This is a genomic window from Lactococcus sp. NH2-7C (assembly GCF_029953655.1).
GTDB classification, from domain to species: Bacteria; Bacillota; Bacilli; order Lactobacillales; family Streptococcaceae; genus Lactococcus; species Lactococcus lactis.
Map to the genome: position 1 here is coordinate 980,415 of NZ_CP124538.1, position 56,776 is coordinate 1,037,190.

A 56,776-nucleotide genomic window follows, 5' to 3' on the forward strand; every position below is an offset into this window, starting at 1 on the left:
TTTAAAAATGTCTCCTTTGGGGAATTTGTTTTATTATAGGTAGTCTGCATAAAGCAAACTACCGTTCTTTATCATTATACTTAAAATAGTTTTGAAATGCAAGTCTTATCAGCTTTTAATCGCATTTTTTCAAGAAGTTTTTTTATATATCTAGCTTTTTTATCTATGAAGTAGTAAAATGGTTCTAGTATTGCTCTTCTCTTTTTGAGCACTGTTAAATATTTTATTTTAAGGAGACCACAATGGGTTTAACTTTTAGAAAACGTGATGATTTTGATAAAATGATGGATGATTTAGGTGTATCAACTGTTGATTTAGTGACTGATGATGATAAAAAAACCGTTCCCTCTCCTGAAAAGAAGGAAGATCCATTTGCTAAATTTTTGAGTCAAAAAGAAAATAATAAGGATAAAGACCCAAACTAATTGAAAAGTCTTCTTTTTCTTGTTACAATTAATTAAAAATATTTTTATTGAGGAACTCATGGCATATAAAAAACCACAAAAAAGTACTTTCCAAAAAGTAACCATGGTCGTTGTAATTATCATGGTTGTTCTTACGCTTTTCAGCGTACTTGCATCAATGCTTGCGGTATTGTAATTATTAATTTTAAAATAAAAAGTTACTGACAGTTTTGTCAGTAACTTTTTTTATTTATTAATCTTCAAAACCTTCTTCAAGGATTTCAGGGAATTCTGTTTCAACGATGTGTGCACAATTTTCACAAAGCATTTTGAGATGTTCATTAACACTGTGTCCAACTGTTTCATCAGTTCTACGGCAACGATCACAAACTTCTCCAGCCGCATGTTCAACAAGAACAGCAAGGTCATCAAATTTCATTGCAGACTCTGGGGCATTGTTTACTGATTCGTTGGCAACTACAAAGTTTGATACAATCAAAAGTTGAGCAACATTTTCATCAATTGCAGTCAATAAAGTACGTACAACTTCATTTGGATAAATAGTTACTGTTGCTTCCAATGATTTACCAATCAGTTTTGCTTCACGAGCACTTTCCAAGGCTTTCAAAATCTTATCACGGAAATCAAGAAATTCTTGCCAGTTTCCTAACAATTCTTCACTTCCAGGAATTTCTGCTGCTTCTGGCATTTCTGCAAGATAAGCAAAATTTTCTGATTCATGTTCCAAGTAGGTCCATGCTTCTTCTGCTGTATGTGGCAAAATTGGTACAAGAATTTTCACTAAATCTTTCAAAATAACATACATAACTGTTTGCATTGAGCGGCGTTCTGGTGAATTTGCTGCTTCAATATAAACAACATCTTTAGCAAAATCAAGATAGAAAGATGACAAATCATTTGTGATGAAATTAATGATTGATTTGTAAACAGTCATAAAGCTATAGTTATCATAAGCTGTACGAATTTGTTTTACAAGTTCATTAAATTTCACAAGCATATATTTATCTACTGGACGAAGTTCTGCGAAATCAATCGCATCTTCTTTTGGATTAAAATCAGATGTATTAGCGATTAAGAAACGCAATGTATTCCGGATTTTACGGTAAACTTCAGAAACTTGACTTAGAATATCCATTGATACACGAACATCTGATTCAGTATCAATTGATGCCACCCAAAGACGGAGGATGTCAGCACCAAATTTCTTAGTGACATCTTTTGGCACGATTGTATTTCCAATTGATTTAGACATCTTACGCCCTTTACCGTCTAAAACAAATCCTTGCGAAAGAACTGCTTTATATGATGCAACGCCATTTACCGCAACTGAGGTTGTAATTGATGAATTAAACCAACCACGGTACTGGTCTGAACCTTCAAGGTAAAGATCCGCTGGGAAGCTAAGGTAGTCACGTTCGTTAAGGACACCATTCCAAGAAGAACCTGAATCAAACCAAACGTCCATGATATCTTTTTCTTTTGTAAATTCACCAGTTGGTGAAGCTGGATGAGTGAATCCTTCTGGTAAAAGGTCTTTTGCTTCACGTTCAAACCAAACTTTTGAACCAAATTCAGCAAAAAGTTTGGCTACATGTTCAGTTGTTTCTGGTGTGATAATTGGTTCTCCATTTTCACCATAGAAAATTGGCAATGGAACTCCCCAAGCACGTTGACGTGAGATAACCCAATCGCCACGATCACGAACCATATTGAATAAACGAGTTTTACCCCATGGAATTACCCAATCTACTCTTTCAACTTCATCTAAAATATTTTGACGGAAGTCATCGATTGAAGCAAACCATTGTGGTGTTGCACGGAAAATTACTGGTTTTTTAGTACGCCAGTCATGTGGATATGAGTGAGTGAAGAACTCGAGTTTCAATAAAGCATCTTTTTCTTCAAGCCATTTACTGACAACTTTATTTCCTTCATCGTAGAAAAGTCCTTCAAGTCCAGGAGCTTCATCTGTATAGTAACCACGATTATCAATTGGTGATAGAACAGGCAATTTATACTTACGACTTGCGAAGTAGTCATCTTCACCATGTCCTGGGGCAACGTGTACAAGACCAGTACCAGAATCAAGAGTAACATAATCCGCATTCATGATTAAAGTTTCACGGTCATAGAACGGGTGTTGTGCTACCATATATTCTAATTCAGAACCTTTAATTGTTTGAAGAACTTCTGGATTTTCCCATTCTAATTTTTCTACAACAGCTTCAAGCATTTCTGATGCAATAACAAATTTACGACCATTTACTGCTACAACTGAATAATCATAGTCAGGATGAGCAAAGATTCCCAAATTTGATGGAATTGTCCATGGTGTTGTTGTCCAGATCACAAATTCTACATCTTCTGGTAGTTTACCTTTAGTATCTTTAGCTTTGAATGCAACAAAAATTGATGCTGAACGAACATCTTGATATTCGATTTCAGCTTCAGCAAGTGAACTTTCTGATGAAGGTGACCAATAAATTGGTTTTTGGCCTTTGTAGATATATCCTTTTTCAGCCATTTTACCAAAAACGCGAATTTGAGCTGCCTCATATTCTGGCAATAATGTCAAATATGGACGGTCCCAATCAGCAAGAACACCAAGAGATTTAAAATCGGAACGTTGCATATCTACTTGTTTCATCGCATATTTACGACATTCCTCAAGATAATCAAGCAAGTCCATTTCTTTACGCTTCATACCCGCTTTAGCAAGTTGCTGTTCAATTGGTAAACCATGAGTATCCCACCCCGGAACGTAAGGGGCACGAAAGCCTGCCATTGATTTATAACGAACAATAATATCTTTTGAAATTTTGTTCAAAGAGTGGCCGAGGTGAATATTTCCGTTCGCATAAGGAGGGCCATCATGGAGCATAAAGGAAGGTTTTCCCTCATTTAATTCTTGACGTTTTTCATAAAGGGACGCATCTGCCCAATCTTTTTGCCAGTTTGGTTCTTTATTTGGCAAGCCTGCACGCATTGGGAAAGCTGTTTTTCCCAAATTCAAAGTATCTTTGATTTTCATATTTTCTTCTTTCTTTCGATTTTGTTTTTATTGAATAAAAAAAACGATTTTTCGTAAAGGACGAAAAACCGTGGTACCACCTTCATTTTTTCTGTCAGTAAAATTTACTGACAGAAACTCTTTTGCGTAACGTGCAAGACGCTTGAACTTACTTTTAGTTCAGTCCAAGATTTTTCTAAAGATTGTTTGAGAAAATAAATTCTGTCAGTAACTTTAGAAATCCAATCAGCTGATAATAAGAAAAATAGGGAATACGAGTCTTCCATCATCACTCGCTTGCTTGAATTATATTTTTTCTTATCTTGATCTGATTTTTAATTTTTTAATTCGCTTAAATCAATTGTTTCTTGATTATCTTTTTCAATAACTTCAGCTGTTTCAACTGGTGCTTTTGAATCTAATTCTGGGAAAATTTCTGAATCATCTGCTTTTGGAGCTTCAACTTCTGACTCTTCGTTAGAATCGTCAGTAATTTCTACTTCTTCTTTTACTTCGTCAGGTACTTCAGTTTCAACAACAATCTCCTCTGAAACATTTGTTTCTGTTTCTGTTTCAGGTTCATCAGATGTTTCACTTGCTTGTGCAATATCTTCATCTGTTAAAGGTTTAATTGCTTGGGTTTTTGCCAAAGTAGTTTCAGCATTTTCCAAATGTTCTTCAATAATTGATTGCAATTTTTCTTCAGGATTAATTGCATAATCTTGCGTAGGTCTAAAGATTTCAGCCCAGTCATCCGATTGAATAGACGCAAGTTGATTTTCAATAATTGAAGTCATTCGTTGGTGATAGAGACGCATTTTACGTTTCAAATCATCAGTATCACGTACCAATTTACGAGCATCATCAGAAGCGGCATTCAAAATAAATCCAGCTTCTTTTTTAGCCGCTTCAATAATTAAAGAACTCTTTTGTCCTGCATTTGCAATAATATCAGCAGATTCTTTTTCAGAATTAATTCTAAGCGTATCAGCTTCACTTTTGGCTTGTTCCCGAAGATTATCAGCAGCATCTTGAGCAACAACAATTGACTTGTTCAGTGAATCTTTCATGTCATCAAAATATTTCACGCGTTCGCGTAATGCTTTTAACTCACGTTCTTGATCTTTAATTGTTTGAGCGAATTCATCATAATCTCGAACAACGATATCCAAAAATTCGTCAACTTCATGTTTACTGAAGCCGCGAAATTGTGGATTAAAAGTTTTGTTTTGAACATCTAAACTATTTAATGTCATCAATCACTCCTCTTTATCCTTAGAAAATCCTATAAATCTGATTTTCATATTAGAATCTATTTTTTCCGATTTCTTATAAGTTCTATTTCAACTCTCTGTTTTCCTTTTTTAGTAAAATCTAAAATCCTTAAAATTTTGATACGTCCAAATCCGCGGACACTAATCAAATCATCAAGACCAACAGAGAAATCTTTTTTATCAATTTCTAGGTAATTAACCTTAACCTTCTTTGATTCTAACATATTTGTAGCAATATTGCGAGAAATTTTGAAAGCGACTGCAATCATTTTATCAACTCTTAAGTTATCCACAAGGACAACTTCTCTGACAGCTTTATCTGTTTCTTCAACCAAATCTGACAAAGAAATTTCTTTGATTTCGACTGCCGCTCGTCCAATTTTTTCAATAGCTTTAAAACTTTCAACAAGATGTTTACTGACAAAAACTTGTATCTTGCTGTCAGTAACAATTATATCTCCCAATTCCTGCCGCTTAACACCAGCCTGTCCTAGAAAAGTTCCTAAAACTTGAGCATGTGAAATTTGTATAAACTTTGAAGCATAAGCTATTTCAAGTAATGAAATATCAAAATCATCACTATCTATAACATAAAAATCTGGAGCCAAAATAATTTTGACTAATTCGGTTTTTGCAAGTTCTTTACTCGAAAAAATTTGTACTTCTCGTTTGTTTGCTAATGTTTTTAAAATTTCTACTTCTCGGGGATTTAGAAAAAATGTACTAATCACCGAGTAAGTTTCTTCAACACGATCAATCCATTCTAAGCAACGATCAATAAAATGACGTTCCTTCTCATGAAAGTGTTGATAAACATTTTCAGTAATCAATAGAATACACCGTTAAATACAATAACAATAAATTGTTGAATAAATTTTAAGACAATAAAAGCAATAACAATTGAAAAATCTAATCCCCAAAACTGTAAAGGTAGGTTTTCAAATAAACTCAAATAAGGGCGGGAAACTTTAACAATTATACGTCCAAACCAAGTTCCATAAAGAGTTGGCACCCAACTCATTAAGGCATAAATTATCAGAATAACTGAATAAACATCCAGCAAGCGTAAAATCCAATTTATTATTGTAAATGTAATAAGCATTAGTAAATATCGTAACTTTCAAAGTTTTGACCAGCTAAGATAGACATTTCTTTCGCTGCGTCGACTGTGATATTTGCCGGAGTCATTAAGAAAATTTGACCCCCTACATTTTGAATATCACCATCAAGTGTAAAGACCACCCCGGTCATGAAGTCAATAGAACGACGCGCTTGGGCGTCACCCATAAATTTAAAATTGACAAGAACACACTCACCGTTTTTCACGATGCGTGCTGATTCCATGATGTCTGCATAGGCACGTGGTTCTTTAATTGCGATTGTAGAAACCGTTGCAGCCACGGATTGTGATTGTGAAACGGTTTGTTGTTGTACGATTTTTTCAGGCATAGGTTTAGTAAAAGTTGAAGCAGCACGTTTTGGCGCTGTTGTTTGTGTTTGTGCTTTTGAAGTTGATTGTGTGGGACGACGCGTTTGATAATCTGGCTGCGCTTTACGTTCCTCAACCTTAGGTTTTGGCGTAGAAGTCACCGTTGGCCTAGATTCTTGCACAGGACGTGTAGGTTCATTGAACTCTTCATCATCCTCTACAAAATAATCACGTAGATTATTCATCCAATCTTTAAATGCCATATTTTCCTCCGTTGTTTACGTTAATCTTAAGACTTATAGATTTTTAAAAAATTCTGTACCGATTCGAACAAAAGTTGCACCATTTTTAATGGCAATCTCATAATCTCTACTCATTCCCATACTTAATTCAGTACAAGGAATTCTAGAAAGATTCATTTCAGATATTTCAACTTGTAATTTTTTCATTCGTCCAAAAATGTCATTACATTCACTTTCAGTCGCATCAAACGGAGCCATTGTCATCAAACCAACAATCTCAATGTTTTCCAATTCAGAAAACTCAGGTAATATTTCCATAAGTTCATTGACAGAAAATCCATGTTTACTTTCCTCACCAGAAATGTTAAGTTCAATAAAACATTTAATGGTGTGTTCAGCACGTTTATTTATTTCCTGAGCTAATTTCAGAGAATCTAGAGCGTGGAAATAATCAACATAATTAATAACTTGTTTAACCTTACGTCTTTGTAAATTACCAATCAAATGCCAAGTAATTTCTAAATCCTTAAGAGCTTCGTATTTTTCCAAAAAAAGTTCTGTTCGATTTTCCGCTAAATGTGAAACTCCATTTTCAAAAATTTCACGTGCAAGATTAGCATCAACAGATTTGGTCACAGCAACGACTGAAACTGACTGATTAGAATAAGAAGACGCAGCCTTTGCCGCATCTACATTACTCAGTATTCTTTTAACATTCTCTTTAATCGTCATTGGTTAGTTTTTACGGAAGAATGGTGGTGTGTCAAGATCTTCATCTGTTGTTGGAACTCCGCCGAAACTTGTTACTGAAGAAGTATCACGTGTGTTACTTACATTTTGACGTGTTGAAGTTTCACGACGAATATCCCAATCTCCAAATGCAGAAGATTGATTTTGCCCTTGTGGAGCCGCTTGCGTTTGTTGTTGACTTTGCATTGGACGGCTTGTCTGAGCATGTTGCATATTAGAATTGTGAGTCAAGTTAGGTTGACGACGTGGTTCTGGTTGCAAGCCCAACGCTTCGTCAGCATCTTCCTTAGCAACACCAGTTGCAACAACTGTTACACGGATTTCGTCTTTAAGATTAGGGTCAATCGCTGTACCCAACATAATATTAACATCATTACCAGCTGCTTGGATAACAATTTCTGAAGCATCTTGTGCTTCAATCAAACTCATATCCATGCCACCAGTGACATTCAAAAGAACATTTTCTGCGCCTTCGATTGTAGTTTCAAGAAGTGGTGAGTAAATTGCTTTACGAGTTGCTTCAATAACGCGTTCTTCACCAGTCGCAACACCAATACCCATAAGGGCATCACCTTTGTTTTCCATTACTGTTTTAACATCGGCAAAGTCAAGGTTAATCATTCCTGGGTTAGTAATCAAGTCAGTTACCCCTTGAACACCTTGACGTAAAACATTATCAGCTTCACGCAAAGCTTCAGTTAAAGGAGTTTTCTTATCAACAATTTCAAGCAAGTTATTGTTTGAAATAATGAGAAGTGTATCAACATTTGCACGAAGGGCTTCAATTCCTTCAGTTGCAAAGTATGAACGTTTTGATCCTTCAAAACCAAATGGACGAGTAACAACACCCACAGTCAAAGCGCCAAGTTCTTTAGCAATTTGTGCGATGACTGGTGCAGCACCTGTACCAGTTCCACCACCCATACCAGCAGTGATGAAAATCATATCTGAGCCTTCAAGAGCTTGTGAAACTGTTTCAGCTGATTCTTCAGCTGCGCGTTTACCAACTTCAGGTTGTGCTCCAGCACCCAAACCACGAGTCAATTTTGGTCCGAGTTGAATAACTGTGTCTGCTTTTGAGCTACGTAATGCTTGTACATCTGTGTTTGCAGCGATAAATTCAACGCCTGAAACACCTTCTTCAATCATACGATTGATGGCATTACCACCACCGCCACCAACACCGATAACTTTAATTACAGCACCAGAAGTTAAGTCTGTATCAAATGAAAATTCCATGTTTTTATTTCTCCGTTTTTACTTTCAGATTAATCAAAGAGGTTGCCAAAGAAATTTTTGGCACGGTCAACGAGACCTTCTTTTTCTTCTTCAGGCTCAGAAGCTTTTTGAGTTACAACTGGGCGAGCCTGAGGTTCAGCGTAGAAATCATTTTCTACGTCTGCTACTGATGTTGTCGCTTGCGGCGTAATTGTTTGAACAGGAGCAACATATGTTTCTTCTGCTGTCGTATAAGCATAATCACCAGAAAATGCTTGTGACACTAAAATATCAATGTCGCTACGGCTTCCAATGTAATTAACAACACTAATCACTTGCGCAAATGCAGGATTACGTAAGCCCATTTCTCCTGGGACAAAAAGGCGTGCGTTCATTCCCAAGACTTTCGTGGCTAAATCAACGACACCAGGCATTGCAGCGGTACCACCGACTAAAATTAATCCGCCAGGTGTTTCTGAAGTATGTCCATGTTCCAAATCTTGACGCACACGACTGAAAACTTGAGTCATTCTCGCTTCAATAATTTGTGAAAGATAATATTCTGTGATCTGTTCTGGTTCATCTTTGCCGACAACATCAACAAGAAAGTATTCATCTTGGCTAGCACGATCTGTACTTGCTTCACCATAATTAACTTTCAAGTCTTCTGCTGCAGAAACAGAGGTGTTAAGAACTGTTGAAATATCTTTCGTTACATAATCGCCACCTTCGGGGCTAGTATGTGTAAATCTTAATGATTGTTCTTTAACGATGCTAACTGTTGTTTGCCCAGCACCCAAATCAACCATGATTGTTCCAAACTCTCGTTCACCTTCTGTAAGCACGTATTGTGCCATTGCCAAAGGAGCAATTACAATGTTGTCAACGAGTAACCCTGCGCGTTCAACAACTTTACGAACATTATGAACAAGAGTCTTAGGTCCAGTATAAACAACTCCACGAATTTCAAGGCGTACACCAAACATTCCGCGTGGGTCTGAAATTCCTGTAAATCCATCAACTGTAAACTCTTTTGTTTCAACAGCAATAATTTCTCTCTCAGGAACAATTCCACGCATCAAAGCATTTTGAACAACTTGGATAACGTCATTGTCGGTAATTTCTTTTGTATCACTGACAATAGGAACCATTCCTTGGCAAGGTTCCATTTCGAGGGAATTCGCTGGAATGCTTACGTTAATTCTATCAATCGTGATTCCTGCGCGTTCTTCGGCAGCATTTACAGCTTTACGCAATGCTTGTGCCACCTTCTCAATATCTACAATAATTCCATTTTTAAGGCCATCGGATTTTGCATTTCCGACACCGATTATATTCATTTCACCTGAGACGTATTCAGCAACAAGCACTTTGATTGTGTTTGTCCCGATATCTACGCCTGTATAAAGTCCACTTTTGGCCATAAAAGCGACTCCTTTCCCTCACACATCACGATTCATATTTTTTTAATAAATTAGGTAAGTGTACAGATAATTTTGTATACAATTACACTCATTAATTATTTTAACATAAAATCACAGTAAAACAAGAGTTTAGCTGTGATTTTTTTCGTTTTTTATTGAATTATTCTCTACTTTTTCTACTTATTGAAAAAATTGCGATTGTCCCGTCCCCTGTATGGGTTACAATTGTTGAACTGAGCGGGCGAACATCAACATCACTAATTTCTTTTTTTTGCATGGCCTGCTTTTTGATTTCTTGTGCTATTTCATCTGTTCCAGAGTAAGAAATAACTAAGCGAGGATAGGCTGTATCCATTTCATCAAGGCTTTTTTCAAGGAGTTGATTAATCGCTTTTTTCTTACCGCGAACTTTTGTAACTTGACGAAGTCTACCTTCAGGGTCAACATCAAGAAGAGGTTTTATATTTGCCATCGTTCCAACGAGAGCAACAGCTTTAGGAATTCTTCCTCCTCTTGCTAAATGGTTCAAGTCGTCAACCATGAAACGGCTTTGTAAACGTGGAATGATATCTGATAATACTTCTAGGGTTTCTGCCAGTGATTTTCCAGAGTCACGTAATTTTACCGCTTCTTCAACAATAAAACCTTCTCCAGAAGCCGCCGCAAGGGTATCAATAACTGTAATTTTTGCTGAAGGAAATTCTTCTAAAACCATGTTTTGAGCAATAAGAGCTGATTGATAAGTGCCAGAAAGTCCTGACGAAAAAGCAAGATAGAGAAGTTCTTCACCTGCTACTGCAAACTCTTTAAACACTTCTAAAAATTGTCCTGAATTAATTTGGGAAGTGTGGACTGTAGCTCCTTTTTTTATTGCTGCAAGAAGTGTGGAATTATCTAAGGCTGCTTCACCTATGGTTTCATAAGTTTCTTCTCCAACAGTTACAGTCATTCCCAAAACTGTAAGATGATGTTTTTTAATATAATACGGACTCAGATCTGCCGTTGAGTCTGTCATGATTTGAAAAGTCATAATAATCCTTTCTGCTTTTATACTGGCTGATAATCTGTTGAATTTACTGACAGTTGAGTCATACCTTTGGACTTAGATGATTCCAAGTGCTTTAAAGTTTTCATCCGAAATTTTTAAAGTCGATTTCTAAAAATTTCGTACATCAAAATACTCGCTGCTACTGATGCATTTAAACTTTGAACGTGCCCTGTCATTGGAATTGCAATCATTTCGTCAACTTGTTTTTTGAGATTTTGACCAATTCCATGCCCCTCGTTTCCGATAATCAAGGCAACTTTACCTTTGGTATTCCACTTACTGTAAACTGTGCCGTCCATATCCGTTCCAAAAACCCAGAAGTTAGCAGCTTTAAGTTTATCCAAGGTCTGTGAAAGATTAGTAACACGGACAACAGGAACATGTTGTAAAGCACCCGTTGAAGCTTTGACAGCCGTTGGGGTAATTCCAACTGCTCGGTGTTTAGGAATAATAATTGCATCTACTCCTGTAGCATCAGCTGTACGAGCAATTGAACCTAAATTATGAGGATCTGTTAACTCATCTAAGATTAAAATGGTGGTATCAGATTTTTCTGCTAATGCTGAAAGTATTTTTTCTAAATCAGCATAAGCAAATTCAGATACTCTTGCCATAAAGCCTTGGTGAACACCGTTTTCTGTTAATTTATTTAATTCCGTTTTTGGCGTCCATGAAATATTAACTTTTTTAAGGCGGGCTAATTCTTTTATTTTTTCAACATTTTTACCACGCAAATCTTCTTGAACGTAAAGTTTGTTGACAAGGTCTCCATTTAAAGCTTCCGTGACTGCATGTAGTCCGTAAATCAAATCTGTATTTTCCATGAAATCATTATATCATTTTTAGACAAAAAAACCCGACTCAATTCGTCACTTTGGCTCATTATGTATCTGACAAAAAAATTATGTAAAACACCAAAAGTTCTTCTTCCGATGATTTACATAATTTTTTGTGCGATAATAAGCTTTTTAATCGCCCGTTTTTTCCATATTAATGTAATTTTTTATGTCTTTTTGATAATTTGAACTATCCCAAGAAATTTCTGGATGATTAAAATATTGAGCAAGTAAATATGCGATATAAGGACCGGTAGTTAATCCAGATGACCCCAAAGCACTAGCAAAGGCTAACGATGGAAAGTCAGGGTGCGGACCAAAAAAAGGAGAAAAATCAGAAGAATAAGCACGTGTTCCCACACGATAATGATATGGAAAGTCAATTAGTTTTTTATCCGATAAGTAAACTTTGACCCCTTCTGTCAAACTTTCAAAAGCTTCCCGACTCTCTGACAAATCCCAGCCTTCTTCATTTTCATGAGTTGCTCCCAAAAGAACTTGACCATTTTGGAAGGGAATGATATCTGCAGCACCTTCTAAAAATAAAACTGGCCAATTTTTTGTTTCAAAATCCGTTTGAAACGAAAGTAATTGTCCTTTTTGAGGTTTGACATCCACTTGTGTGCTAATTGATTTTAAAAGTTCTTTTAAAGCTGGCCCCGGGCATAAAGCTAAATTATCTACAACTTCGGTCACACCTTCATGAATAACTTGCCATTTATCTAACACTTGAGCAATCGTTGCCCGCTCTGAATAAAATTTGACCCCTCTTTTTTGAGCTCGCTTTTTTAATGACGATAAGTAAGCTTTTCCATCTAATCTTGCACCTCCTGAAAGATACAAACTTTCTCTTGGTTTTAATAATGGAAATAAAGCAACAGTTTCTTCCTCCGAGAGCCTCTTAATTTCCCCCATCTCAGGAGCTTCTTTTTTTCTTTCAATTGCCAACTTTTCTAGTTCAATTAAGTCTGACTTTTGTCGCAAAAAAAGAGTGCCACATTTTTCATAAACTTCTTCAGTTAACTCAAAGTCATTTTTTAATGTTTCAAAAAAGGCTGCGCCATCTTTTGCCAATTGATACCACTTTTTGTTTCTTCTTTTAGAAAGCCAAGGAGAAATAATCCCAGCACTTGCTTTAGTTGCCTGATTCTTCTCATCATCAAAAAGGCTAATATCAAATTTATCAGTATCCAAATAATTGGCTAAGGTCATACCGATTATCCCACCACCAATAATTGCAATTTTTTTCATCACATCTCCTTTTTTCAATGTATATAGAAAAATCAAGACAATCTAGGCTTGATTTTATTTTTATTTAAAAAGTTCTAACTCTCTAAAGTATATCACTTTTGCATAAAAGCATGAAAATCTGTGCTTTAATCCTCTAGTTTCCATAACAAAAAGTTTTTTTCCTGTTCAGCATAACTCATCGTAAAATATGGTTGCTTTTTATTTAATTTGCGAATTTCTTTTATTTCGGTACAGGATAATTTAAAATCAAAAATATTTATATTTTCTGCTAAGTATTCTTTTTGCTCTGAGCTTGGAAATACAATGATTCCCTCTTGAATATACCAACGTAAAATGATTTGTGCGACCGTTTTATTATATTTTTTGGCCATTTTTTTAAATATTTTTTCTTCAAATAAGTTTTTATCGCCATGTCCTAGAGGATACCGGCTTTCAATTTTTGTGCCATAAGGCTTCAAAAATTCTCGTAATTCTACTTGTTGATGATAAGGATGAGTTTCTACTTGAATGACACTCGGTTTGATATCAGCAAAATTAAATAAATCAACTAATCTTTCTCCATCAAAATTTGAAATTCCAATTGATTTTACCTTTCCCACTTTTACAGCATTTTCTAAAGCAATCCATGCTTTTCGATAATTTCCAACCTGTTGATGCAATAAGAGTAAATCAATTTGTTCAACTTTTAGACGTTTTAGCATTCGCTCGATTGCTTCTGGAGCTTGCTCATAATCAGAAGGCCAAAGCTTGCTTGTAATCCAGATTTCAGAATTTGAAATTTCTGAGTCCTGGATTGCTTGACCGACAGAAGTTTCATTTTGATAAGCGTGTGCCGTATCCAGATGACGATAGCCTAATTCCAAGGCTTTTTTTACAATATTTTCAGTTTCTGTTCCTTCTGGGAGCTTATAAAGTCCCAAACCGAATTGAGGAATGACATTACCATCATTTAATGTTAATTTTGTTTGCATTTTTTCCCCTTTTATTTTTTATTATTGTCTGGTCTAGTAAAAATTAAGACAAGAAGGCCTACTGATAGAAAAGCGGTAATGAATCCCATGACCAAATGATAATAAGCACTTAAGTCAACAATATTTGAGCTAAATAACACAACAATAGATAAACCAACAGGCCCTCCAAGTTGATGCATCATATTTGTCAAACCTGATGCAGCTCCTGATAATTCTGGACTGACCTCTTCTACTCCCGCTGCCGTCAGCGGAGCAAGAAGCCAACCTTGCCCTAATCCAATAATCATCATTTGAAAAATCATCGCATAGAAGTATCCCCATTCTGGTTGCGAAACTAATGACAAAATCATTCCTGTCAGTAAAATCACTTGTCCTAGGATCATTACTTTACTATTTCCTAATCCTCTAGTTAATCTAGGAAGAAAAAGAGCTGCGATAAAATTTATGATTGTTAAAGGAAGAAAAGCAAGTCCAGATTGCAGTGGTGAAAAATGATACATTTTTTGCATAATCTGCGGCAGAATAAACCAGTAGGTCAGCATTGCCATCATAAAAGCAAAGCGTGCAACATAAGAACCCGTCCTTACTTTATTTTTAAATAGTTCTAAAGGAATTAATGCATAAGTTAACTTTTTTTCCCAAAGTATAAATAAGATAATTAAAAAGAATGAGAGGATAATGATGAACAAATTACTTACCGTAATTCCGAAAACAAATAGGACTGAGATAAGGACTGACAGAAAGCTTCCCAAAAAATCTATTTTGCTAGCTTTAACTTCACTTTGATGAACATTAACAAGAGTTAGGATAATTAATAATAAACTAAAAGGAACATTTAACAAAAAGCCAACACGCCATGAAAGAGCCGAAGTGAGCCAGCCGCCTAGAATAAGTCCAAAACTTGAGCCAATTCCCGCGGTTGCTCCATAATATGAGATAGCTCTAACCCTTAAATCCCCTTTATATGTATCCATTAATAAAGCTAAACTTGTTGGAGCAAGGATAGCCGAACCAATTCCTTGAACCGCTCTGGCTATAATCATCATTTCAGAAGAAGTTGACAAACCGACAACTAAACTAGAAAGTCCAAAAATGAAAAGTCCTAGAAGGAAAATTATTTTTCGCCCTAATAAATCACCCAGACGTCCTGCTAATAAAAGAAACCCACCGAATGTAATCGTATAAGCATTAGAAACCCAAGATAAGGTTGATTCATTCATTTTTAAATCTTGAGAAATTTTTAAGCTACTTGTAAATATTATCGAGTTATCCATTAAAATAAGGAAATAGGAAAACAAGTTAATAAAAAGGATAAGACCAAATGTTTTTTTATTTTTCATAGATTTATTTTAAAATAAAAATTTACTGATTAGAAATGCTTATTTTAGTTCTTATTATGCTTTGTAAGCATAATACTGACAAAAAAGTTACTGACAGAGCTGTCAGAGAATAGCTGTTGACGCTTTAGTCTTTACAGATATACTCGAAATTTCTGTCAGTAACTTTTTATTCATTTTCTTGAAGATATTGCTTAATAAATGCTCTTGTAAGAGGAGTCAGTGGAATATTTTTCTTCCAAGCAAGTACGCTTAAAGTTTTCACTTCTGGACTCAATGGTATAGCTTTTAAATCAGGGTAGTCTCGAATAAGCGCCCCTTCTGTAACAACTGCTTCGCCAATTCCTGCACGAGCAATTTCAAAAAGATGAAAACCGAGATTAAAGCCGCCAATAATTTCTAAATCACTCACTTGGCAGCCTGCCCAATCGGCTATAAATTGACGAACTTCTGGTCGTTCTGAAATTAATATTCTTTGCTTTCTAAATATTTCTGGACTTACTTCATCTAATTCTGCAAGTTCTGAATCGGATTGAGTGAGCATCATCCAACGTTCAGGAAAACCAATTTTTTCAACATTATATTTTTCAGTTGATGTTGGTTCTAACAAAAAACCAACATCAACTAGTCCGTTGTCAATCTTCCATTTGATGTCATCTGCATTTCCTGACAAGATTGTAAAGGTAATTGACGGATACTTATTTGTCAGCCTTTGGAGTGTTTTAGCGATACTGGAAGTTGTCCAGCCTTCTAAAGCACCAATCGTCAGATGCCCTGATAATTCTGCATTTTTTCGGTCTTCAAAAACTTGTACTGTTTTACTAGTCAACTGTAAAATTTCCTCAGCTTTAATTTTAAGAAATTGTCCATCTTCAGTTAAGATAAGTTTTTTTCCATCACGCATAAAAAGCTGTGTATCTAGTTCGCGTTCAAGTTCTTTAATTTGTCTAGATAATGTTGGCTGCGTAATATATAACAGTTCAGCAGCTTTGGATACCGTTCCAGCAGTTGCAACTGTCCAAAAATATTTTAATAATCGAAGTTCCATTTATTCTTTTCCTATTTAAATCTTGATTGTTTCTTTTGAACTTTGGTTCAAATTAATTTCATTTGGCAACATCACTTCATCATAATTTTCAATTTTGAATGTCAAATAATCCAAGGCAGATTGCTTTTCACTAATTTCTGTTCTCAATTGTTCAACTTGGTTCTTCAAAATTTCAATTCTTTCTTCTTTCGTTTCAGGATTTCCCTCATTCACTAATGCCATATAACGGGTCAAAGGTTCAACTTGCACACCTGCATCTCGCATGTGTTTGACAAATTTCAAAGTTCTAATATTAGCTTCTGTAAAATTTCTTATTCCAGATTCTGTCCGTGTAATTTTAGGAATCAGCCCAATTCTTTCATAATACCTTATATTATCTGTTTTCATCCCTGATAATTCAGCAGCTTTTTTTATATTCATTCTTTTATTTTAACACTTGAAGTGAACTTTAAGTCAATAAAAAAACATTTAACCTAAAGTTAAATGTTCTTTGTTTGCAAATTAAGCTAAAGCACCCATTGGGTCCCATGGTAGAAGTACTTGAGGTTTCTCTTCGTAAGCAGCCAATTCCTCTTCAGTTAAAAGATCTTTACGGACAACAATTTGATAAGTATATTCATCCATCCACTCATCAGAGGCAACAAAATATCCTTTTTGACCCGCATCTTTACCCCATGAATTTTCAACTTTCCATTTAGTTGAATTCCCATCAGCATCTAAATCAACACCCGCTAAAACCATGGCATGCGTCATCAACGACTCACCATAATCAAGACGTCCTGCTTTGCTTTGAGTAAATTCAATATCCAATGAAGATTTAAAATCATAAGAATCCATTGTCAAAAGTCCTGCTGAACGATTTGATTCTTGACCCACGTCACATCCGAACCAAACTGTTTCACCAGCTTGCATTTGGGCAATGGCCAATTTTTTAAAGCGATCCATTTCAACATTCAAATGTTTCACTTCTTTACCACCGACAACATTTCCCAGAAATTCAACTGTGTAGCTCTTATTATAAGGTTTGTCAGCAGTTGGAGCATTGATTACTGACACATAATTATTCAAATCAATTCCAACATATTCATTGTAAAATTCTTTTGGACTACCAACAAATTTTTTATATTCATTATCTTTATTACGGAAAGCAAATTCAAAATTTTGTGGTGGCAAACCTAAAGTTACCGCTAGGAAATTAAAGACTTCTTGTAAAAGTTCTTCTTTAACTGCTTCTACATCTCCACCTTGCTCAATTGTATAACGTAAGATTTCTGCATCTTGACGGAGTAGTTTATTCAAGTATTGATTCAATTCACGTGAGCTACTTGAAGCTTGTGATTCAGGATAAACAGCTTTGGGAACAATTCCATATTTTTCAAAAATTGCAACCATCATATCCCATTGGCCGCCATCTTGTTGTGGTGTTTGTAAAAGGAATTTCAAACGACGATCATCCATTTCAATATCACCAATAATTTGTTCCATGAACCAGTTTGATTTTTCATATTTATCCCAGAAGAAAGTGTAAGCTTGTGAAAACTCAAAATCCTCTGTTTTAAATTCATTGATAAATTTATGACGGAAAGTGTTCAAAGCGGCAAACATCCAGCAACGACCAGATTGTTTTTGATTCGTTACAGGGTCTTTTGTCAAGTCAATTGAAAACTCAGGCAAATTTGCTGCATGCGAACCACGGACTTCGAGTGATGAAAGCAAACCATTTTTAGTCACGGCATTTTCCACCGCACGCAATTTTGTATTTTCTGCAAAATTTTCGTAGAGTTTTTGTGCGAAATCTGATGTTACTGTCATAATACCTCCCAATAAATCGAAACTTCTGACAAAAGTTTCGATAAAAATAATCATTATCAATTTTGAATAATGATATTCTATTATTTTTTACATTCTTCTATTATAATCTAAATTATCAAAAAAATCAGCTAGGAAAGCTGATTTTCTAAATCTTTCTTTGCTTCTAAAAGCCATGGATGTGCAACTTTCAATCCATCATCAATAATGAAATTAATATAATAAAGTGCCGCACTTTGCAAATTTACTGACAGAGCTGTCAGTAATCCCTGCCTAAATGGCGCATTATCTCCACCATCCCAGCTAATTTTGTCAGCAAGAAAAACAATCAAGTCCAATTCTGTAAAATTTTTTCTTAACGTAGTATGACATTCAATTGCTGACAGAACTTGTTCGTCAGTAATTTTAAAATGTTGGCTCGCCAAATACTTAGAAAGTTTCTGATGAATAATTAATGGAAATTCACGCTCTTCTGTCAGTAATTCGATATTAAAAATTTCTGCTTTTTCTACTCTTTGATCATTTGGATAAATTCCACCAATATCATGTAAAAGTCCTGCTATAAAAGCTTGCGAACTTCTTTCATTAGAATCAGTTAATTCTTCTGTCAGTGCCTCAGCCGTCTTTGCCACTGCCAAACAGTGCTCAAACAATTGGTCATTATTCAAAAAAATATTAACTTCCTCAATTAAGAGTTCTAATCTTTTATCCTTGATTTCTCCCATTTCACTTCCTCTTAGTTCTCATAAAAAGAAAAATCTATCAAAAGATAGATTCCAATTTTATACCATTTCTTCGAGTAAACGAATCAAGCCCTCAGCTGATTTTTTTCCTGCTTCAATAATAAATTTATCAAAATTAACATTAGCATCATGGTCAGCAGTATCAGACATCGCACGAATAATTACAAATGGTTTTCCAAGTGCTGTTGCTGCCTGAGCAATAGAAGCCCCTTCCATTTCAACGGCTAAAACATCCGGAAAATGCTCTTTAATCTCAGCAATTTTACTAGAGCTACTGATAAAACTATCCGAACTAGTAATCAATCCAACATGCACATTTTCTAAAACTTTTTTCAACTCAGAAACAAAATATTTACTTGATTCAAAATACAAAGGTTGTTGAGCCATTTGGCCATAAGCATAACCAAAAGCAGTAACATCAACATCATGATAAGCAAGTTTATCAGCAACTACAACATCACCAATTGCTAAACCTTGAGCAACTGCTCCCGCTGAGCCAGTATTGATAATGGCGTCGACATCAAAAATGTCAACCAAAAATCCAACTGCCAAAGCAGACATCACTTTACCAATTCCAGATTGGACAAGGACCACTTCATGCCGGCCAATTGAACCTGTATGAAAAACTAAACCATGACGAGTATGTTTTTCTGCATTTTCTAAGTTTTCAACAAGTATGCGAATTTCTTCATCCATCGCACAAATAATTCCTATTTTCATTTTTTACCTTTTTTCTAATCTTTTTACTCTCTAAAAGTAGTATAAAAAGAAAGCTACTGCCAATAGAACAACAATTAATGTAACGATGAAAAGCCATTTATTAATTGCTTTCCCACGTTTTTGAGCCTTGGCATTTTCAATTCTTCGACTTTTATAAACAGCATTTTTGCTTAAATTTTTCTCAATACTATCGTATTTTTCAGCGATTTCAGTATCTTCTTCAAGCTCTCTTTGCAATCTGCGTTCAAGATTTTTCTTATCCTGTTTTGCTTGTTCAATTACTTCGTCTGTTAAAAGAGGTTTAGGCATTATTTTCAAGCTCCTTTTTCAAATATTGCATTTCCCAATACCAAATAGCCATAATTGTTTTTGCATCCGCAATTTGTTCAAGCTCAATCATTTTTTTTGCTTCGCTTAAAGTGACTTCAATTTGTTCCAAAAATTCACCGTCATCAGCGGGTTTTGGATGTTCCACTTTTGTTAAATTTGATGAGAAATAGACATATGTTTTCTCTGATGAAAAACCGGGTGTCCCATAAAAAGCTGTAATTTCTGTCAAATCTTTCGCCAGATATCCCGTCTCTTCTTCGAGCTCTCTTAAGGCTGCAGCTTTGGGATCTTTTTCTTCACCTTTTTCAAGTTTTCCTGCCGGAATTTCAAAAATAAATTTTTCCAATGCTTTACGATATTGACCAACTAAAATCATCTTATTGTTGTGAACAGGTGCAATCGCTGTTCCTCCATTATGAAAAACAAGTTCTCTAAAACTCTCTTGTCCATCATGCAAAGAAACTACGTCTTTTACAACATGAAAAATCTTCCCACTAAAAATTTCTTCTCTAGCTAAAGTTTTTTCTTCAAATTTTTTATCATCAAAATTTAACATTGTGTCCTTTCTTCCGAAAACTTTTTAAAATAATTTAAAGAATAGTTTTCTCATCAAAATCGAAGGAAAGAGCTTCAGGAGAAACTCTTTCTTTTATTTGTTAATTATTGACCACGATAATGTGGCATTTTTTTAGCACGTCCAAGTTTATTCACTTGTTTTCCACGTCCAATTTCTACTGCTTCATCTGGTACATCCTCAGTTACAACAGAACCTGCTGCTGTTAAGGCATTTTTACCGATATGCAATGGAGCAATAATTGTTGAATTCGAACCAATAAAGGCAAAGTCATCAATTTCAGTATTGAATTTATTTTTACCATCAAAGTTTGCTGTAATTGTTCCAGCACCAAAGTTCACTTTCTCACCAACCGTTGCATTTCCAATATAAGTCAAGTGACCAGCTTTTGTACCTTTACCAAGCGTTGAACCTTTAATTTCGACAAAGTTTCCAACATGAACTTCTTCGCTCAAAACAGTTCCGGGACGCAAGTGAGCATAAGGCCCTACATTACTTCCAACACTCATTCTGCTTTCTTCAACCGTTGAATTACGAATCTCACAGTTTGAATGAATTTCTGAATTTTCAATTCGGCTACCATTTGTAATCAAAACATTTTTACCAATAAAGGTATTTCCTTTTATTGTTACACTTGCTTCAATCACAGTTTCTTCACCAATCGTAACCTCACTGTCAATATAAGTTGTCGCAGGATCGATAAGGGTTACACCATTCACCATATGTTGATGATTGATTCGTTTGCGCATCGTCAACTCAGCTTGTGAAAGGGCAACACGGTCATTAACACCCAAACTTTCGTCAAAATCATCAAGAATATGAGCCGCTACCGTTTGACCAGCTTTTTTGAAAATTTCAATGACATCTGTCAAATAATATTCTCCTTGGGCATTATCAGTTGTGATTTCATTTAATGCTTTGAAAAGTGACTTATTATCAAAAATGTAAGTCCCAGTATTAATTTCGGTAATTGATTTTTCAAAATCATTCGCATCTTTTTGCTCAACAATCTTTTCTACTGAGCCATTTTCATCACGAATAATTCGTCCATATCCTGTTGGATTTGGTGCAATGGCTGTCAAGATAGTTGCTGTTGCATTTTGTGCAAAGTGATAATCAAAAAGTGCTTCTAAAGTTTGTCCAGTAATTAGTGGTGTATCACCAGCAATTACGAGAGTTGCCCCATCTTCATTTGCCAATAAATCCGCAGCAATTCGAACGGCATGACCCGTTCCCAATTGCTCAACTTGTTTCACAAATTGAGTCCCTTTAGGCAAGGTTGCAATCACGCGATCTGCTTCATGCCCAACAATCACTACATTCTTAGTAGTTTCTACTCCAGAAACACTACTGAGGACATGAGCAAGCATTGATTTCCCAGCCACTTGATGTAACACTTTAGGAAGCGCAGACTTCATACGTGTTCCTTTACCAGCCGCCAGGACAATTGCGAATTTATTCATAGATTTCTCCTTTATTATTACAAATAAAATAAAATGTTTACCTAATTATACCATAATCAAAGTGCATTTTCGTTATCTTTTTAATGCAAATTTTCTTAGTACTTGTGGATTCCAAATGCTTATTCTATCCTTTTCCAAAATAGTTGATTTATTTTACGATGCTACTAAAGTGATTTATTTTTACTTTTTATGATAAAATGGACGAAAAGAAAAGAAGGGATTTTATTTATGAAAACAATAGGTTTTATTGGAGTCGGAAAAATGGCAACAGCAATCATTTCTGGACTTGACAAAAATAAATTCAAAATTATTATTTCTGGTCATAATTTATCAAAGACTCAGAATCAGGCGGAAACTCTTAATGTTACGGCCGCAATTAATCACGAAGAACTTGTTCAAGAATCCGATTTTATCATTCTATCAGTTAAACCTCAAGTACTTCCTTCTGTTTTAAGTAAATTAATCAATCATTTAACTAAAGACAAAACATTAATCTCAATTGCTGCGGGACTCACTTTATCAGATTTGAAACATCTGGCTGATTCAGAAAATCAACCGATCATCCGAGTGATGCCAAATATAAATGCACAAATTGGTCAATCAACATCAGCCATTGTCAAAAATGAATTTGTTGATGATTCTGCTTATGCTACAGTTCAAGAAATTTTTAAATCAACTGGTTCTGTCCATGAAATTTCTGAAAAAGATTTTTCAACATTTGCAGCAATTGCCGGTTCAAGCCCTGCCTTTATTTATATGTTCATTGATGCCATGGCACGTGCTGGTGTATTACATGGTATTCCTAAAGATCAAGCCACAGCAATTGTTGCCGAAACGGTTCGCGCTTCAGCTGAAATGATTCTCCAAAGTGGTGAAAATCCTTGGTCATTAGTTGATAAAGTATCAAGTCCTGGTGGAACTACTGTTGCTGGCGTAGTCAGCTTGGAACAAAATCATTTTATTGGAACAGTCATTGATGCTATTAGTGCTACTATCGAAAAAGAAAAAAATCTTTGAAAAGAAAAAAACTAGAAGGATAATGCTCCTTTTAGTTTTTAATTTATAAAATAAAAAATGCCATATGGCATTTTTTATTAACGACGAAGTCCCAATGAAGCGATAAGTTCACGGTAACGTTGAACGTCTTTTTCACGAAGATATCCAAGAAGGTTACGACGGTGACCGATTTTTTTCATCAAACCACGTTGAGTTGCGTGGTCTTTTTTATGAGATTTAATATGGTCGTTAAGGTGGTTGATTTCCCAAGTCAATACAGCGATTTGTACTTCTGGTGAACCAGTATCGCCTTCTTTACGAGCGTATTGAGCGATGATTTCTTGTTTTTTTTCTTTTGAAATTGCCATGAGTTTTTCTCCTTTATTTGTATTGCCCAGTCCGAGTGACAGCTTGGCAAGCATGAAACCAAGAATGGGTTGTAAAAAACTACTCTACCATGATACACTTTTTTGCCTAATTTTGCAAGTCTCTTGCAGTTAACTCGTTTATCAAAAAAACTAGGAATACATGATTCCTAGTTTAATTTTCTTAACTATTTGAAGTTGTTGTTGAAGATTCTTTGGCACTACTACTGCTACTAGGATTAGTATTCTCTGATGACTGAGTTGTCGTAGTAGAGCTTGAAGTACTTGAAGAAGTTTCGGACGTTGTTGTCGATTCAGAGGTCGTTGAACTTGAACTTGGAGCAGTATAAACGCTATAAGTTACTACAATTTCTTGATTTGGATCGACAGATGTTCCTACATTTGGATATACTGAGTAAACATAACCATCAGCTTGTTGACTTGTTGTTGCTTGAGGATCTAATGTAATATTAGTAAATCCTGCGGATTTCAAGGCAGCTTGATATTGTGAATAAGTCATATATTGCCCATCGGGTTTATAATCAGGAACTTTAACTTGTTTTCCACTTGAAACTTCAAAAGTAATCTTTTCACTTCCGGAGATATCAAAACTAGAACCTTTTTTAGGTGTTTGTTTAATAATCGTACCTGCTGGATAAGAATCACTAGGAACAGAAGTTTGAGTGACTTTACTTTCATCTATTCCATAATCTTTAAGTAGAGTGGCCATGGCTTCATCAATTTTTTCACCAACAAAATCCTTCATTTTAATGATATTTTCATTTCCTGTAGAAACATAAATATCAACAGAACTATTGGATCTTACAGTTGTTCCTTTGTCTGGGTCAGTCTTTATGACTTTCCCTTCATCAATTGTTGAACTTTGCTGCTTATGAACCGTCCCTACTTTAAGTTTTGCGGCTTTAATTTTACTTTCAGCTTGACTAAGTGTAGAATTTGTCACATTTGGTACTTTAACATTACTTGGTGTTGAAGCAACCCAAGCTAAAGCACCTCCACCAATAACTAAAAGGAGAATAATAAGGCCAATAATCAAACCTTTTTTAGATTTTTTAGTTTTATTTCCTTTTTCTAAGCTCGCAGATTTTTCACCTGTTGGCGAATCCTCTTCTTCTTTTTTATCAATCAGAGGCTTAGTATCATAAGGATTGATTAAATTAGCAGGCATGATTTTAGTTTCATCATGGTCCTTATTAAAAACTAATTTTTCTTCCCCACGGCGGTCAAGACTTGTTGAAGTTGCGACATCAGTCATCATTTCTTCCACATCAGTATAGCGATTTTTAATATCTTTTGCTGTGGCTTTAATGACAACATTTTCCAAAGCTTGTGGGACTTCTGGGTTGAGGTTAATGATGCTTGGAATACTCTCTTGGAAATGTTTTAGGGCAATAGCAACTGCAGAATCCCCATCAAATGGAATTTGACCAGTTAAAAGTTCAAATAAAATGATTCCAATCGCATAAATATCTGACTGTACAGTCGCATTTGAACCACGCGCTTGTTCAGGTGATAAATAATGAACTGAACCAAACATTGTGTTTGTTTGAGTTAATGAAGTTTCAGAAAGTGCTTTAGCAATCCCAAAATCTGTTACTTTTACAGTTCCACTACTGGAAACCAAAACATTTTGAGGTTTTAAGTCACGATGAATAATACCGTGTGAATGAGCCATATCCATTGCTGACAAAATTTCAGTAATGATTTCAATCGCTTCATCGTTTGCTAAAGGAGCATTTTGATTAATATATTGTTTAAGAGTCATTCCGTCAACAAATTCCATGACAATGTATTGTTGACTTTCAAACTCACCGACGTCAGAAATACCTACGATATTTGGATGTGAAAGCTCTGCCATTGCAAAAGCTTCTCGCTGAAAGCGAGCAATTGCGATGTCATCATTTTCAAAATTTGAACGTAGGACTTTTATTGCAACTAAGCGATCGCCAAGAAAAGTATCCTCTCCTTGATAAACGTTCGCCATCCCGCCCCGTCCGATTTCTTTGATAATCCGATAACGATCGGCAAAGATTTTACCGATTTGAATCATCAACTAACCTCCTGCGTTGGTGTCTCGTTTTCTGACGTTTCATCATACTTAATCAAAACGACGGTAATATTATCCAAACCTCCATGTTCATTGGCTAAACGAACTAATGCCTCAGATTTATTGTCTAAAGTTAAGTCTTCTCGTTCCAAAATTTCCATAATTTCAGCCGTTGAAACCATATTAGTCAAGCCATCTGAGTTCATTAAAATGACGTCTCCAACTTGAAGTTCTAAAACTTGAATATCAGCCTGAACTTCATTAGTTTGTCCAAGTGAACGAGTGATAATGTTTTTGTTTGGATGAACCTCAGCTTCTTCTTCAGTAATTTGGCCTGCATCTACAAGTTCTTGAACTAAAGAATGGTCTGTGGTTATTTTATTTAATTCACCATCTCGCATTAAATACGTCCGGCTATCCCCAACATGGGCAGAAACAAGCATTCCTGCTTTAATGACCAAAGCTTCAAGGGTTGTTCCCATTCCTTGGTACTCGTCAAGTTTTCCAAGACTGGCAATATTTTCGTTTTCATTACGTATTTGATTTTTAAGCCAAATCTCAAGAGTTGCTTCTGGTGTTCCCGCATCAAAAAATGTCTCTGACCACAGTTTGCCGAGATCTTCTACGGTAAGTTTACTTGCGACATTACCTGCTTTGTGTCCGCCCATGCCATCAGCCAATAAGAAAAGCTGATAACCTGCACGATTAACATAAGTACCGGCATAGTCTTGATTAGTACTACGTTTTGAACCGATATCTGATAAAATACTGTATTCCACTTTTTCTCCTTAACAAGAATAAAGTTTTATTCTAGGTCTAAAAATTACTAACAGAATTAAAAAAAATATTTGTCAGCAATTATTCGCCTATTTTCTTAAATTTCGCGATGAAAAAGCCGTCTGTATGATACATTTCTGGAGTGATGAAAATACACCCCTCTTTAATCATCTCTGACTTATCACTAGAAATTTCAACTTGTTCAAAATTAGGATGATTTTTCAGAAATTGACGAACAACATCAAAGTTCTCTTCATCAAAAATTGTACAAGTACTGTATACCATTATACCACTTTTTTTCAGGCTTTTCGAGGCGCTGTTTAGAATTTCTAGCTGAATTTTTTGTAAATCAACAAAATCCGAACTTTCTTTTCTATAGCGAATATCTGGTTTGCGTCGAATTAATCCAATGCCTGAACAGGGAGCGTCCACAAGAATTCGGTCAAATTTCTCTGGACCAAATTCTTCAAAAATCATTGTTGCATCTGCTTTTCGAGTAGTTATTTTATCTGCAACATGTTGACGTTGCGCATTTTGATTAATTAAATCAAGTTTATGCTCATATAGGTCTAGTGCTGTGATATGGCCACTTGTTAAATAATGAGCCATATGAGTACTTTTACCACCAGGAGCTGCACAAGCGTCAAGAATTTCTTCTGTTCCTTCTAAATCAAGTTGAGGAGCAACTAATTGACTTGTTTCGTCTTGAATTGTAATTTTTCCAGATTGAAATTCATCTGTCATTGAAAAATTTCCGCTGTCAGCAATTAAAGCTGTTTCTGTCAGTAGAGATGGACGTGTTCCCGCCAATTCAACAGTGGGGTCAATTTTACGTAGGCTAACATGGCTTGGCTTTTCAAGACTTTCTAGAATTTCTCCTGTTCTTTTTCCACCAAATTGACGGACCATTTTGTCCAATAAAAGTTTGGGCATTGAATATTTTGTTTCCCAGTCCTTCGGTTCTTCATTTTGACGTTCAGAACGCATGAAATTACGTAACACAGCGTTAATAAAATTAGCTGTCGCTTGTCCGTCATGTCGTTTAGCGATTTTTACTGCTTCATCTACTGCTGCCGAAGTTGGAACCTTATCCATAAATAAGATTTGGTAAACTGTAATTAATAGAAGGATTTTTGCCCAAGGTTTTGGTTCTTTTTTCAAGAAAGGGGCAATGTACCACTCTAATAAAACTTTTTTAGAAACCACCCCATATACAAGGGCAGTCACAAAAGCTTTATCAACTGTGGATAGTTCAGAATCTCGCAAATTTCGATCTAATGAGATATTGGCGTACGCATCATTACCAAAAATATCATTCAAAATATCGAGTGCGGTTTGTCTTGCATTTTTTGTCATAGAGCTATTATGGCATACTGTGTCAATAAATGTCAATAGATACCGCCAAACCCTGTTTTGTGGGATTTATAAAAATTATTGTACTAATGAATACCTATGAGTTACTTCTAAAACGTAACTAAAAACGTAACTAATTTTTGTCGGGCAAGAGGCTGTATATCTTAGATATACAGTTTTTTATTTTAATTAACGTAACTAAAAAAACTCCTTTTAGAAGTTTCTACTATTTTAATATACATTTATTTATGGTTCTTGCTGGACTCGAACCAGCGACCGAACGGTTAACTACCAACTGAGCTAAAGAACCAAATAATAATCTGCAGCACTTATAAATTTATAAGTGTGGACGGAACTGCCGATTACTAGATTATACACTATAAGAGTACTTTTCTCGTCCACTGGTTATATATTATAGCATATCTCACCTTAATGTGTATATTATTAATAAATAATTGACAATTGTCTGAAAAATTGTTAATATTTAAATTGTTAGTACCTCCTATGTTTTGTATATAGTAAACTTTTTCTGAATTTGTACTAACACACATCATCCTCTAGTTGGACTCCTTGAAGTCATCCAGCTAGAGCTTTTTTATTTGAAAAAAGCCACTCCGAAGAGCAGCTTAACTCTAGAAATAGGATGAAATCCCACAATCATCCCGAATATATTATAGCACAAAAAAAGCGCCCCAGTTAGGAGAGGGACGCTTAGGAGTCTTTATGAAAAAGTTTTTTTGGAATAAGAACATTATATAACTTTCCGTTTTCTTTGTAAAGAAAAACGCCATCGCTTTGGAAAAGGCGCTTTATCTCTTCATAAACACTTAGCTATTTGTATTTGTAATTGGAATAGCATTCATGATTCCATCATTATAACAACATCAATAAAATGACGAAGTAACATTTATTAACAAAAAAAACCCTGACCGAAGTCAGGGTTAATTTTATTTCCAAGCAATTTCCACTGCTTTTTGATTGATCGCTTGCATGAAACGGACATACCAAGGGGCATCTGTCCGCCAACTATACTGTTTCAAGTCTTTTCCTGTTGTCTCTTTATAGATTTGACGAATAATTTTAAGTTGATCTTCATGAGACAAAGCAACTACTTTATTTCCATCATAGTAATAAATAGTTCCTTGCGTTTTTCCTGTTTTTGCATCAATAATTTGATATGTAAATTTCATAAGGTCATCATCCTCCAATTGTGAATTAGTATTTGAGTTGTTGTTATTTTGTGATGTAGAACTTCCACCAGCCAGTTGCTTCCATTGATTAGCGTTGATATAAGCTAAGTTTAAATCAAGCTGTCCGTTCCAGTTCATTAAAGTTCCTGATGAACTGTACTGATGAATCGCTGCTGAACTCCAAGCGCCATATCCTTTGCCATCTGACCAAGGTTCTGATTGATAGCCTGTAGGACTTGTAGAAGCATATTGAGCAACCCACAAAGGAGTATTTCCTGAGGTAATACTCCAGTTAAACTGACGAGTAACCTCTGATGACATGTAAATCATTGGATTGATGCCAGTTTTTTCTTTTACACGATTCAAAAATTGACGAGCGCCAACAGTTCCCCATGCATTGATTGCCCCAGCTTCAAAGTCTAAGACTAGAACTGCTTTACCAATATAGTCTTTAACAACGCTGATAAAGAAATCAGCTTCTGCGATTGGGTTTTCTACACTAGAAAAATGGTAGAAACCTAGAAGTTTATTTGTTTGAATCACTTGTCCAGCTTGCTCTTCCCAAGTTGGATTAATATATTTTGTTCCCTCAGTAGCTTTAATAAATACAAAGTCAGAAGGAACAATTCCAGCATTCAATTCTGCTTGATAACTGGAAATGTCAATTCCATTCATAATAGCCTCCTATTCTTCAGTGAGTCCTTCTGTTCCATTAATAATTGGTTCCACAAGATTAGCCAGTTCTTCAGCATTGATAGAAATAGTATCTGCTGTTTTAGATACTGATTGAGCAACTTCAGATGTAGCTTGCGCAACATCTTTAATTGTTTTAGCTGGGTCAGCAGTAAAGTTCTTTTTCAACTGAGCCAAAGAAGCTTCAATTTGAGCTTCAATCTGAGCTGGATTAGTCTTGATTTTAAGATTCTTAGCTTCTTCCGTCACATAGTTAATCGCTTCAGATAACTTTTCGGGATTCTCATTGAAGTTTTTCTGTGCCCAACTTACCGCCTGATTAGCCACTTTAGCCAGAGCATCCATATCTTTTGTATTGCTATGTTTTTTAGCAGCCTGTGAAATGAAGTAAGATACTACAGAGCCGACTACTGTTAAAATACCACTAAAGATTGTCATTAAATTTTGATCCATTTTATTTTTCCTCTTTTATCTAATTAATTTTATAATTTCCATGATAATCGTATATATGGCAGCCGACGCTCCGCCAATTCCGAAAATCAATTTCCAAAAGTTTGTTTTATCAAGCAACTTCAACTGAAATTGTCGTTCATCTGAACTTTCATTGCCTTTAATGACGGCTTGCAAAATTTGCGCATTCTGTTCTGATTGACGAGTATTCTGTTCCCTTAAAAAACGGTTTGATTCATCTACACGAGCAAGTCCTTCGCTCATTTGTTTTTGCATTTCAACCGACATGTCGTTAAGTCGAGACAGTTCCTTGTCATGTTGTTTGAGTTTAGTCTCATGCTGCTCTACGAGCTGTTTTAATTCCATAACCCCTGCTTTCTAATTCAAGTATTTAGCGGACATTGCCAGCACATCATCAATAAAAGTTTTTAAATCTTCTGCAATTGTTTCTGAATCTTTTATTTTTTGAGCATCTAATAACGTAAAGGTCATTGTTCCGATAGTATTTACTCCAACATTGGCTGATGATGAAACAATTACTTCTCCATTTTCATTTGTAAATTCGCGATTCATAGATTCGCCCGTTGCTTTTACTCCCATTTTTTAATTCCTTTCTTTTTTATGATGGATAAACATCATTAGTGATATAAAGTCTTGTTCCCCTAATATAATAACCGCTAGTAATAGTGGTCATAATCGCAATTGAGCCATCTGGATTAAAATAGATATAACTGTTATCTGCTATGTGACCAGGTATCATGTAATCTATTGAGTATGGATTAATTGGTCTGAACCCAACAGGAAGCATATTATTAATTGTCTGGTTACTAATCGTTGAAGAGGCTTGTCCAAAAAAAGTAACTGCAACAAATGACATCAATCGGTCTAAACGGATTCCCATCCCACTCACGGTAAACTGAGTTGACTTAACAATTGTGTTTGGAGCTTGAATAGGCATAGAACTTGATAAATTGGTACCGTCAAAACTCAATCCTGCGGCAACTCCATTTCTATCAAAAGATAAGTTTCCATAATCAAGTAAAACCGATCTTGATTGATTTGAAGTTGGGTCACTCCAACGCATTCCCAAACCTTGTTGGACATCCAGTCCTAAACTATTTGTCGCTTTGCTTGTTGAATCTGTTGCACTCATGTTAATATGACTGTTTTCGATTTCAGTCGAACCTGAGGCAGCACTAGAAGACCAAGTGCTTTCTATTTTCCCGTCGGTAAAAGTTCCGTTTGTAACACTTAGATTATCACCATTGATATTATGTGCATTTATTTCGCTTAATATCCAGTTAGTTCCCGACCAATAATATTCGGTTCCAGATAATATCACTGTTCCATCACTAGCTGTAAGGTCTGCGGTACCTGAATATTTCCAAGTTAAACCTTTGAATCGAGTAGTTGGTTCAGTATCAGAAACAACTTTACCAGGGGCACCAGTACTTCCAGGGGCACCGTCATTTCCCATTTTAGCAATTGAATATCCTGTGCTACTACTATTATCTGTGTAAGTCCAGACTGTTTTCGTCCACAGATAGCTACCTGCTGCAACTGTCGGAATTGTGGAAGTCCAACCACTAGTTGGCACTGTTGTACCACTTGTTGAGCCTACATAAGTGATAGTCGTAGTTTTTATACCAACACCGTCCTTACCTGCTATTCCATCCTTTCCATCATTTCCCTTAAATATAATCCAAGGAGCATACTTAGCAGGGTCTGTTGATGCTGTAGATGAGAAATCTGAATATTGACCAATATAGTTTGGCCAGTCAGCACTTGTGACTTCACTTAATGAAGGTATATATGGAGTTGCATTTGAGCCACTATCTAATTTAAAATCCCAAAACTTACGAGATACATTAGTCGTTCCATCAGAATATAAATTGACCCTGATGCAATATATTCCATCTTTTGGAACATTAATAGTTTGAGGGACCGTATTTCCAAGTGCAATATTGACATCATTTTCAGTACCTACAAGCCATAAACACACACCATTAACGCTTGGGTCTGTCGTTGACAAATGATTAACCCATACTCCGTCAGTTTGCGCATTTAATGTGTAATTTCCAGCTTTCAAATTAGCAGTTACATCTCTCAGATGGGTATATGTGTCAACACTATTACCTGTAAGTACATATGGATTAGACTTACTATAAGTTCTACTACCATTCAATAGATTTACTTGTGGGTAAACAGTTGTAAATCTATCTGTTCCATCAGCACTATAAGCATAGGCATAATGAGTTATTGACCCATCGTAAACGTTACTTATGGTGAGGCTATTGCTTGCTACTATCGTCATCAGTCACCTCCGCCCAAATTTCAATAATTGGGGTGGAGATACCATAAGTCCGCCAGATTTGTTCAATCACATCACTTGCGCTTGTTGCTTCAAAGCTAACTTGTGTGATTTCTCCCCCAAGTTCGATATTGGCATAAAATGTACTTTTCATTATTGATTCACCTCGCATGTATATTGAGCTTTGACATTGATATCAGTCGCCGCAACACTAATTGTTTTACCAGTTTTATATTGATTGCCTGTACCGCCAAAATTAGCATTTAATACGCCATTTTGGTCACGTTGAGACCATTTATAAGTATAGGTTGTTCCAGCTGTATCAATTTCAGCACCAGATTGAAATACTCGACAAGTAAGTGTTGTTGTACCAGAACCGTTTTTAAAAATGCTACCTGCTGTGCTATCAATCGTACAAGTTAATGGGTCTGTATAATCAAGGAGAGTACATATACCACTAACTGCAGTTCCTGCTGTACCGCCTGCTTGGTCAATGATAACTGCCTTATAACTTTGCGAATTTGTAATAGCCGCTGGTGTAACTGTTAGTATCCCTTGAGAAGTTGTATTTGTACCAGCAGTTACATTTGGTGTTTGACCAGTTGTAGATGAAGAACATAAATGCCAACCTAATCCAAGGTTTGAGCTATAGCCAGTTGAACCAGTTGTAGTTACAGTACTATCTGCATAACCGAAGAATATTTGCTTGTTTCCTGCAGAAAGTTGCCCTCCTTTATATAAATCGGCGTTAACTGTTAAGCTTGCAGGCATAGAATTGTAGAACGCTCCACCATTTCCAGCATAAACATTCGCAAGAACAGCTGATTTAGCAAGTTGTACAACAGTCAAATCTAAAACAGCTGAGAACGGAACGTTTAAACCTGTATTAGGGTCAACCCATAATCCAGAAGCAGTGAATCGTGATGCTGAGTTAGCAATTGGAACATTGACTTTTGTTGTCAACACACTATTTGCACTTCCGCTCATATATTGAGTATCAGTATTAGTGGTTGATGTGATAGTTGTTGTTGTGGCTCCATCTGATCGTGTCCAGGTAATAGTTCCTGAAATACCACTAACAACAGAAGTAGAACTTCCTGCTTTAGTAAGGTTGAGTGTTAACACTTGTGGAGTAGTTGCATAACTTGGTGACCATGTTTGAGCTGTTGCATCATAAGTTTGAGTAGTTACCCCACTTGCTGTGATGAAAGCATTGAGTTGCATCCCATCTGATAAATCTGTGATTGTGATTTGTCCACTTGAGACAATTGACATATTTTATTCCTCCTATTAATTAAGTGGTTCCGCAGTGCAATCAAATGTAGCTCTCTGCCAAACATCACGATTTGTGATTGTAATTGATTTCTGACTTGTTTGATGAGCAAGATTCCAAGCAGTATCTACTGTTCCGTCAGAGTTAGTTTTAGACCATATATAAGCAAATTTTGTTCCATCACTATCAATTTCTTTATTATTTTGATAAAGTATCGCAGTGAAAGTTGTATTAATGATATTATTTTTAAATTGATAGCCATTAGATGAATCAATTACTAGATTAATCGGGCTAGTTCCATCATCTACATTAGTGATAGTAACCGACTGACTTGCAACTACTTTTCCGCCAACTGTCGCTTTAAAGCTATAAACTGCTTTATCCGCAACTCCGCTAGCATCAACTGTAATAACCTGAGCATTCGCAACTACCGTTCCATCTTTCGACCATTCGTAGTTGTCAGCGATTGTTTCAGTCGTCGCAGAGCCTTTATAGATGTGTGCTGATAAAGTTGTTGAACCAGTACTGTTTTTGAACTGTGTACCGTTTGTGGTTGTAAGCTCTGCTTGAAATGGAGTAGCTGCATCGACTAACTGATTGACAATCGCTTTAATATCAGAAGAAGCCTCGCTCTTTAGCTTTTTATAATTTGAAAAAACAATTTTATTATTAGCAGGGTTTGTATCTGATGTAATGATTTCAGAGACTCTTGCAGATAAAATTAGACCAACATTGCCATCAATATCCATGTAGTTATCATCTTGGATAATAACTGTATCTCCTTTTTGGAGTGGTCTACCATCTCCAACAAGTTGATTAACTAAAGTAGATGATGGAGTAACGGTATATGTGATTTGTTTGTAGGCAAATTGCTTAAATTGACTGACAATATAACCCCACATATCATTGGCGTTTTTATATTCAGTGGTTCGGTCTGAGTTTGTCCAAATGTCACCCTTGTCTGTTTTCAATTGAGAAGGGAACATTTTGGCAGATAATGGAGCATAAGCTATTTCAGAACCACTTCTTTTATAGAATTCTTCTACACCATCTGAATTTTTATAACTGAAATCATAATTTTTCCAACTAAAACCGTCAGCACCAGTCATATAGGCGGCGTTAAAAAAACCGTCATCACTAACATCTACTTCAACATCCTCGATGTTTTTACCAAATGTTAGTCTGACATCATCACGTTTTGTTCCCACACCTTGAGAATTTTGACCGTCATTTTCTTTATAGATATTTAGAACAACAGTTCCAAGGGAACCATCATTATTTAAAGTCGTCACAAAATCAAATTCAGCGTTAAAATTATTGATTACCGAAATAAGTCTTGATAATTTAGATTCTTGTGCATCATAATTAATCACTCGTGTTAGATTTGAAACTTCGTTAATTCCAATAGTAATTTGAGTTCTAGAGATTAAGCCCATTTGGTCAAAATACCATTGAATATTATGGCTTGCAGTATTCGTTAATGAATTAGCTTGCTCGTTAATAAGTTCTCTGTCTAACGAAACACAGAAAAAAGAAATTTCAGTACTTGTTTCATGAACCGATTGCTCGGATGAAGGAGTCATCAAATAATCTCGGCCATTTTTTCTGAAGCTAAAATAACTTTGATCACTTAAGAATTGTGTATAATCCTGTAGCTGATTATTAATCACTTTAGCAACTGTAAAACTAAATGTAGTTGCTCCTTGTTCTAAATAGTCATGAAACTCATCGTTATAATAACTAGGTGCATTGGGAAGTTCATTACTCAACATGGCTACTTTTTTTAATGAACCATTTAAAACATTAATGATCATTATAAAATCCTTTCTTTCCATGATATTTCAACGTCTGGTGGTGTATTATTCCAAGAGGATTGAATGATTTTTATCTGACTAATTCCAGGTGGAATACTGAAAGGTTCTGTTCCATTTACTATCTCTGTAATTGCTGATATTCCATCTTTGGATACATTACCACTAGCCATATCAATTTCAACGACTGAGCCATTTTTATAGCGATTTGGTAAGTCATTCCATGTATTAACAAAGTCTTTGCGGCACCAAAAGTCACGAATAACCATATGTGTCATTGTTCCCCTTGGGTTAGTTGACCAGTTTCCGAAGAAGAACTTAACCTTGTGAATTGCGACATCTTCAAGTTCTGGAACTACAATTGTTTGATGACCGCCTTTCCAATAAAAACCAAGAGTTGCTCCTTGTTTAGCGAAGTCTAATTGCCCTCGATTATCATTAAGCATCGTATTATTGTCTTTTAATCCAGTTTGTTCTCCATTATTTGCGACATAAGGAATATGTTTCCATTGTCCTTTGTTAGGTCCGCCAATCCAAAATCCAACAGTCCCAATATTTCCTGTTTTATCATCCTTTAACGTCCCATAACCAGCTACAAATTCATCATTTTCATCAGTGAATAGAATTTGCATCACCCCAGTTTGGCCAAGAGCAGTTGTCCATGTAAATAATCTGAACCAAGCATAGAAATCAACTGCACCAGAATCACCATTTGAATCTGGAGGTAACACAAGCTCAGTCATCCCCCCACGAAAGCCTGTCTGACTTCCAGGGTCAATCAACTTAACACCCTTCATTGTTTTCTGTTGCCCACTGGAAGACTTATAATTATATTCTTGATACCCAATTGTTCCATTTGTTCCTGCACCAGTCCATTCTGGATGAGGTTGACCTGCGGCTGATACAAATTTGGAAAATTTAGGATCTGTTTTACTATCATAAAGAACATCGCTATGCTGGATAGTAACGCCATCAACTTCTTCTCGATTACCTAGTTCTAAGCTTCCGTTAACCCCAGCAATACCAAAATACCCATTGTCATGATTATTGGTAAGCTTTAAATCTATCCAAGTCGGTAATGTTCCTTGATTATTAATTGTGATATCAACCGAACCATCAGCGTTAGGAGTGATAGAACCATTGACTCCTCCTGAATTATCTGAGTTTAAAACATTAGTATATGTCGAATAAGCGTGACCTTCTGGGACTATAAATGTAAGAGTTCCAGTAGCAACTAAGTTAGAGATATCTTCTGATAAAGCTTGAGTTCCATCTGCTACTGCATACCAAACTTTATTAGGCTCATCACCAAAAATTAAAGGCGCTGGTTCATTGACATCCAGCACCTTTGCTAATTCTTTTCTTAAGGCTATCCAATCACTTGGAATCCCACTTTTTCTAATGGTAATAGTAATTGTTTTTGCGCTTAATGTATTCTTTACAAATGATTGACCATATCTAGCTACTTGATTTGATAGTGTATTATTCCAAACTGAACCAAACCCTCTATCAATTGCTGTGAATCCACTTACTAATTCAGATAGTTCAACACCATTGTAATTAACTGAAAATGTCATTATGTTGTCCTTCCTGCATTTATTATTTTATTACGGCTATTTAAAACACTTAATTGTTTGTTCATAGGCTCTACCAATTCTTGTGCAAAACTGTTTTTATCTAACATAAGTTGGATAATGGTAGGGTCTGCTTGTCCATTTTTTAATAGTGTTAAAATACTTGAAACTAAAACAACTAACTGTCCACCATCTCCTAAGTAATTGCTTTGCTGTGATGAATTTGCATTAATTGTTTGTTTAGCTTGATTCAATAATTGTGTAGCTCTTGATTTCTTCTGCGGATCAAGCGGAATAACCATCTCAGGACGATTTCCTTCAGCAATTTCATAGAAACCATGAGCATTTATGATTCCACCGTTTTCATAACCATGTCCATTTCCAAGGAATGACAAACTTGGACCATAGGTTTTTTTAGCATAATTAAGAGCAGCTAATAAGTTATCGTAACCGTTAAAAATATCCCCATGACCGGGGAATTTATTAGCATTGAAAGTTGAGGAAATTGTTTGCATCAACCCTTTAGCAAGGTCACCAGTGATATTGTTAATATCTCCGATGTTTCCTTGGACCGCTTTTTCATTCCCGCTTGATTCAGTTGCAATTTGGCGAAGTACACGGTCAATCATGTCTTGGCTAGTACTCAAGCCGTTAGCTGCAAGCGCCTGTTTAACTTGCCCAGCCCAACGTTGAACACCAGAACCAGATGGCGAACCTTGTGAAACTCCTGCATCTGATTCAGCTTTTTTGAAGAATGATTGTAAGAATTTAATAAAATTATCCTCAGCAGTTTGAGCAGAACCTTTTGCCATCCTAGTTACAACTGGCGGAAAGTCATTTTCTAAATTATCTAGTCCTAAGCCATTATAAATAGCTTCTACAACCCCTTTGGGCCCTTTCGAAATAACACTTGTAACATCTTTATAGGTTGATTTAACCCATCCAAGCGCATCTGACAAGAAACCAGATACACCGTCAGCATGAGCTGGCAAATTAGCTGTTAATGATAGGAACTCTTTTGACATTGAGTGAGGAAGAATTGAAGTTCCAGCTTTCAGATTACGAATTTCAGGACCTTGTTGACCAACCGCAAAAATACCACGGTTTGGATGGTGAGCAAGTTCAAATCCTTCTTCACCAACTAAAGCTGTTTCATCTTGAGCTAATCCACGAGTACCTACAGCATATCCTTTAAGGCTAACGTGACCGATATTCCCCCAACCTTTATGTAAGAAGTTAAGGACTCCGTTAATCCCGTCAACAAATGAGTTAATTAAGTCTCTTGAATCTCTAAATCCTTTTGTATACTGTTCTACCGTTTGTTTTTGTTCTCCTGCAGCAGCTTTTACATTTTTGTCAGCCTTATCATTAGCAAAGTCAATTGTTTCTTTATGAGTTTTTTGTGCCTTATCTACTACGCCTTTATATTGTTCATTAGCGTGACCAATTGAATCATCACGTTGCTTTTTAGCAGTTTTTATCATTTCATCATATTGAGCTTTTGTTATAGAACTGTTTTCTGCACGTTGTTTATCAATTGCTGCAACGGATTTTTTATATTGTTCATTTGCTGCTTTTACAACATCATCTTTTTGTTTTTGAGCCTTATCCTTAACTCCTTTATATTCATCGTCAGCCTTTTCGAGCGTATCAATTAATTGTTTTTGATTTAATTTTCCTTTTTTATTTTTTAAATCGTCAAGTAAATCAAGCTGTTTATTTTGAGCAATTTTAGTAGCAGTATTGATTTGATTATTCATCTGCTCTTCGGCTTTGGTTTGCGTTTTTGCATAATCTTTTTCAAGCTTATTCATCGCTTCATTATGTTTCTTTTTTGCAGCCTGTTGAGCTTTATTGAAATCACTATTTTCTTTAGCAATTTCTTTATTCATTTCTTGTTGATATTCAGGAGAATTTTTGCCATAAGTTTTTTCTATTTTAAGAAGTTCAGAAGTATTACCAGATTTAATTTTTTTCATCAGGTTAGCGTGATTACTAGCATCTTTTTGAGATTGTATATCATAGTTTTTTTGCTCTTTAGAAACACTAGCATAGTAATTATCAGTATTCTTCTTCATCTCATCAAGATTCTTTTTCTGAGCTGCCTTCTGCTTATCGTCTGAATCTTTTTGGCCTTTGGTCATTTTGTCTGCTTGAGCTTGAGTAATTACACCATTTTTAACTAGAATATCTACTTGCTTTTTAGAATCTTTTTCTTGATTCTGATAAAACTTATCAATATCTTTAGACATTTTCGTATAAGCATCAGCAGTTGCTTTCTTAGCTTTTTCAAGTGACTTTTCATCAATAATATCAACATTTGATGCCTTGTTAATTTTATCCAAGAAACCTTGGTAGTCCTTGGAGAATTCTTTCATATCTTTAGTTGGTGCTTTAGGATCGAACTTAACAACTGGTAGTTTTTCACTTTTTAGTGAAGATTCTTTTAATCCGTCATTAATCAAATCCCCAAGTTTTTTACCTAAGTTTTTACCACCCATTCCGCCAATCGCTGCACCAATTGCTGTACCGATACCAGGAGCGATAAGAGATCCAATAGCTGCACCTGCCGCTGCTCCACCGAGTGAGCCAGCAACTCCGCCAGTTTTCTGAGCGGTAGTATCTTTACTGAGTAATTCAGCTCCTGCATTTATTCCACCAGACAAGACTGTACTTCCACCAACAGAGCCAATAATTCCTAATAATCTTGGAATTAAGGAAGTAGCTTTTGATAAACTGCCAGAGGCAACTAACGCTTCACCTTCTTTAGCAATTCCGCCTTTAGTTAGTGTTGAAGCAACCGTTTCACCTTCAGTAGCAATCTCTTTTCCTACAGAAGTTTTAATATTTCCTGTTCCTAAACCTCCTGATAATGCATCAATGGCTTGAATTTCAAGTAAAGATTTTTTCAATTTTTCAAGCCATACAATAACATCTCCAATTTTTTTAGTAGCCCAAATCCCAGCAAAGATTTTACCAAAGGTTACTACTTCATCTTTATGAGTTCCGATAAATTTGACAGTATCAACGATACCTTGGAAAATCTTAGCAATCCAACTAGCTATTTCTTCAAGTCCTTGTTTACCTTCTTTAGAATTAAATGCCTTAGCCATTGACGTTGCTGCATCAGATAGAACTGGCAAGAACTTTTGTCCAATCATAATTAAAACAGCCTCTCCGGCTGCTTTAAATTGTTTTATCTCCGACTTAACCGATCCCATATTTTTCTTGGCAAGATTCGCAACATATCCTTGACCATCAGCAGAGTTTTTCACTTTATTATTTAGTTCTTCAAGTTCTTTATTATTTTGAGCGAGAATAATACCAGCTTGTTGCCCTGTTGTTCCAAATAATTGTTGGAAAACAGAGTTTTTTTCAGCAGTCCCCATATTTTTTGTATGATCATTTACTATGGACATAATAGTTGTTAAATCCCGTAGGTTACCATTAGCATCTACTAAATCACTATTTTTAATTCCTAGCTTAGAAAGCATATCTTTGGCAGCACCACCAGATTGCAATTGGTCTACTTTATCTTGAAGCTTCCCTATTGCTTCTTTTTGCTTTTCAATCGCTTTAGTTGCAGCTTTAGTGTTCCCTGTGCCAGAGTTAACAACTGCTTGAGCTTCTTCTAGTTTCTTTTGGTGCTCTGCAATTTTTTCATTAAGTGCAGCCTCTGATTTAGCAGCATCTTCTTGGCTAGCTGACTGATCACTTAATGCACCAGTAATTGAGTTAATTACTTTACGAAGTCCAGTACCTGCTTTATCAGCTTCTAAACCGTGGTTCGAAAGAATACCAATTGCTGAAGATGTCTCTGATAGTTGGAAACCTGCTGAATGAGCTGAGTCACCAACATACTCCATAGATTTACCCATGCTTGCAAAATCTGTTGCTGTCATATCTGCTGCATAAGCTAATTGATTAACTACATCTTTTGTATTCTTAGTCATTTTTGCTGCATTATCAGTACGCATACCATAAGCATCAACAACTTGGGAGGTTACGCTCAATACATTATTAAAATCATCGCCAGAAGCAACAGAGGCTTGTAATTCTGAACGCATAGCACCTAAAGCTTCAGTAGATGTGTATCCGCGTTTAATAAGTTCTTGATATCCTTCTGCAATTTCTGCTTGAGATTTACCATATTCAACAGAGTATTTAGCGCCATCTTTTTGCATTTGAGCAACATTTTTCGTTACTTCTTCTACCTTCTCTCCTCCAGTTACTGCAAGATTTGCTGTTCTAATATAACTGTCTTGTAAATCAGCAGCCATTTGAGAACCTTTGATAGCTGCTGCCCCAATTGCTGCAATGCCAAAAGCACTCTGATAGGCTGCATTTTTTACTTTTTGATATCCTGCTGCCATTGCATCGGTAGCTTTCTCAGTTGTTTTGTAAACGGTATTTAAACCTTTACCAATGATAGACTCGGAATTAAACGGCTGCATTTTTGTAACTGCCAAGTTAGCTTCTAAAAGTTTATTTCTGTAGTTCAATACTGACGAAGCAGCTTCATTTACCCTTGTTTTTTGCTTAACAAGCGTTTCTGAACTTGTACCCTCGGCAGCTTCTAACCGTTTAAGCTCAGTTACTTGGGCTCTATAAATCTCGGTTTGCTTTGCGTATGAAGAAGATAGACCAGAAACTTCGGCTTTGGCAGCTCCCATTTTATTACGAGTTTTCTCATATAAATCAATTTGAGACTGCATGAGTTTATCGTTAGCACTTAAAGATTTATTTAAATCTTCAATACCGGTTTGTTGATACTCATAAGCTGATTTTGCACGGTTTAATTGCCCTGTCATTGAGGCAAGAGAACGTTCTGCTGTGGTTAACTGAGCATTATATTTTTGATAAGCCTTTTCACCAGCATCAGTATCTCTATTGATTGTCTTCATACCTTCTGAAAGGTTAGCAATATAAGCTTTTTGCTTTTCCATTGCTTCGCTAAGACCTTCATAGCGATATTTTGATGCAGAAACAGCATCTCCAGCAGATTTAGCCTGTGCTTCATTAATCTGCCATTCACGAGTACTATCTTTAACTGCTGATTTTAAGCGGTTGATAGCCTCAACAGCCTTTGTCTCATTCAAGTCAATCCCTGTGGTGACTGAATCAACCATTATATCTGCCATTTTTACTCCTTTCTAATTTTTGAGTATAAAAAAACGCCTAATTTATTTAGACGTTTTATTTTTATTGAATTGAGTTTTTTATCACTTTAAAATATTTTGCTTTATTCCGTATGCTAAAGTTGCACTTAGGACAGCCGATGCTCCATATGGTACTACTATCAATATTAAAGCAAAATAGAACATGAGCCCAAGAGATAGAAACCCTGAGAAAAATATTGAAAATATACTAAAAATATAAATAATAATTGAAGCTGTACAAGTTAATTTCAACTTTTTATTAATAACATTTGCATAGATAGCACAAGCTAAAATTATTAATGGGAAAATTTTCAAGTTAATAGTATATGTTCCAAAAATTTGTAAAAATTTTAAAACAACGTAAATACCAGTTATTACAGCTAAAATAATATTAGCTAAATAAGCATTTTTGAATTCTTCAACACTTTTTTTAGGTACATTAATAGCACCAGATTCTTGTTTAATATCATTTTTATGGTTAAAATCAAAACCACAATTTGAGCAAAAATTAGATGAACTTATAATTTCTTTTCCACAATTAGGGCAATATTTCATGAATTTCTCCTGACTTTTAATAAGTAAATTATAACCCTATAAACTGTATATTACAAGAGAACAATTATTATTGCCCAAACATTTTTTTCAAATCATCAAATGAAGCCATCTTATTATCTTCATTAGCTTTAAATACATCAATTAAGTCATAATAATCATGGTTATCTACTTGCTCTAATGTCCAGTGCCAATTTTCGATAATATTTTTTTCAAATAATTGTAAATCTATTAATTGGTTGTGGTGGTAGACTTTTCGTTCTTCAATGCTTGAACTTTTTTTTCGGCAGAGTCAACCTCCTCAGTAAACATAGTATCGATTTGATCATCATCGTACCCTTGAAGTGAAAGAACAAGTTTAGATTGCAAATTCATAAATTGGCCACGGTCAAATTCTTCTAATTTATCTACTTCTTTTTTATTTAAACCTAGAATTTCAGTAATAAATTTTTCAGCATTATTAATTACTGACATATCATCAAGAGCGATTGCTTTTGTTAATTCTTCTAGTGTTCCATCCTGAACTGAAGCAAGTTTTTCTTGGCTTTTTGCTAGTTCCAATTGGTAGGCATGCATTTTTTTAATGTTCTTAATTGAAGTTTTAACTTCAAATGATTCTTCTCTAATTTCTGGTAATGATAATTTCATTGTATATCTCCTCTATTTTACTTTTTGTAAAGGAATAGTCAGGTATCGAACCTAATTTAATAGACCATCTATCTATCCCATATAAAAAGCGGATTTCTCCGCCCTTTAATCATTAGCTTCCACTCCCTGAACCGCCAGTAGTCGGAGCTGTATAACCGTTAAATACATCAGCCATCATAGTTGCTTCAGTAAAGTTTGCATCTCCACCATCATAGAATTTGATAGCTTCTCCCCCCCAACGGCTTACAGAGAATGCAGTAAATGTCAATGCATCATCAACACGAACAACTGCATTAGTATTTGTTTGCAAGTTCAATGCTGTTTCGTTCATTTTACCAGCAGCAAAACCAACATATTGAGGTGTTGAAGTACCAATTGTTGTCGTTTGAATCAAAGCTGCTACTTTTGGAACAGGACCTTGAGTATAACCGCCTTTAGTATCGTTTACACGACCAAGCAATTTATTTTTAATTGCTACTGGTAGACCATTAAAGTCAAAAGCTACTGAAGGAGTACCTTTTGCAATATCTGCATCTACTTGACCATCATTACCATAAATCATTGTTGGAGCACTTGATACATTGGTGATATTTGCAGTTTTTGTACCCAACATTTCATCAGTGATTGGAAATGTACCGTCTGTAGAAAGACCTGCTGTTCCTTTAACAATAGCTCCACTATCATCCAATAGAGCGAGCGTAACCATTTTTAAACCTTTTGTTGCCATTTTAAATTCCTTTCTTAAATAAAAAATGAGTTAGCTATTTGCTATCTCACTTAATGTCATGATGCGTTGCACCGTTAAATTTTTGATAATTTGCCCTGTATTAGGGTCTATATAGTGACTTTTTGATTGTGCAATAAGCCAATCATTATTTATAAATGATTTCATCAGATTAATTTCGCTTTGAACAATATTTATATCCGAATCTTCAGCGTTCGAGTAAAAAATTTGAATATAAACACCATACATAAGTGAAATAAAATCTGAGTTACCATAATCATTAGGACCATTATCTGATTCTGTAAGTAAAACCTGAGTTTCATTAATAGAATCTTCTTTTTCTTTAGGGATAGAATCAAGAAAGATTTCATCATGCGGAAAGTCACTAGCTGCAATTATATCTTGAACAATTTCAACTGGTCTTTTCATAAGTTACTCTCCTTCTTTTTTCTATTAATTATTTTTCTCATTGCTTCAGCTTCAGCTTTTAATATTCCTTGCTGAACAATAGGATTTTTTCTTGTTTCTTCAATAAAATGATCTGCATGAACTGCAACTTCACCAGGTTTTTTATATTTTCTTCCGGAACGTGTTGTGAACTGAGGAAAGCGGCTACCATTATTAATGATATTGGCAATATATCCTTTAGCATTAGAACCTTTGGCTGTGCTTCTTTCCCATCCTACAACACTTTGGCCATCTTTAACACCGTCAATATTCTTATTTTTCATAACAATACTATCCGCTAAATGTGGATCTTCTCCAGTATCACGATGGCGGTAATGCCTATTTCTAACTTCATAAGCCAACGCTTGTTCAAAAACTTTAGCGCCCGCCTTTGTAACTTCGGCTTTATCTTCTACAGTCATCTTTGTACTTAACGATTCTGCTTGATTAACGATTAGTTGCATTGCTTCCTCAAAAGTAGCCATATTAAGCCCCCTTCTTCTTCGCTTGGAGAGTCAAAATATCAAATTTAATAAGCTTTGCAGATTCATCTGAAGAAATATTAATAATGTTGTAAAGAACATCATCTATTTGAACACACATTTTCTTTGTAACCAGCTTATTGTGTCTGATTGCAATATCAAATGTATCGGCTGTAGTTGTACCAATTATCTGAAATTGAAGCGCAAGTGATCTCATTTTAGCTGCAAATCGGACATTTAAAACAGTTGCTGGGTCAATTTTTTCAACCTTACCTCCAGTAGGAGTAGTTACTGTTTTAGTAACTCCAATCTGACATTTTCTGTTAAAATCATTCGGTTTGTAAGTTTTGACCATCCTGCGTCTCCTTCCATGAAGAATAAAGGCCTCTCAACTGCCCAACCATATGATCTACAGCCGTAGTAGGCGGCATAGTTGTAGAACGATTAATCCATAAATCCATCGAATAGCTAAGAACAGCTATATCATAAATTGGAGAAACGTTTTCTACACTGAAAAATGGAGCGTCAACTGTATCAGAACTCACTGCATTTTTCACATATGCTGTTGCTGTATCAAAATAAATTTGAAGTTGTGGTTTGCGATCATCATCTTCTGATAACTGATCTAGTAAGTCATCAACAGTTACACTCATTTAAATACCTCCTGATTATCCGGCAGTAGTCGTTGTAGTTTTGAAGTTACCTTCTTGGTCTGCAATTGCAGTAAATGAACCAGCAACTAAAGCTTCTGAGTCAGTAGCTTTAACATCGAAGCGATCAATTACACGAATTTTAGTAGTATCAGTTTCAAATGCACCAGCACCAATATTTGTTGGAAGTAATGACATGTTTTCACGGTCAAACAATGTAATAGCTTGTGACATATCTCCATAATAAAGTGGATAAACTGGAGCATTTGTTGTTCCACCATTTGGAAGCCAGCGATCTGCAACAACAATAACTTGTTTTCCTTTAACTAGATATGAATTAGGTTTAGTTGGGTCTGATTCAAGTAAATATTTACCCTCTGCAGTTTTAACCAAAGCAAGTTTATTCAACCCTGACTGGTTAGTCAAAAGACTTGAAGTAGCGATAATCGCAGGGTCAACAGATGTATTAATCATAGTAATAACATCATCAAAATTAGCGATTGTTGGTTTTTTAGGTACTGCTTGCATTACCGCAATAATCGCTTGGTTACGAGTTACAACGACTTTTTTAGCAATCCAGCTTGATAACCATGCAAGGATATTTTCTGCTGTATCTTTAAGCAATGTATTAGTTGCAGTGATGATTCCCGCATAACGTTTAATCAAGTATTTAATAATTGTCAAACGTGGATTATCAAGATCAGGAATTTCTCCATCTTCTGTATCCATTACTGTCAACGGAGTAACATCAGTCCATTTTTCATATACACGACTACCGTTTGAAGTAGAAACACTCTCAACACGTACATATTGTTGTAGTGAGTCATATTGGCGAACCAATGTATTAATCATAGTACGGATATCTTGCGGAATAGTAAGCCCAGCAGCGCTATCATTGCCATTATCTCCGTTTGTATCATTAGATGAAACAGTATTGAGAAATGCCATAGGATTGCGAACCATGTTTACGAAATCTGAAACAAATTGTTCTTTAAGATTATTTTCTTTTTTAGTAAGTGGCGCTTTATCTTCTTCACGCATATTAACCACTTGCTCAGCTTGAGCTTCAATAAGTTGTTCTCTCAATGCATCACGGCGAACTTTTTCATTATCACGTTTATTTTTTAATTCTGACATGGCCTCTGCTGAAAAATTATCATCGTTAAGAGCCATGTTGATTTGGTCATTAAAGTCTGTGACTTTATCTCCTGAAGCAATCCATGCTTCGTTCAATTGATTTACTGTTAATTTAACTCCCATTTGAGTCTCCTTTATTTTTCTAATAAAATAGCCAACTTACGAGAACGTAAATCGGCTTGTTTGTTTTCTATAATTGGTTCTTCTTTCGGAGGGTTATTCCGATTTTTGAAATTCATGAAATTCATAAATTCATTAAGTTTATCAGCAGTTGGAATATTGCCGATTGAGTTAGAAAATACTGGTTTATTAGCATCTACAAACATAATGTTGTCTGCAAATCCTTTATCCACTGCATCTTGAGCTGTCATCCATGTTTCATTAGACATCAACTGCAATAAGTCAGATTGTTTCATACCAGTTTTTAATTCATAAGCTGCAGCAATAGATTGGTCAACACCATTTAAAACTTTAGCTTCATGCTCAAAGTCATCAGCGTTCCCTTGACCGCCACTACTAGCTTTATGAATCATCAATTGGGCTGTAGGAGAGATATTTACCGTATCTCCGGCCATTGCAATTACTGAAGCTGCAGATGCTGCCAACCCTTGAATATTTACAGTTACAGGTTTACCATTCATCTTAATAGCAGTATAAATCTCAGAAGCTGCAAATACATCTCCGCCATTAGAAGCGATATTTAAAACAATTTCTTCATCATCAGCATTTACTAAGGCATCATTAACTTTAGATGGACTTGTATAATCGATTCCAAACCAGTCATACATCATTCCGTAACTATTATCAACTACATCTCCTTTAATGTCGATTACTGTCATCATTTACCTCCTTTCTAAGAATAATCACCATGACCACCTCCTTTCCTATGGTACTGGCTCATTACTTTGGCCAGTTGTCTTTTTATTTGTATTTTCAGGGGCTGGTAGGTCTTTAGGAATATATCCTGCTTCTTGCAAGATATATGTAGCTTGATTTTCAGCAACAGCACCCCATCTTGTAGCAGTACTAATAGTAGATAAGTAATTATCACCAAGAGGGTCAATAGCTGGTCTCATGTTAACGCTTATGTGGTCGCTTAACTTATACTCCAATTCACTTATAGCTGGTCTTAAATAGCGATTTAATGCACTTGCGTACATTCCACTTATTTGTTGGATTGATGATTGTTGGTCACCTTGTCCGCCAATATAGCTGTCAGGAAGCCCATATACTTTGGCATATTGCTTAGAAGTCCAATCAGTTTGTGATAATAATTGAGCTACATTTGATTTAATTTCTAGTGCAGTAAATTCTTCAAGGTCATCTAATACTACAGGACCACCACTTCTTGAACGTTTCATAAACGAACGAGAACGAGATGCTTTATCTTTATCACTAAGAAGTCCACCACCTTTAACAGTAAGTACACCAGGAACATTTAATGAACTATTCAATGAACTAATTGTTAATCTATCAGAGGCTCTTTGGATTTTTGATTCACGTCTCAAAGAATAAAGTGGACTAATTCCAGTTTTACCACCATCGATTGATAGTAGTTTCATATGAATCAAATCGCTCTGTGGAGCTTGTAAAATAGGCTCTATTTTAGGGTCATCAAAAGTGATGTTATAATACATTCCATTTTCATACTCGAAATAATAAGTATTTACTTGAGATGGCCTTAAATATTCCCATTTCATATCAGCGCCATTAGCATTTCTCCAACGATAAGCGAACGCTTCACCTCCTAAAAGCAACTGTGCAAACATTGATTGCCAAAACCCATGTTTATTAGCATTGGTGCTTGGATTATCAATGATTCCTTGATTCTTTTTCTTTTCAGCATTGATTTTAACTATTGCTAAATCACTAGATAGTTGCAAGATAATAGAAAATAAGTCTGAATTTCTTAATGCTGCACGAGCTGAAACCCATTCATTATTATCACCAAGCAAACTTTCCATTATTTGAGCATCATTTCCATCTGGAAAATAGCTTTGAATACTACCAACTTCCGGCGGATCATTTGTTTGGTTGATAAAGTTTAATATTGGCAAAATCAATCACCTCCCTTCGTAATTTTGGAACTAATAAACCAAGAACCAACTCCAAAAACAATAAATGTTACTGTTAATGTAATTCCACCAGCAAATAAGTTCATTAGAAAAACTGTGATATTTAACGTAATAGCTGCTAAAGAGAAGCATAGAACATCAAAAACATCCCATATTTTTTTAAAAAACGTTTTAAAAATCTTCATCAAATCCCCAATCATCATCTATTTCGTCATCAAGGTCTAATAAGCCAGATTCTTGGCTAGTAACCCATTCTTTTACTTGTTCTGGTGTCATATGCTCAACTTGCCAGCTTCTATCATTTGCCATTCCATAATCTTCAAAATGATTCATACCTTGATATAGGGCATCTATAATTGCATCGACAACGTCAATTTTAAGTGTAGCTTTTCGCTTATCTACTTGAATCCCAACTGAGTCTGAGCGTAGAACGGCATTTAATAATGCTTTTTCCATTATTTTGTCATCTAGTCGGCTAACTGTCCCTTCCACAAATATCTTTTGCAAAAATTTAGTAGGGTTCATCAATTCACTAGTCCATTGCTTTATAGGTTGTAGATTGAAACCAGTATTATTTAGCAACATTTGAATAACTTTAGTCACTCCCATAGAATCATAACCAAAAAACAAGACATCAAGAGCATTTTCCTCAACATATCTTGTTATCCATTCATAAACCTCATCATCGTTGATTAATCCTTGTTGATGGCTTGTAATTGTACAGAAACCTTTAGTTTCAAGTTCTCTATAGTTAATACCATCTTGTTTTTCTTTGGCTTCAATTGAGCCTGCAGCTTGAAAAGGAATAAATGAATGTTGTTCAACATGCCATTTTGCCTGCCCTTCTTCACTTACGTAAGGATAAACAAAAGCAACTGCTGTATTATCTGATGACATAGAATAGTCAACACCAACATAACAGCGTTGCCCATAGATATTAAATTCAGGAACAATCGCTTTTTCAACATCTGCTAGGTTTAAATAACTATCTATATCTGATGAAAGCCACATGTTAAGATTCTTACATTGGAAGTCATGAACAGCACCAGTAAGTATATCGTTATCACGCTTATCAAGCAGTCCTTGCATGAGATTATCATGTTCTGAAGCTAAATCTAATAAAGGGTTTGATTTAACCCAAGTTTCTGGCTTATAAGTTTCGTCTAGACTATCATTACTCCAAATTAAACACAGATATGTATCAGCATCTCTTAAAAAGTCTTGTTCCATAGCCTGTTGCAGCATCTTCTCATCTTCATGAAAAGGAACGGTAGGATCAGGATATGCTGTTGAAATTTGAACAAATTGACGGTTAGGAACTTTAACTTGCCCTGATACAATCTTAGAAATTTTTTCACGGCTTTTTACTTCACCTATTTCATCAAAGATAGCGGTTGTAAAGTGATATGAATCATATTGCCCAGCTTCATGAGAGATTGGACGAATGACGTTATTATGATTCCTCATAATAATTTTGTCAGCTTGTAAGCTTAGGTCAGTTTTATCAGCTATTTTTTTCCATGGATTAATTGTTCTAAGAACATTAATCATCGATTTTAAATAGCCATATAATTTACCTGTTTGTTTCGCATTAATCGATGAAACTAAAAAGTCCTGGTTACTTAAACCACGACTTTCTACAAAAAATGAATAGGCCATTAATATGGCTAACATATAAGTTTTCCCTTGACCACGTCCTACAGATATAATTGCACGACTGAAACGTTTCCCACCTTCTTTATTTCTCCAACCTATTAATAAAGACAGCATAAACTTCTGCCACTCCATTAATTTAGTCGGTTCCATAGTATCGACGTTTGGAGCCATTTTAGAGAACTTCATTAACCTTTTTACATGTTTTACTTCATAATTAAAAGGAAAATCTTCATTTCCTATCCTTTTTAAGTCCTGTAAATGCCTAAAACATGCTAATTTCATTAAATATCCTGTTGTGTACTTTTCATCTAAGACATCAAAAGCATATTTTGTAGCAGGGTCTTGATATTCTTCTCTAATATCTTCATAATTTAGCGAATGATATGTACCGATAACATCATGGGTTTGAGTTAAATCAATCTTCATCGAAGAAATCCCCCATTCCATCATCTTCATTTTCGTTTGTTTGCATATTAAGTTGCATCAATTCAGAACGTGATTTTGGAGATAAACCTAACTCAGAACCAATCTTTGTAAGATTTTTTATTGCATCTGAGTAAATTTGAGTCATTGGATTACGTTTGAAACCTTGAAACTGTCTATCAATAATTGCACCAGTCATATCTTGAACAGGTTTAAAAATTTCTTGAACCTCACCATGTTTTTTGAGATGTTCGTATGAATTTCTATAAATTTCATACTGAGTACAGTACATTTCGACTAAAAATGAATCAATCTTATCAACTGGTTTTTGTTCCTCAAGAAAGGGAACAGTTTTACGCCAACAAGCACTTGCGAGAGGAGAAAGGTGTTTAGGAGCGCGATAAGACAACTTCCCTTCATTACTATCTTTGAACTTCTTAGCTGTCATTTTTTCTCCTTTCTTTTAGTGTTTTGACCCCCCCTATATAAAAATTTTCAAAATTGGGTTTTGATATAAGATGAGACCTATGTGTGTGGTTTCCCTAGTATAAGTATAGGGGGGAGGGTTATTAAAAATTATCGATTATTTTTTTGAAAATCTGGCAGGTCTTTTACATTTCTGATAGGGATAGCATTCTTTAGCTTATTCCCCATTCCAGTTCCATAATAAAGTTGTTCCCATTTTGTCTTGGCCGTATGGCATTTACTGCAAGCTATTGCAATGTTAGCTAAGTTAGTCCGATTCTCAGGCTCTACCTCATAAGGCACGATGTGGTCTCCTATGTTACCAGTTCTAACTCGCTTATGATTCAAACAATACTGACATAAATAGTTATCACGCCTGAGTGAAATCTCTCTTATCGAGCGCCATTGTTTGCCTTGATAGAACTTATGTTGCTCTGCTTTAAATGGATCTTTATTTCTCATTCGATCATAGTCCTTATATCGTTTACTATTATCAGTACGATTAGTCCATCGTTCTCTGCTTGCTTGATATGCTGCTTCTTTATCCGCATGCTTAGTACAATAGTGTAGTGGTCTAATAACTACAGCGTGGCAGTTAGGCTCACGACAACGTCCAGTCATTGGCAAGATAGCATCTCCTCTCATCAACAATAAAAGGCTGCCCAATGGACAACCTGTAATAAAATATAATAGCAAGTCAGGGAGTCGAACCCTGACAAGCTTAGAAGTATATCCAACCGAACGAATTACATTTTGTTTGCTTTCGCTGATAACTTCATGCTACCATTATCGCACTTAAATTAGGATATAAACGTGAATAAAACGTGAATAAAAAGGAAAGTGAAATTAGTCTAAAGTTTCTCTCCATAATCCATCTCTCAAAGTTTTTTTAAATGAATCATACTGCTTTCTAGCTGTACTCTCTTCTAAGCAAACTCTGATAGCCACGTTATGCCAAGACATTCTGTGCTTAAATCTAGCAATAATAATATCTTTTGCAATTGTTCCTTGTATAACTTCCATTAATTCATCAAGCGTTTGTTTCTGGTCATTAAGTTTACCAAGTTCTTTATCAGCTTCTTTAATCAAATAGTTGCGCTCTTGTGGTGCAGTGTTTGAACTACTGCCACCACTTCCGATTCTTTCCTCGTGTTTCTCACGAGTGATCCAGCGTTCTCTTGAATTAATTTTAACTTGAAGCATTCCAGTCATGTAGTCACTTAATAACAAATCTAATCTATCCGCCATTTAAAAGATTCCTCCGTCTATGGTATAATAGTATTAGATACAATCATGCCGAAGCCCATTGCCGTGGGCTTTTTTGTTTTATAGCAATGTTATAATTATCCAAATTAATAGTTCGATAAATCCCATTACTAATAAGCCTATACCTCCTCCAAGAAGAAGACTATCTTCGATATCATTGCCATTAAACTTACTAAATAACGTTCCTATAACAGCCGAAATTATTAATAGAAGAAGCATTAAGGCCAATATCTTTTCATCATTAACTGACATTTTATCTGATGAATTAATGGGAAGATATATTGGAACGAAGCTCGTTAAAAAATTAAACATTCTATTCAACCTCGATTCCCAGTTCTTTAGCCAACTCATTAATAAGAGCCGTATTATCTTCGATATTTTGTTCCAACAAAGGGATGAGTGTGTCAACTCTAGTGTTAAAAGAACATTGTGTAAATCCGGTTAACCTTAATCCGACTTTATCAGTCAAAAGAATATCACTCTTTTTATAATGTTCTAAAGCATTTTTCTGGCTTTCAACATAATGAATTAAGCTTTCAAGTCTTTCAATTTTAATTTTGGTTTCGACAATTTGTTCTGAAAAATCAACAGTAATTTCTTGTGGCATTTTTCTCCTCCAGTTGAGTTTAGCGAGTTCCTAGCTCAGTATGTGATATAATATAAATGACCAAAAATATTTAAAAATATTATAATAAGTTGTTGTAAATTCGTATTTCGCTCAAGTTTGGTCAGCTTGGGCTTTTTTATATTTCCTTTTATTTAAGTCTTCTTGCTTGTACTCAATTGATAATAGTTTTAAAATAAAATTGTACAAACAATACAAACTATTTGAAGGAGGACTAACTCATGAGCTATGTCGTAGATAAAATTGGTGACTTCAGTGGTTATCATGAAGTACACAAAGGAACTTGCCCTAACCGTCCAAAAGTTAATGATTCATACCTTATTGACGGACATTTTGAAAATGATATCGAAGCGATGGAATACACTCGTAGAACTCATCCATCACTTCAAATTAGACCATGTTCATCTTGCATGGACACATCCTCACGTTAATTTTTGTTAATCCCTCGAGGCCCTCATCTTTGATTTGGGCTTTTTTTTGCGTTCAATCCGTATGTTTATCTTCGTTATTTGATAAATAATCGATAACATTAATTATGGCTACCATATAACCAATAGCAAAATCGGATTTCATTGGCTTGTTATTGCTATTTTCATTATTCAAAAGACTATTTGTAATATCATGTATTTGTTTAAGCTTAAATTGTGCTGATAGTTCTGCTCTTCCGATTTCGGAATTCATATAATTAATATCGTTTCTAACCATTCTCCACCTCAATCCATGTGTTTATCAAGCCATTTTTCAGGGAACACGTTCTCTGACTCGTCAAAGTCTGAGCGGTTTAAGCGTTTATCTGTAATGTAGCAACGCCGACAAAAGCGTTCTTCATGAGCGCCAAATAAATATACACTCCATTCCGACCACTTATGCCCGAACAGCTTACACATTAATTTCATTTATATACCCCCAATCCTTTTATAATTTCATCAGCGATCATACTAGCCCAAGGTTCTGGAATCTGTGGGTTGAGTGCATTACTGATTTTCTTTATAAAATCACGTCTAATTACTATCTGATATCTTTTGAAATGTGCTTGGTGAAACATATCATGTTTTGAATAATAGTCTAATTCTTCTTCCAATTCATCTATTTCTTCAAATAGTTTGCTTATTATCGGTTTCATTATCCAACTCCTATCAATTTCAAAATCAGAGCAATCCATACTATTAATTCAACTACAATATAAATGCTCACATCTATTGGCTTTATTATTCTTTGCTTGCCAATGTTATAAATTACCATTCCTGCGCCAATAACATCTCCTACCAGGAATACCCATAAAATTATATTAATCATTCAATTCCTCCCCACCAGTCATTGACCAGCGATATTAGTTTGTCGCTCATTCTGATACCTCGTTTTTCGCAACATCAAGAAATTCAATCTGATTAATTCGTACTTCTGACATTTTTCCATTTATTTCTACAATAGCAATAGGATAAGCGACAGTGCCTGCTTTAAATCCACCAGCCATTAATGAATCTCCATGAGTATGTGAATGCTGAAATAATCCCAGAAAAGTTCCTTCGACCTGCTTTTTATTACTAAAAGTTACCAAGCAAGGTCTTGTTTCTAATTCAATTTTCATCCCTCCACCACTTTCACTAAATCAACTCCGATGGCTTTGCCTGCGAGGTAGGCGAACACTATTCGATAATTACCAGCAATAGTTTGAACAATTAACTGTGGTATTTCATCATATGTTACTCTGGAAAACTCTACCAATGTACCACCCATATTTCTGTACATAAGACCCTTACTAGTAAGTTCAAAATCATATTTTTCCAACTCATCCGCAATGCTTTTAGGAATCGTGAGCTGGGGTTGTGCAAAATAATATGGTTGAGCATCTTCATCCCAAAGTTTATGAAATCTTAATTCTTGCTCATGATTATGAACTAGTATTTCAAACGCTGCTTCTTTACTGCTAAATGCAGTTCCATGAAGTAAATATCCACTTGGTTCACTCATCGCCGCTCCCTTAAAGTTTTTTAACAGCTTCAATAATTTCATTCAAACTTTGATATGAAATATATCCATCTTCGCCATGCTCAGTCATATTGAACTTTTTATATGAACCTTCATGACCTAAAGTATTTTCGTTTAATTCAGGGAAACAATCGCCATTGTGACATAAATCTCTTCCCCAACCTAAAGGCTCAACCAATTTATCAACTTCTTCAATTTTCATCATCCCCTCCAATCGCTGCGAGTGCTTGTTTATAATATTTGATAGTATCATCACTACCATTTAGTTGTTCAATATCTTCTATAGCTTCTGTCAGTGCCTTTTTCGCAGTGTTAAGCTGTTCTTGTAGTTTTTCAACCGTTTTTTCGTCAGTGCTGACAGGTTGTTGATTTGCTTCTGCAAAAAATGCCTTGTTTGCAATATCCATTAATTTTCCACAATCAACTGAATCAATTCCAGTTTCTTCAAAATCCATGGCCACATCAATTGCTAAATTATTTATTTCATCCAGCGCTTCACGATAGATACGCTCTTTTGCTGTTTCTTGTGTCATTCTCACACCTCCCCAGTGCTACCAAATCCGCCTGTACGCTCTCCGTTTGCATTGTCATCGTCTGTTGTAAGGTATTTGACAAATACACCTTGCATAATTCGTTGTCCTTTAGCAATCGTTACAGGCTCTTTTGAGATGTTCATAAACAATCCTTTAAATTCATTAGGATAATAATCTGAATCGATAATTCCTACTGAATTAATCAATGCAATGCCACGCTTAACTGGATTGCTTGAGCGGTCATATAATTTCAGCACTTCGTCATGTCCAAGTTGAACAGCTAGACCTGTACTTACCATTTTTATTTCATCAGGTTGAATCGTAACTGTTTCGCTTGCTGAAATATCATAACCTGCGCTGTGTTCTGTCGCTCTTTCTGGAAGTGTCGCATTTTTATTTAGTTTTTTAAATTGTCTAGTCATTTTATTCTCTCCATTTTAAATACTGGCTTAGTTTCATATTTTTTATAAATATTTTTCCGTCTAATTTCATATTCTTTTTCCAAAGCTTTAAGCTCATCTTCTAAAAGATTATGCTCTTTGTGAATCATCCATTTACCACAGCGAGGACACCTTGAATCATCAATCCATGCTGTGGGTTCATTGCTAATATAACCACAATAAGGACAAGTTATATCTTTGTAGCAAGGATCGTTCATTCTCCGTCCTCCACAGGAACAAGCTCAATGAGCGGGTTAATCCATGGCTTACAATCCGAACCAAACTCATGCCCGTCTGGCAAAATACACCCTTTATAAATCGCACCGCCCATGATTTTACCAAGTTCTGATTTTGTGAAAGATGGTATGAATTCAGAAACTTTCCAACCGATTACTTCTCGCTCTCCCCAATCATCCAACTCTTCTCCATATACAGGGTCATAACTATACGGTTGCCATTCGCCTCTATCTCCGCACCACCAAATTCCACGATGATTATTAGGAGATTTCAATTTCACATAATATTTTTTCTCGCTCATTCCGCCACCTCAATCTGTTCATAGCTCCCAATTTCCATGCTTTCGATTTCGGATTGGGTGAATGATGATTTATACCGACCTGTCGCTTCGGTACTACCCCAGTGTTCAAAATATCCAGTGCTTGTGTCTAATATCAAGTAACTTGTTGTCAGTTTATTCTTCAAATAGAACAGCTGCGGTTTTTCGACTTCATATTTGCCAGTG

The 56,776-nt window shown here is 35.5% G+C and carries 68 protein-coding genes and 1 tRNA gene (1 of these 69 running past the window's edge); 4 read left to right on the forward strand and 65 right to left on the reverse strand.

Features of this window, described 5'->3' with window-relative positions:
* Window positions 1-242 precede the first annotated feature (242 nt).
* Window positions 243-425 (forward strand): SPJ_0845 family protein, encoded by a 183-nt coding sequence (locus tag QJV49_RS04685; RefSeq protein WP_225511783.1) that lies wholly within the window; start codon window positions 243-245, stop codon window positions 423-425.
* A gap of 58 nt (window positions 426-483) precedes the next feature.
* A complete protein-coding gene (locus QJV49_RS04690; RefSeq protein ID WP_014570713.1) occupies window positions 484-600 on the forward strand; it encodes a DUF4044 domain-containing protein in 117 nt (38 codons plus the stop codon).
* 57 nt (window positions 601-657) lie between these two features.
* Here the strand turns inward: QJV49_RS04690 and ileS are convergent, their stop codons facing one another.
* The 21 genes from ileS to glmU form a co-directional block, all read right to left on the reverse strand.
* A complete protein-coding gene (ileS, locus tag QJV49_RS04695) occupies window positions 658-3,456 on the reverse strand; it encodes an isoleucine--tRNA ligase (RefSeq protein ID WP_225511782.1) in 2,799 nt (932 codons plus the stop codon).
* A 314-nt stretch (window positions 3,457-3,770) separates the two neighbouring features.
* A complete protein-coding gene (locus QJV49_RS04700) occupies window positions 3,771-4,691 on the reverse strand; it encodes a DivIVA domain-containing protein (RefSeq protein ID WP_225511781.1) in 921 nt (306 codons plus the stop codon).
* Between the two features lie 56 nt (window positions 4,692-4,747).
* Window positions 4,748-5,539, reverse strand: coding sequence for an RNA-binding protein (locus QJV49_RS04705; protein WP_225511780.1), 792 nt, complete (start codon window positions 5,537-5,539; stop codon window positions 4,748-4,750).
* On the reverse strand, window positions 5,536-5,811 hold the full coding sequence (locus QJV49_RS04710) for a YggT family protein (protein ID WP_225511779.1): 276 nt from the start codon (window positions 5,809-5,811) through the stop codon (window positions 5,536-5,538). Before QJV49_RS04710 ends, QJV49_RS04705 begins: the two co-directional genes overlap by 4 nt.
* Window positions 5,811-6,401, reverse strand: coding sequence for a cell division protein SepF (gene sepF / locus QJV49_RS04715; RefSeq protein ID WP_225511778.1), 591 nt, complete (start codon window positions 6,399-6,401; stop codon window positions 5,811-5,813). The genes QJV49_RS04710 and sepF overlap by 1 nt, the downstream gene beginning before the upstream one ends.
* 33 nt (window positions 6,402-6,434) lie before the next feature.
* Complete coding sequence (locus QJV49_RS04720; protein ID WP_225511777.1) at window positions 6,435-7,112, reverse strand: YggS family pyridoxal phosphate-dependent enzyme; 678 nt, start codon at window positions 7,110-7,112, stop codon at window positions 6,435-6,437.
* 3 nt (window positions 7,113-7,115) lie between these two features.
* The gene (gene ftsZ / locus QJV49_RS04725) at window positions 7,116-8,369 is read right to left on the reverse strand and encodes a cell division protein FtsZ (RefSeq protein WP_003132392.1); all 1,254 of its coding nucleotides are present in this window, start codon (window positions 8,367-8,369) and stop codon (window positions 7,116-7,118) included.
* Window positions 8,370-8,398: 29 nt separating this feature from the next.
* On the reverse strand, window positions 8,399-9,772 hold the full coding sequence (gene ftsA, locus QJV49_RS04730) for a cell division protein FtsA (protein ID WP_225511776.1): 1,374 nt from the start codon (window positions 9,770-9,772) through the stop codon (window positions 8,399-8,401).
* Between the two features lie 160 nt (window positions 9,773-9,932).
* A complete protein-coding gene (locus QJV49_RS04735; protein WP_225511775.1) occupies window positions 9,933-10,802 on the reverse strand; it encodes a DegV family protein in 870 nt (289 codons plus the stop codon).
* A gap of 113 nt (window positions 10,803-10,915) precedes the next feature.
* Complete coding sequence (gene rlmB, locus QJV49_RS04740) at window positions 10,916-11,644, reverse strand: 23S rRNA (guanosine(2251)-2'-O)-methyltransferase RlmB (protein ID WP_225511774.1); 729 nt, start codon at window positions 11,642-11,644, stop codon at window positions 10,916-10,918.
* Window positions 11,645-11,788: 144 nt separating this feature from the next.
* Complete coding sequence (locus QJV49_RS04745) at window positions 11,789-12,907, reverse strand: FAD-binding oxidoreductase (protein ID WP_225511773.1); 1,119 nt, start codon at window positions 12,905-12,907, stop codon at window positions 11,789-11,791.
* 125 nt (window positions 12,908-13,032) lie between these two features.
* A complete protein-coding gene (locus QJV49_RS04750) occupies window positions 13,033-13,878 on the reverse strand; it encodes an aldo/keto reductase (RefSeq protein ID WP_225511772.1) in 846 nt (281 codons plus the stop codon).
* Window positions 13,879-13,889: 11 nt separating this feature from the next.
* On the reverse strand, window positions 13,890-15,218 hold the full coding sequence (locus QJV49_RS04755; RefSeq protein ID WP_225511771.1) for an MFS transporter: 1,329 nt from the start codon (window positions 15,216-15,218) through the stop codon (window positions 13,890-13,892).
* Between the two features lie 166 nt (window positions 15,219-15,384).
* Complete coding sequence (locus tag QJV49_RS04760; protein WP_225511770.1) at window positions 15,385-16,263, reverse strand: LysR family transcriptional regulator; 879 nt, start codon at window positions 16,261-16,263, stop codon at window positions 15,385-15,387.
* 15 nt (window positions 16,264-16,278) lie between these two features.
* Window positions 16,279-16,683, reverse strand: a complete 405-nt coding sequence (locus tag QJV49_RS04765) for a MerR family transcriptional regulator (RefSeq protein ID WP_225511769.1) — start codon at window positions 16,681-16,683, stop codon at window positions 16,279-16,281.
* A gap of 81 nt (window positions 16,684-16,764) precedes the next feature.
* Window positions 16,765-18,075 carry a C1 family peptidase gene (pepC, locus tag QJV49_RS04770; RefSeq protein ID WP_225511768.1) on the reverse strand — a complete coding sequence of 437 codons (1,311 nt, stop codon included), beginning with the start codon at window positions 18,073-18,075 and terminating at the stop codon, window positions 16,765-16,767.
* Window positions 18,076-18,203: 128 nt separating this feature from the next.
* Window positions 18,204-18,797 (reverse strand): bis(5'-nucleosyl)-tetraphosphatase (symmetrical) YqeK, encoded by a 594-nt coding sequence (gene yqeK, locus QJV49_RS04775; RefSeq protein WP_225511767.1) that lies wholly within the window; start codon window positions 18,795-18,797, stop codon window positions 18,204-18,206.
* Between the two features lie 57 nt (window positions 18,798-18,854).
* On the reverse strand, window positions 18,855-19,535 hold the full coding sequence (locus QJV49_RS04780) for a 5'-methylthioadenosine/adenosylhomocysteine nucleosidase (RefSeq protein ID WP_012898438.1): 681 nt from the start codon (window positions 19,533-19,535) through the stop codon (window positions 18,855-18,857).
* Between the two features lie 30 nt (window positions 19,536-19,565).
* Window positions 19,566-19,844 (reverse strand): cell wall synthase accessory phosphoprotein MacP, encoded by a 279-nt coding sequence (gene macP, locus QJV49_RS04785; protein WP_003130796.1) that lies wholly within the window; start codon window positions 19,842-19,844, stop codon window positions 19,566-19,568.
* A complete protein-coding gene (locus tag QJV49_RS04790; RefSeq protein WP_225511766.1) occupies window positions 19,837-20,421 on the reverse strand; it encodes an NUDIX hydrolase in 585 nt (194 codons plus the stop codon). The genes macP and QJV49_RS04790 overlap by 8 nt, the downstream gene beginning before the upstream one ends.
* Window positions 20,422-20,525: 104 nt before the next feature.
* Window positions 20,526-21,902 carry a bifunctional UDP-N-acetylglucosamine diphosphorylase/glucosamine-1-phosphate N-acetyltransferase GlmU gene (gene glmU / locus QJV49_RS04795; protein ID WP_225511765.1) on the reverse strand — a complete coding sequence of 459 codons (1,377 nt, stop codon included), beginning with the start codon at window positions 21,900-21,902 and terminating at the stop codon, window positions 20,526-20,528.
* A gap of 228 nt (window positions 21,903-22,130) precedes the next feature.
* Here glmU and proC point away from each other — a divergent pair, with 228 nt between their 5' ends.
* A complete protein-coding gene (gene proC, locus QJV49_RS04800) occupies window positions 22,131-22,919 on the forward strand; it encodes a pyrroline-5-carboxylate reductase (RefSeq protein ID WP_225511764.1) in 789 nt (262 codons plus the stop codon).
* 77 nt (window positions 22,920-22,996) lie between these two features.
* On the opposite strand, the gene rpsO is transcribed toward proC, so the two are convergent.
* The 32 genes from rpsO to QJV49_RS04955 form a co-directional block, all read right to left on the reverse strand.
* Window positions 22,997-23,266: a 30S ribosomal protein S15 gene (gene rpsO / locus QJV49_RS04805; RefSeq protein WP_015427039.1), complete on the reverse strand. Its 270-nt coding sequence runs from the start codon at window positions 23,264-23,266 to the stop codon at window positions 22,997-22,999.
* A gap of 181 nt (window positions 23,267-23,447) precedes the next feature.
* Window positions 23,448-25,334 carry a Stk1 family PASTA domain-containing Ser/Thr kinase gene (gene pknB / locus QJV49_RS04810; RefSeq protein ID WP_225511763.1) on the reverse strand — a complete coding sequence of 629 codons (1,887 nt, stop codon included), beginning with the start codon at window positions 25,332-25,334 and terminating at the stop codon, window positions 23,448-23,450.
* Window positions 25,334-26,110 carry a Stp1/IreP family PP2C-type Ser/Thr phosphatase gene (locus QJV49_RS04815; RefSeq protein ID WP_225511762.1) on the reverse strand — a complete coding sequence of 259 codons (777 nt, stop codon included), beginning with the start codon at window positions 26,108-26,110 and terminating at the stop codon, window positions 25,334-25,336. Before QJV49_RS04815 ends, pknB begins: the two co-directional genes overlap by 1 nt.
* A gap of 79 nt (window positions 26,111-26,189) precedes the next feature.
* A complete protein-coding gene (gene rsmB, locus QJV49_RS04820; protein WP_225511950.1) occupies window positions 26,190-27,464 on the reverse strand; it encodes a 16S rRNA (cytosine(967)-C(5))-methyltransferase RsmB in 1,275 nt (424 codons plus the stop codon).
* A gap of 246 nt (window positions 27,465-27,710) precedes the next feature.
* A tRNA-OTHER gene (locus QJV49_RS04825) sits at window positions 27,711-27,771 on the reverse strand.
* Window positions 27,772-28,056: 285 nt separating this feature from the next.
* The gene (locus tag QJV49_RS13230) at window positions 28,057-28,122 is read right to left on the reverse strand and encodes a hypothetical protein (RefSeq protein ID WP_370632057.1); all 66 of its coding nucleotides are present in this window, start codon (window positions 28,120-28,122) and stop codon (window positions 28,057-28,059) included.
* A 286-nt stretch (window positions 28,123-28,408) separates the two neighbouring features.
* Complete coding sequence (locus QJV49_RS04830; protein ID WP_281449162.1) at window positions 28,409-29,326, reverse strand: GH25 family lysozyme; 918 nt, start codon at window positions 29,324-29,326, stop codon at window positions 28,409-28,411.
* Window positions 29,327-29,335: 9 nt separating this feature from the next.
* Window positions 29,336-29,797, reverse strand: coding sequence for a phage holin (locus QJV49_RS04835; RefSeq protein ID WP_225513192.1), 462 nt, complete (start codon window positions 29,795-29,797; stop codon window positions 29,336-29,338).
* Window positions 29,798-29,812: 15 nt separating this feature from the next.
* Window positions 29,813-30,160 carry a hypothetical protein gene (locus tag QJV49_RS04840; RefSeq protein ID WP_225513191.1) on the reverse strand — a complete coding sequence of 116 codons (348 nt, stop codon included), beginning with the start codon at window positions 30,158-30,160 and terminating at the stop codon, window positions 29,813-29,815.
* 12 nt (window positions 30,161-30,172) lie between these two features.
* A complete protein-coding gene (locus tag QJV49_RS04845; RefSeq protein WP_225513189.1) occupies window positions 30,173-30,394 on the reverse strand; it encodes a hypothetical protein in 222 nt (73 codons plus the stop codon).
* Between the two features lie 19 nt (window positions 30,395-30,413).
* Complete coding sequence (locus QJV49_RS04850; protein WP_225513188.1) at window positions 30,414-32,108, reverse strand: hypothetical protein; 1,695 nt, start codon at window positions 32,106-32,108, stop codon at window positions 30,414-30,416.
* Window positions 32,086-32,259: a hypothetical protein gene (locus QJV49_RS04855; protein ID WP_023189746.1), complete on the reverse strand. Its 174-nt coding sequence runs from the start codon at window positions 32,257-32,259 to the stop codon at window positions 32,086-32,088. The genes QJV49_RS04850 and QJV49_RS04855 overlap by 23 nt, the downstream gene beginning before the upstream one ends.
* Entirely contained in the window at window positions 32,259-33,380 is a 1,122-nt protein-coding gene (locus QJV49_RS04860; protein ID WP_281449163.1) for a hypothetical protein, read from the reverse strand. Before QJV49_RS04860 ends, QJV49_RS04855 begins: the two co-directional genes overlap by 1 nt.
* A gap of 15 nt (window positions 33,381-33,395) precedes the next feature.
* Window positions 33,396-35,192: a hypothetical protein gene (locus QJV49_RS04865; protein ID WP_281449164.1), complete on the reverse strand. Its 1,797-nt coding sequence runs from the start codon at window positions 35,190-35,192 to the stop codon at window positions 33,396-33,398.
* Window positions 35,192-36,766, reverse strand: a complete 1,575-nt coding sequence (locus tag QJV49_RS04870; protein WP_281449165.1) for a distal tail protein Dit — start codon at window positions 36,764-36,766, stop codon at window positions 35,192-35,194. Before QJV49_RS04870 ends, QJV49_RS04865 begins: the two co-directional genes overlap by 1 nt.
* Window positions 36,766-41,904: a phage tail tape measure protein gene (locus QJV49_RS04875; RefSeq protein ID WP_225513020.1), complete on the reverse strand. Its 5,139-nt coding sequence runs from the start codon at window positions 41,902-41,904 to the stop codon at window positions 36,766-36,768. The genes QJV49_RS04870 and QJV49_RS04875 overlap by 1 nt, the downstream gene beginning before the upstream one ends.
* Before the next feature lie 81 nt (window positions 41,905-41,985).
* On the reverse strand, window positions 41,986-42,477 hold the full coding sequence (locus QJV49_RS04880; protein WP_225513019.1) for a zinc-ribbon domain-containing protein: 492 nt from the start codon (window positions 42,475-42,477) through the stop codon (window positions 41,986-41,988).
* Window positions 42,478-42,705: 228 nt separating this feature from the next.
* Window positions 42,706-43,122 (reverse strand): phage tail assembly chaperone, encoded by a 417-nt coding sequence (locus QJV49_RS04885; RefSeq protein ID WP_021214451.1) that lies wholly within the window; start codon window positions 43,120-43,122, stop codon window positions 42,706-42,708.
* A gap of 112 nt (window positions 43,123-43,234) precedes the next feature.
* Entirely contained in the window at window positions 43,235-43,849 is a 615-nt protein-coding gene (locus QJV49_RS04890) for a phage tail protein (protein ID WP_012898012.1), read from the reverse strand.
* A gap of 30 nt (window positions 43,850-43,879) precedes the next feature.
* The gene (locus QJV49_RS04895) at window positions 43,880-44,275 is read right to left on the reverse strand and encodes a DUF806 family protein (protein ID WP_225513018.1); all 396 of its coding nucleotides are present in this window, start codon (window positions 44,273-44,275) and stop codon (window positions 43,880-43,882) included.
* A complete protein-coding gene (locus tag QJV49_RS04900; protein WP_225513017.1) occupies window positions 44,272-44,778 on the reverse strand; it encodes an HK97 gp10 family phage protein in 507 nt (168 codons plus the stop codon). The genes QJV49_RS04895 and QJV49_RS04900 overlap by 4 nt, the downstream gene beginning before the upstream one ends.
* A gap of 1 nt (window position 44,779) precedes the next feature.
* Window positions 44,780-45,130 carry a phage head closure protein gene (locus QJV49_RS04905; protein WP_038603336.1) on the reverse strand — a complete coding sequence of 117 codons (351 nt, stop codon included), beginning with the start codon at window positions 45,128-45,130 and terminating at the stop codon, window positions 44,780-44,782.
* On the reverse strand, window positions 45,105-45,428 hold the full coding sequence (locus QJV49_RS04910; protein ID WP_225513016.1) for a head-tail connector protein: 324 nt from the start codon (window positions 45,426-45,428) through the stop codon (window positions 45,105-45,107). Before QJV49_RS04910 ends, QJV49_RS04905 begins: the two co-directional genes overlap by 26 nt.
* A 15-nt stretch (window positions 45,429-45,443) precedes the next feature.
* Window positions 45,444-46,685 (reverse strand): phage major capsid protein, encoded by a 1,242-nt coding sequence (locus tag QJV49_RS04915; RefSeq protein WP_225513015.1) that lies wholly within the window; start codon window positions 46,683-46,685, stop codon window positions 45,444-45,446.
* A gap of 11 nt (window positions 46,686-46,696) precedes the next feature.
* A complete protein-coding gene (locus QJV49_RS04920) occupies window positions 46,697-47,404 on the reverse strand; it encodes a head maturation protease, ClpP-related (protein ID WP_370632055.1) in 708 nt (235 codons plus the stop codon).
* A gap of 42 nt (window positions 47,405-47,446) precedes the next feature.
* A complete protein-coding gene (locus tag QJV49_RS04925; RefSeq protein WP_309568393.1) occupies window positions 47,447-48,625 on the reverse strand; it encodes a phage portal protein in 1,179 nt (392 codons plus the stop codon).
* Complete coding sequence (locus QJV49_RS04930) at window positions 48,622-48,840, reverse strand: DUF1056 family protein (RefSeq protein ID WP_281449166.1); 219 nt, start codon at window positions 48,838-48,840, stop codon at window positions 48,622-48,624. Before QJV49_RS04930 ends, QJV49_RS04925 begins: the two co-directional genes overlap by 4 nt.
* Window positions 48,809-50,719, reverse strand: a complete 1,911-nt coding sequence (locus tag QJV49_RS04935) for a terminase large subunit (RefSeq protein ID WP_225513011.1) — start codon at window positions 50,717-50,719, stop codon at window positions 48,809-48,811. The genes QJV49_RS04930 and QJV49_RS04935 overlap by 32 nt, the downstream gene beginning before the upstream one ends.
* Window positions 50,709-51,164: a phage terminase small subunit P27 family gene (locus tag QJV49_RS04940; RefSeq protein ID WP_225513010.1), complete on the reverse strand. Its 456-nt coding sequence runs from the start codon at window positions 51,162-51,164 to the stop codon at window positions 50,709-50,711. The genes QJV49_RS04935 and QJV49_RS04940 overlap by 11 nt, the downstream gene beginning before the upstream one ends.
* 128 nt (window positions 51,165-51,292) lie before the next feature.
* Window positions 51,293-51,808: an HNH endonuclease gene (locus QJV49_RS04945; protein ID WP_225513022.1), complete on the reverse strand. Its 516-nt coding sequence runs from the start codon at window positions 51,806-51,808 to the stop codon at window positions 51,293-51,295.
* A gap of 219 nt (window positions 51,809-52,027) precedes the next feature.
* Window positions 52,028-52,429 carry a DUF722 domain-containing protein gene (locus QJV49_RS04950; RefSeq protein WP_225513009.1) on the reverse strand — a complete coding sequence of 134 codons (402 nt, stop codon included), beginning with the start codon at window positions 52,427-52,429 and terminating at the stop codon, window positions 52,028-52,030.
* A 331-nt stretch (window positions 52,430-52,760) separates the two neighbouring features.
* The gene (locus QJV49_RS04955) at window positions 52,761-53,054 is read right to left on the reverse strand and encodes a DUF1359 domain-containing protein (RefSeq protein ID WP_225513007.1); all 294 of its coding nucleotides are present in this window, start codon (window positions 53,052-53,054) and stop codon (window positions 52,761-52,763) included.
* Window positions 53,055-53,293: 239 nt separating this feature from the next.
* Here QJV49_RS04955 and QJV49_RS04960 point away from each other — a divergent pair, with 239 nt between their 5' ends.
* A complete protein-coding gene (locus QJV49_RS04960) occupies window positions 53,294-53,503 on the forward strand; it encodes a hypothetical protein (RefSeq protein ID WP_038600435.1) in 210 nt (69 codons plus the stop codon).
* A 52-nt stretch (window positions 53,504-53,555) separates the two neighbouring features.
* On the opposite strand, the gene QJV49_RS04965 is transcribed toward QJV49_RS04960, so the two are convergent.
* The 12 genes in view from QJV49_RS04965 to QJV49_RS05020 are tightly spaced (at most 46 nt apart) and all read right to left on the reverse strand, a layout consistent with a single transcriptional unit that may run on beyond the window.
* Complete coding sequence (locus tag QJV49_RS04965; protein ID WP_281449152.1) at window positions 53,556-53,789, reverse strand: hypothetical protein; 234 nt, start codon at window positions 53,787-53,789, stop codon at window positions 53,556-53,558.
* Complete coding sequence (locus QJV49_RS04970; RefSeq protein ID WP_225513156.1) at window positions 53,786-53,968, reverse strand: DUF1660 domain-containing protein; 183 nt, start codon at window positions 53,966-53,968, stop codon at window positions 53,786-53,788. Before QJV49_RS04970 ends, QJV49_RS04965 begins: the two co-directional genes overlap by 4 nt.
* Window positions 53,965-54,195, reverse strand: coding sequence for a hypothetical protein (locus QJV49_RS04975; RefSeq protein WP_225513154.1), 231 nt, complete (start codon window positions 54,193-54,195; stop codon window positions 53,965-53,967). The genes QJV49_RS04970 and QJV49_RS04975 overlap by 4 nt, the downstream gene beginning before the upstream one ends.
* Window positions 54,195-54,368, reverse strand: a complete 174-nt coding sequence (locus tag QJV49_RS04980) for a hypothetical protein (RefSeq protein ID WP_225513153.1) — start codon at window positions 54,366-54,368, stop codon at window positions 54,195-54,197. Before QJV49_RS04980 ends, QJV49_RS04975 begins: the two co-directional genes overlap by 1 nt.
* Window positions 54,369-54,414: 46 nt before the next feature.
* Entirely contained in the window at window positions 54,415-54,660 is a 246-nt protein-coding gene (locus QJV49_RS04985) for a hypothetical protein (RefSeq protein WP_225513152.1), read from the reverse strand.
* Complete coding sequence (locus QJV49_RS04990; protein WP_225513151.1) at window positions 54,657-55,043, reverse strand: hypothetical protein; 387 nt, start codon at window positions 55,041-55,043, stop codon at window positions 54,657-54,659. The genes QJV49_RS04985 and QJV49_RS04990 overlap by 4 nt, the downstream gene beginning before the upstream one ends.
* A 10-nt stretch (window positions 55,044-55,053) precedes the next feature.
* On the reverse strand, window positions 55,054-55,263 hold the full coding sequence (locus QJV49_RS04995) for a hypothetical protein (RefSeq protein ID WP_225513150.1): 210 nt from the start codon (window positions 55,261-55,263) through the stop codon (window positions 55,054-55,056).
* Window positions 55,253-55,594: a hypothetical protein gene (locus tag QJV49_RS05000; protein ID WP_225513149.1), complete on the reverse strand. Its 342-nt coding sequence runs from the start codon at window positions 55,592-55,594 to the stop codon at window positions 55,253-55,255. Before QJV49_RS05000 ends, QJV49_RS04995 begins: the two co-directional genes overlap by 11 nt.
* A 2-nt stretch (window positions 55,595-55,596) precedes the next feature.
* A complete protein-coding gene (locus tag QJV49_RS05005; RefSeq protein ID WP_225513147.1) occupies window positions 55,597-56,016 on the reverse strand; it encodes a dUTP diphosphatase in 420 nt (139 codons plus the stop codon).
* Window positions 56,013-56,252: a transposase gene (locus QJV49_RS05010; protein ID WP_225513146.1), complete on the reverse strand. Its 240-nt coding sequence runs from the start codon at window positions 56,250-56,252 to the stop codon at window positions 56,013-56,015. The genes QJV49_RS05005 and QJV49_RS05010 overlap by 4 nt, the downstream gene beginning before the upstream one ends.
* Window positions 56,249-56,572 (reverse strand): hypothetical protein, encoded by a 324-nt coding sequence (locus QJV49_RS05015; RefSeq protein ID WP_225513145.1) that lies wholly within the window; start codon window positions 56,570-56,572, stop codon window positions 56,249-56,251. The genes QJV49_RS05010 and QJV49_RS05015 overlap by 4 nt, the downstream gene beginning before the upstream one ends.
* Window positions 56,569-56,776, reverse strand: partial view of a DUF1642 domain-containing protein gene (locus tag QJV49_RS05020; RefSeq protein ID WP_281449142.1) — the 3' portion only. The gene runs 470 nt beyond the window's last position; 208 of the gene's 678 nt are visible here — the last part of the coding sequence; the start codon falls outside the window, past its right edge; its stop codon occupies window positions 56,569-56,571. Before QJV49_RS05020 ends, QJV49_RS05015 begins: the two co-directional genes overlap by 4 nt.

Bases quoted from the DNA above. Each gene is read 5' to 3' on its own strand.
- QJV49_RS04685 (WP_225511783.1), top strand. From the start codon at position 243: ATGGGTTTAACTTTTAGAAAACGTGATGATTTTGATAAAATGATGGAT.
- QJV49_RS04690 (WP_014570713.1), top strand. From the start codon at position 484: ATGGCATATAAAAAACCACAAAAAAGTACTTTCCAAAAAGTAACCATG.
- ileS (WP_225511782.1), bottom strand. From the start codon at position 3,456: ATGAAAATCAAAGATACTTTGAATTTGGGAAAAACAGCTTTCCCAATG.
- QJV49_RS04700 (WP_225511781.1), bottom strand. From the start codon at position 4,691: ATGACATTAAATAGTTTAGATGTTCAAAACAAAACTTTTAATCCACAA.
- QJV49_RS04710 (WP_225511779.1), bottom strand. From the start codon at position 5,811: ATGCTTATTACATTTACAATAATAAATTGGATTTTACGCTTGCTGGAT.
- sepF (WP_225511778.1), bottom strand. From the start codon at position 6,401: ATGGCATTTAAAGATTGGATGAATAATCTACGTGATTATTTTGTAGAG.
- QJV49_RS04720 (WP_225511777.1), bottom strand. From the start codon at position 7,112: ATGACGATTAAAGAGAATGTTAAAAGAATACTGAGTAATGTAGATGCG.
- ftsZ (WP_003132392.1), bottom strand. From the start codon at position 8,369: ATGGAATTTTCATTTGATACAGACTTAACTTCTGGTGCTGTAATTAAA.
- ftsA (WP_225511776.1), bottom strand. From the start codon at position 9,772: ATGGCCAAAAGTGGACTTTATACAGGCGTAGATATCGGGACAAACACA.
- QJV49_RS04735 (WP_225511775.1), bottom strand. From the start codon at position 10,802: ATGACTTTTCAAATCATGACAGACTCAACGGCAGATCTGAGTCCGTAT.
- rlmB (WP_225511774.1), bottom strand. From the start codon at position 11,644: ATGGAAAATACAGATTTGATTTACGGACTACATGCAGTCACGGAAGCT.
- QJV49_RS04745 (WP_225511773.1), bottom strand. From the start codon at position 12,907: ATGAAAAAAATTGCAATTATTGGTGGTGGGATAATCGGTATGACCTTA.
- QJV49_RS04750 (WP_225511772.1), bottom strand. From the start codon at position 13,878: ATGCAAACAAAATTAACATTAAATGATGGTAATGTCATTCCTCAATTC.
- QJV49_RS04755 (WP_225511771.1), bottom strand. From the start codon at position 15,218: ATGAAAAATAAAAAAACATTTGGTCTTATCCTTTTTATTAACTTGTTT.
- QJV49_RS04760 (WP_225511770.1), bottom strand. From the start codon at position 16,263: ATGGAACTTCGATTATTAAAATATTTTTGGACAGTTGCAACTGCTGGA.
- QJV49_RS04765 (WP_225511769.1), bottom strand. From the start codon at position 16,683: ATGAATATAAAAAAAGCTGCTGAATTATCAGGGATGAAAACAGATAAT.
- pepC (WP_225511768.1), bottom strand. From the start codon at position 18,075: ATGACAGTAACATCAGATTTCGCACAAAAACTCTACGAAAATTTTGCA.
- yqeK (WP_225511767.1), bottom strand. From the start codon at position 18,797: ATGGGAGAAATCAAGGATAAAAGATTAGAACTCTTAATTGAGGAAGTT.
- QJV49_RS04780 (WP_012898438.1), bottom strand. From the start codon at position 19,535: ATGAAAATAGGAATTATTTGTGCGATGGATGAAGAAATTCGCATACTT.
- macP (WP_003130796.1), bottom strand. From the start codon at position 19,844: ATGCCTAAACCTCTTTTAACAGACGAAGTAATTGAACAAGCAAAACAG.
- QJV49_RS04790 (WP_225511766.1), bottom strand. From the start codon at position 20,421: ATGTTAAATTTTGATGATAAAAAATTTGAAGAAAAAACTTTAGCTAGA.
- glmU (WP_225511765.1), bottom strand. From the start codon at position 21,902: ATGAATAAATTCGCAATTGTCCTGGCGGCTGGTAAAGGAACACGTATG.
- proC (WP_225511764.1), top strand. From the start codon at position 22,131: ATGAAAACAATAGGTTTTATTGGAGTCGGAAAAATGGCAACAGCAATC.
- rpsO (WP_015427039.1), bottom strand. From the start codon at position 23,266: ATGGCAATTTCAAAAGAAAAAAAACAAGAAATCATCGCTCAATACGCT.
- pknB (WP_225511763.1), bottom strand. From the start codon at position 25,334: ATGATTCAAATCGGTAAAATCTTTGCCGATCGTTATCGGATTATCAAA.
- rsmB (WP_225511950.1), bottom strand. From the start codon at position 27,464: ATGACAAAAAATGCAAGACAAACCGCACTCGATATTTTGAATGATATT.
- QJV49_RS04830 (WP_281449162.1), bottom strand. From the start codon at position 29,326: ATGAATGGAATTGACATTTCCAGTTATCAAGCAGAATTGAATGCTGGA.
- QJV49_RS04835 (WP_225513192.1), bottom strand. From the start codon at position 29,797: ATGGATCAAAATTTAATGACAATCTTTAGTGGTATTTTAACAGTAGTC.
- QJV49_RS04840 (WP_225513191.1), bottom strand. From the start codon at position 30,160: ATGGAATTAAAACAGCTCGTAGAGCAGCATGAGACTAAACTCAAACAA.
- QJV49_RS04845 (WP_225513189.1), bottom strand. From the start codon at position 30,394: ATGGGAGTAAAAGCAACGGGCGAATCTATGAATCGCGAATTTACAAAT.
- QJV49_RS04850 (WP_225513188.1), bottom strand. From the start codon at position 32,108: ATGACGATAGTAGCAAGCAATAGCCTCACCATAAGTAACGTTTACGAT.
- QJV49_RS04855 (WP_023189746.1), bottom strand. From the start codon at position 32,259: ATGAAAAGTACATTTTATGCCAATATCGAACTTGGGGGAGAAATCACA.
- QJV49_RS04860 (WP_281449163.1), bottom strand. From the start codon at position 33,380: ATGTCAATTGTCTCAAGTGGACAAATCACAATCACAGATTTATCAGAT.
- QJV49_RS04865 (WP_281449164.1), bottom strand. From the start codon at position 35,192: ATGATCATTAATGTTTTAAATGGTTCATTAAAAAAAGTAGCCATGTTG.
- QJV49_RS04870 (WP_281449165.1), bottom strand. From the start codon at position 36,766: ATGACATTTTCAGTTAATTACAATGGTGTTGAACTATCTGAATTAGTA.
- QJV49_RS04875 (WP_225513020.1), bottom strand. From the start codon at position 41,904: ATGGCAGATATAATGGTTGATTCAGTCACCACAGGGATTGACTTGAAT.
- QJV49_RS04880 (WP_225513019.1), bottom strand. From the start codon at position 42,477: ATGAAATATTGCCCTAATTGTGGAAAAGAAATTATAAGTTCATCTAAT.
- QJV49_RS04885 (WP_021214451.1), bottom strand. From the start codon at position 43,122: ATGAAATTATCATTACCAGAAATTAGAGAAGAATCATTTGAAGTTAAA.
- QJV49_RS04890 (WP_012898012.1), bottom strand. From the start codon at position 43,849: ATGGCAACAAAAGGTTTAAAAATGGTTACGCTCGCTCTATTGGATGAT.
- QJV49_RS04895 (WP_225513018.1), bottom strand. From the start codon at position 44,275: ATGAAAAGACCAGTTGAAATTGTTCAAGATATAATTGCAGCTAGTGAC.
- QJV49_RS04900 (WP_225513017.1), bottom strand. From the start codon at position 44,778: ATGGCTACTTTTGAGGAAGCAATGCAACTAATCGTTAATCAAGCAGAA.
- QJV49_RS04905 (WP_038603336.1), bottom strand. From the start codon at position 45,130: ATGGTCAAAACTTACAAACCGAATGATTTTAACAGAAAATGTCAGATT.
- QJV49_RS04910 (WP_225513016.1), bottom strand. From the start codon at position 45,428: ATGAGTGTAACTGTTGATGACTTACTAGATCAGTTATCAGAAGATGAT.
- QJV49_RS04915 (WP_225513015.1), bottom strand. From the start codon at position 46,685: ATGGGAGTTAAATTAACAGTAAATCAATTGAACGAAGCATGGATTGCT.
- QJV49_RS04920 (WP_370632055.1), bottom strand. From the start codon at position 47,404: ATGATGACAGTAATCGACATTAAAGGAGATGTAGTTGATAATAGTTAC.
- QJV49_RS04930 (WP_281449166.1), bottom strand. From the start codon at position 48,840: ATGATGATTGGGGATTTGATGAAGATTTTTAAAACGTTTTTTAAAAAA.
- QJV49_RS04935 (WP_225513011.1), bottom strand. From the start codon at position 50,719: ATGAAGATTGATTTAACTCAAACCCATGATGTTATCGGTACATATCAT.
- QJV49_RS04940 (WP_225513010.1), bottom strand. From the start codon at position 51,164: ATGACAGCTAAGAAGTTCAAAGATAGTAATGAAGGGAAGTTGTCTTAT.
- QJV49_RS04950 (WP_225513009.1), bottom strand. From the start codon at position 52,429: ATGGCGGATAGATTAGATTTGTTATTAAGTGACTACATGACTGGAATG.
- QJV49_RS04955 (WP_225513007.1), bottom strand. From the start codon at position 53,054: ATGCCACAAGAAATTACTGTTGATTTTTCAGAACAAATTGTCGAAACC.
- QJV49_RS04960 (WP_038600435.1), top strand. From the start codon at position 53,294: ATGAGCTATGTCGTAGATAAAATTGGTGACTTCAGTGGTTATCATGAA.
- QJV49_RS04970 (WP_225513156.1), bottom strand. From the start codon at position 53,968: ATGAAATTAATGTGTAAGCTGTTCGGGCATAAGTGGTCGGAATGGAGT.
- QJV49_RS04975 (WP_225513154.1), bottom strand. From the start codon at position 54,195: ATGAAACCGATAATAAGCAAACTATTTGAAGAAATAGATGAATTGGAA.
- QJV49_RS04980 (WP_225513153.1), bottom strand. From the start codon at position 54,368: ATGATTAATATAATTTTATGGGTATTCCTGGTAGGAGATGTTATTGGC.
- QJV49_RS04985 (WP_225513152.1), bottom strand. From the start codon at position 54,660: ATGAAAATTGAATTAGAAACAAGACCTTGCTTGGTAACTTTTAGTAAT.
- QJV49_RS04990 (WP_225513151.1), bottom strand. From the start codon at position 55,043: ATGAGTGAACCAAGTGGATATTTACTTCATGGAACTGCATTTAGCAGT.
- QJV49_RS04995 (WP_225513150.1), bottom strand. From the start codon at position 55,263: ATGAAAATTGAAGAAGTTGATAAATTGGTTGAGCCTTTAGGTTGGGGA.
- QJV49_RS05000 (WP_225513149.1), bottom strand. From the start codon at position 55,594: ATGACACAAGAAACAGCAAAAGAGCGTATCTATCGTGAAGCGCTGGAT.
- QJV49_RS05005 (WP_225513147.1), bottom strand. From the start codon at position 56,016: ATGACTAGACAATTTAAAAAACTAAATAAAAATGCGACACTTCCAGAA.
- QJV49_RS05010 (WP_225513146.1), bottom strand. From the start codon at position 56,252: ATGAACGATCCTTGCTACAAAGATATAACTTGTCCTTATTGTGGTTAT.
- QJV49_RS05015 (WP_225513145.1), bottom strand. From the start codon at position 56,572: ATGAGCGAGAAAAAATATTATGTGAAATTGAAATCTCCTAATAATCAT.